The sequence below is a fragment of the Streptomyces sp. NPDC048185 genome (assembly GCF_043202495.1).
Taxonomy (GTDB): Bacteria; Actinomycetota; Actinomycetes; order Streptomycetales; family Streptomycetaceae; genus Streptomyces.
Window position 1 is genome coordinate 102205 of sequence record NZ_JBIDAN010000002.1, and the last position, 55159, is coordinate 157363.

The 55159-nt window shown below is 73.6% G+C and carries 51 protein-coding genes and 3 pseudogenes (1 of these 54 cut by a window edge); 27 read left to right on the forward strand and 27 right to left on the reverse strand.

Features of this window, described 5'->3' with window-relative positions; genetic code table 11:
• Nucleotides 1–102: 102 nt before the first annotated feature.
• The 5 genes from ACGF3H_RS06375 to ACGF3H_RS06395 form a co-directional block, all read right to left on the reverse strand.
• Complete coding sequence (locus ACGF3H_RS06375; protein WP_362496057.1) at nucleotides 103–588, reverse strand: DUF5709 domain-containing protein; 486 nt, start codon at nucleotides 586–588, stop codon at nucleotides 103–105.
• A gap of 70 nt (nucleotides 589–658) precedes the next feature.
• Nucleotides 659–2134: a hypothetical protein gene (locus ACGF3H_RS06380; protein WP_362496060.1), complete on the reverse strand. Its 1476-nt coding sequence runs from the start codon at nucleotides 2132–2134 to the stop codon at nucleotides 659–661.
• 164 nt (nucleotides 2135–2298) lie between these two features.
• Nucleotides 2299–4653, reverse strand: coding sequence for a glycosyl hydrolase family 65 protein (locus ACGF3H_RS06385; protein WP_362496063.1), 2355 nt, complete (start codon nucleotides 4651–4653; stop codon nucleotides 2299–2301).
• Nucleotides 4650–5390, reverse strand: coding sequence for a beta-phosphoglucomutase family hydrolase (locus ACGF3H_RS06390; RefSeq protein WP_362496065.1), 741 nt, complete (start codon nucleotides 5388–5390; stop codon nucleotides 4650–4652). Before ACGF3H_RS06390 ends, ACGF3H_RS06385 begins: the two co-directional genes overlap by 4 nt.
• A 113-nt stretch (nucleotides 5391–5503) precedes the next feature.
• Nucleotides 5504–6712: an MFS transporter gene (locus tag ACGF3H_RS06395; RefSeq protein ID WP_362496067.1), complete on the reverse strand. Its 1209-nt coding sequence runs from the start codon at nucleotides 6710–6712 to the stop codon at nucleotides 5504–5506.
• Between the two features lie 77 nt (nucleotides 6713–6789).
• Between ACGF3H_RS06395 and ACGF3H_RS06400 the strand changes: the two genes are divergently transcribed.
• Nucleotides 6790–7314 carry a MarR family transcriptional regulator gene (locus ACGF3H_RS06400; protein ID WP_362496069.1) on the forward strand — a complete coding sequence of 175 codons (525 nt, stop codon included), beginning with the start codon at nucleotides 6790–6792 and terminating at the stop codon, nucleotides 7312–7314.
• Here the strand turns inward: ACGF3H_RS06400 and ACGF3H_RS06405 are convergent, their stop codons facing one another.
• Complete coding sequence (locus tag ACGF3H_RS06405; RefSeq protein ID WP_362496072.1) at nucleotides 7315–8502, reverse strand: serine hydrolase; 1188 nt, start codon at nucleotides 8500–8502, stop codon at nucleotides 7315–7317.
• A 168-nt stretch (nucleotides 8503–8670) separates the two neighbouring features.
• Here ACGF3H_RS06405 and ACGF3H_RS06410 point away from each other — a divergent pair, with 168 nt between their 5' ends.
• On the forward strand, nucleotides 8671–9993 hold the full coding sequence (locus ACGF3H_RS06410; RefSeq protein WP_362496074.1) for an MFS transporter: 1323 nt from the start codon (nucleotides 8671–8673) through the stop codon (nucleotides 9991–9993).
• A 28-nt stretch (nucleotides 9994–10021) separates the two neighbouring features.
• Here ACGF3H_RS06410 and ACGF3H_RS06415 read toward each other — a convergent pair whose 3' ends face one another.
• A complete protein-coding gene (locus ACGF3H_RS06415; RefSeq protein WP_362496077.1) occupies nucleotides 10022–10618 on the reverse strand; it encodes a TetR/AcrR family transcriptional regulator in 597 nt (198 codons plus the stop codon).
• 344 nt (nucleotides 10619–10962) lie between these two features.
• Between ACGF3H_RS06415 and ACGF3H_RS06420 the strand changes: the two are divergent.
• The 4 genes and pseudogenes from ACGF3H_RS06420 to ACGF3H_RS06435 form a co-directional block, all read left to right on the forward strand.
• Nucleotides 10963–11277 (forward strand): annotated as a pseudogene (locus tag ACGF3H_RS06420) (ABC transporter ATP-binding protein); the annotation flags it as partial.
• 178 nt (nucleotides 11278–11455) lie between these two features.
• The gene (locus ACGF3H_RS06425; protein WP_362496080.1) at nucleotides 11456–13591 is read left to right on the forward strand and encodes a TerD family protein; all 2136 of its coding nucleotides are present in this window, start codon (nucleotides 11456–11458) and stop codon (nucleotides 13589–13591) included.
• A gap of 65 nt (nucleotides 13592–13656) precedes the next feature.
• The gene (locus tag ACGF3H_RS06430; RefSeq protein ID WP_362496083.1) at nucleotides 13657–14337 is read left to right on the forward strand and encodes a nucleoside/nucleotide kinase family protein; all 681 of its coding nucleotides are present in this window, start codon (nucleotides 13657–13659) and stop codon (nucleotides 14335–14337) included.
• 32 nt (nucleotides 14338–14369) lie between these two features.
• Nucleotides 14370–15995 (forward strand): phospholipid carrier-dependent glycosyltransferase, encoded by a 1626-nt coding sequence (locus ACGF3H_RS06435; protein ID WP_362496086.1) that lies wholly within the window; start codon nucleotides 14370–14372, stop codon nucleotides 15993–15995.
• A gap of 27 nt (nucleotides 15996–16022) precedes the next feature.
• Here the strand turns inward: ACGF3H_RS06435 and ACGF3H_RS06440 are convergent, their stop codons facing one another.
• Complete coding sequence (locus ACGF3H_RS06440; RefSeq protein WP_362496089.1) at nucleotides 16023–16424, reverse strand: DUF3662 domain-containing protein; 402 nt, start codon at nucleotides 16422–16424, stop codon at nucleotides 16023–16025.
• 71 nt (nucleotides 16425–16495) lie between these two features.
• Entirely contained in the window at nucleotides 16496–16657 is a 162-nt protein-coding gene (locus ACGF3H_RS06445; protein ID WP_362496092.1) for a hypothetical protein, read from the reverse strand.
• A gap of 295 nt (nucleotides 16658–16952) precedes the next feature.
• On the opposite strand from ACGF3H_RS06445, the gene ACGF3H_RS06450 reads away from it, so the two are divergent.
• The 3 genes from ACGF3H_RS06450 (at nucleotide 16953) to ACGF3H_RS06460 (ending at nucleotide 20279) form a co-directional block, all read left to right on the forward strand.
• A complete protein-coding gene (locus tag ACGF3H_RS06450) occupies nucleotides 16953–17870 on the forward strand; it encodes a MurR/RpiR family transcriptional regulator (protein ID WP_362496094.1) in 918 nt (305 codons plus the stop codon).
• 312 nt (nucleotides 17871–18182) lie between these two features.
• Entirely contained in the window at nucleotides 18183–18566 is a 384-nt protein-coding gene (locus ACGF3H_RS06455; RefSeq protein WP_362496097.1) for a hypothetical protein, read from the forward strand.
• A 135-nt stretch (nucleotides 18567–18701) separates the two neighbouring features.
• Nucleotides 18702–20279 (forward strand): SpoIIE family protein phosphatase, encoded by a 1578-nt coding sequence (locus tag ACGF3H_RS06460; protein ID WP_362496099.1) that lies wholly within the window; start codon nucleotides 18702–18704, stop codon nucleotides 20277–20279.
• A gap of 8 nt (nucleotides 20280–20287) precedes the next feature.
• Here ACGF3H_RS06460 and ACGF3H_RS06465 read toward each other — a convergent pair whose 3' ends face one another.
• Entirely contained in the window at nucleotides 20288–20776 is a 489-nt protein-coding gene (locus ACGF3H_RS06465; RefSeq protein WP_362496102.1) for a flavin reductase family protein, read from the reverse strand.
• A 39-nt stretch (nucleotides 20777–20815) separates the two neighbouring features.
• Nucleotides 20816–21651, reverse strand: a pseudogene (locus ACGF3H_RS06470) (hypothetical protein).
• Nucleotides 21652–21943: 292 nt separating this feature from the next.
• On the opposite strand from ACGF3H_RS06470, the gene ACGF3H_RS06475 reads away from it, so the two are divergent.
• On the forward strand, nucleotides 21944–22357 hold the full coding sequence (locus ACGF3H_RS06475; protein ID WP_362496105.1) for a zinc ribbon domain-containing protein: 414 nt from the start codon (nucleotides 21944–21946) through the stop codon (nucleotides 22355–22357).
• A 7-nt stretch (nucleotides 22358–22364) separates the two neighbouring features.
• Here the strand turns inward: ACGF3H_RS06475 and ACGF3H_RS06480 are convergent, their stop codons facing one another.
• Both ACGF3H_RS06480 and ACGF3H_RS06485 read right to left on the reverse strand, forming a co-directional pair.
• On the reverse strand, nucleotides 22365–22751 hold the full coding sequence (locus tag ACGF3H_RS06480; RefSeq protein WP_362496108.1) for a PPOX class F420-dependent oxidoreductase: 387 nt from the start codon (nucleotides 22749–22751) through the stop codon (nucleotides 22365–22367).
• A gap of 67 nt (nucleotides 22752–22818) precedes the next feature.
• Nucleotides 22819–23997 (reverse strand): aminotransferase class I/II-fold pyridoxal phosphate-dependent enzyme, encoded by a 1179-nt coding sequence (locus ACGF3H_RS06485; RefSeq protein ID WP_362496111.1) that lies wholly within the window; start codon nucleotides 23995–23997, stop codon nucleotides 22819–22821.
• 25 nt (nucleotides 23998–24022) lie between these two features.
• Here ACGF3H_RS06485 and ACGF3H_RS06490 point away from each other — a divergent pair, with 25 nt between their 5' ends.
• The gene (locus ACGF3H_RS06490) at nucleotides 24023–25024 is read left to right on the forward strand and encodes a hypothetical protein (protein WP_362496113.1); all 1002 of its coding nucleotides are present in this window, start codon (nucleotides 24023–24025) and stop codon (nucleotides 25022–25024) included.
• Nucleotides 25025–25124: 100 nt separating this feature from the next.
• Nucleotides 25125–26492, forward strand: coding sequence for a S1 family peptidase (locus ACGF3H_RS06495; RefSeq protein ID WP_362496115.1), 1368 nt, complete (start codon nucleotides 25125–25127; stop codon nucleotides 26490–26492).
• 124 nt (nucleotides 26493–26616) lie between these two features.
• Here ACGF3H_RS06495 and ACGF3H_RS06500 read toward each other — a convergent pair whose 3' ends face one another.
• The gene (locus ACGF3H_RS06500; RefSeq protein ID WP_077797204.1) at nucleotides 26617–26802 is read right to left on the reverse strand and encodes a hypothetical protein; all 186 of its coding nucleotides are present in this window, start codon (nucleotides 26800–26802) and stop codon (nucleotides 26617–26619) included.
• A 284-nt stretch (nucleotides 26803–27086) separates the two neighbouring features.
• Between ACGF3H_RS06500 and ACGF3H_RS06505 the strand changes: the two genes are divergently transcribed.
• Entirely contained in the window at nucleotides 27087–28289 is a 1203-nt protein-coding gene (locus ACGF3H_RS06505) for a Gfo/Idh/MocA family oxidoreductase (RefSeq protein ID WP_362496118.1), read from the forward strand.
• A 31-nt stretch (nucleotides 28290–28320) separates the two neighbouring features.
• On the opposite strand, the gene ACGF3H_RS06510 is transcribed toward ACGF3H_RS06505, so the two are convergent.
• The 6 genes from ACGF3H_RS06510 to ACGF3H_RS06535 all read right to left on the reverse strand — a co-directional run bounded on the left by ACGF3H_RS06510 (nucleotide 28321) and on the right by ACGF3H_RS06535 (nucleotide 33443).
• The gene (locus ACGF3H_RS06510) at nucleotides 28321–29016 is read right to left on the reverse strand and encodes a L,D-transpeptidase (protein WP_362496119.1); all 696 of its coding nucleotides are present in this window, start codon (nucleotides 29014–29016) and stop codon (nucleotides 28321–28323) included.
• A 163-nt stretch (nucleotides 29017–29179) separates the two neighbouring features.
• On the reverse strand, nucleotides 29180–29980 hold the full coding sequence (locus tag ACGF3H_RS06515) for an SDR family NAD(P)-dependent oxidoreductase (RefSeq protein WP_362496121.1): 801 nt from the start codon (nucleotides 29978–29980) through the stop codon (nucleotides 29180–29182).
• 32 nt (nucleotides 29981–30012) lie between these two features.
• Nucleotides 30013–30927 carry an SDR family oxidoreductase gene (locus ACGF3H_RS06520; RefSeq protein WP_362496123.1) on the reverse strand — a complete coding sequence of 305 codons (915 nt, stop codon included), beginning with the start codon at nucleotides 30925–30927 and terminating at the stop codon, nucleotides 30013–30015.
• 158 nt (nucleotides 30928–31085) lie between these two features.
• Complete coding sequence (locus ACGF3H_RS06525; RefSeq protein WP_362496125.1) at nucleotides 31086–31715, reverse strand: MBL fold metallo-hydrolase; 630 nt, start codon at nucleotides 31713–31715, stop codon at nucleotides 31086–31088.
• Nucleotides 31715–32803 carry an S-(hydroxymethyl)mycothiol dehydrogenase gene (locus tag ACGF3H_RS06530; RefSeq protein ID WP_362496128.1) on the reverse strand — a complete coding sequence of 363 codons (1089 nt, stop codon included), beginning with the start codon at nucleotides 32801–32803 and terminating at the stop codon, nucleotides 31715–31717. Before ACGF3H_RS06530 ends, ACGF3H_RS06525 begins: the two co-directional genes overlap by 1 nt.
• A 364-nt stretch (nucleotides 32804–33167) precedes the next feature.
• Nucleotides 33168–33443: a hypothetical protein gene (locus ACGF3H_RS06535; RefSeq protein WP_362496130.1), complete on the reverse strand. Its 276-nt coding sequence runs from the start codon at nucleotides 33441–33443 to the stop codon at nucleotides 33168–33170.
• Between the two features lie 170 nt (nucleotides 33444–33613).
• On the opposite strand from ACGF3H_RS06535, the gene ACGF3H_RS06540 reads away from it, so the two are divergent.
• Nucleotides 33614–33979: a nuclear transport factor 2 family protein gene (locus tag ACGF3H_RS06540; protein WP_362496133.1), complete on the forward strand. Its 366-nt coding sequence runs from the start codon at nucleotides 33614–33616 to the stop codon at nucleotides 33977–33979.
• A gap of 24 nt (nucleotides 33980–34003) precedes the next feature.
• Here the strand turns inward: ACGF3H_RS06540 and ACGF3H_RS06545 are convergent.
• Nucleotides 34004–34672: pseudogene (locus tag ACGF3H_RS06545) on the reverse strand (helix-turn-helix domain-containing protein).
• Between the two features lie 195 nt (nucleotides 34673–34867).
• Between ACGF3H_RS06545 and ACGF3H_RS06550 the strand changes: the two are divergent.
• On the forward strand, nucleotides 34868–36127 hold the full coding sequence (locus ACGF3H_RS06550) for a YncE family protein (RefSeq protein ID WP_362496135.1): 1260 nt from the start codon (nucleotides 34868–34870) through the stop codon (nucleotides 36125–36127).
• A gap of 235 nt (nucleotides 36128–36362) precedes the next feature.
• Here ACGF3H_RS06550 and ACGF3H_RS06555 read toward each other — a convergent pair whose 3' ends face one another.
• Nucleotides 36363–36866: a metallophosphoesterase gene (locus ACGF3H_RS06555; protein WP_362496138.1), complete on the reverse strand. Its 504-nt coding sequence runs from the start codon at nucleotides 36864–36866 to the stop codon at nucleotides 36363–36365.
• A 94-nt stretch (nucleotides 36867–36960) separates the two neighbouring features.
• Here ACGF3H_RS06555 and ACGF3H_RS06560 point away from each other — a divergent pair, with 94 nt between their 5' ends.
• Nucleotides 36961–37422 (forward strand): MarR family transcriptional regulator, encoded by a 462-nt coding sequence (locus ACGF3H_RS06560; RefSeq protein WP_362496141.1) that lies wholly within the window; start codon nucleotides 36961–36963, stop codon nucleotides 37420–37422.
• An 83-nt stretch (nucleotides 37423–37505) separates the two neighbouring features.
• A complete protein-coding gene (locus ACGF3H_RS06565; RefSeq protein WP_362496144.1) occupies nucleotides 37506–38090 on the forward strand; it encodes a hydrolase in 585 nt (194 codons plus the stop codon).
• A 102-nt stretch (nucleotides 38091–38192) separates the two neighbouring features.
• Here ACGF3H_RS06565 and ACGF3H_RS06570 read toward each other — a convergent pair whose 3' ends face one another.
• The 3 genes from ACGF3H_RS06570 to ACGF3H_RS06580 all read right to left on the reverse strand — a co-directional run bounded on the left by ACGF3H_RS06570 (nucleotide 38193) and on the right by ACGF3H_RS06580 (nucleotide 42630).
• Complete coding sequence (locus ACGF3H_RS06570; protein WP_362496147.1) at nucleotides 38193–38372, reverse strand: hypothetical protein; 180 nt, start codon at nucleotides 38370–38372, stop codon at nucleotides 38193–38195.
• Nucleotides 38373–38521: 149 nt separating this feature from the next.
• A complete protein-coding gene (locus tag ACGF3H_RS06575) occupies nucleotides 38522–40963 on the reverse strand; it encodes a SpoIIE family protein phosphatase (RefSeq protein WP_362496149.1) in 2442 nt (813 codons plus the stop codon).
• A gap of 344 nt (nucleotides 40964–41307) precedes the next feature.
• On the reverse strand, nucleotides 41308–42630 hold the full coding sequence (locus ACGF3H_RS06580) for a S1 family peptidase (protein ID WP_362496152.1): 1323 nt from the start codon (nucleotides 42628–42630) through the stop codon (nucleotides 41308–41310).
• Nucleotides 42631–43201: 571 nt separating this feature from the next.
• On the opposite strand from ACGF3H_RS06580, the gene ACGF3H_RS06585 reads away from it, so the two are divergent.
• The 9 genes from ACGF3H_RS06585 to ACGF3H_RS06625 all read left to right on the forward strand — a co-directional run bounded on the left by ACGF3H_RS06585 (nucleotide 43202) and on the right by ACGF3H_RS06625 (nucleotide 52710).
• Nucleotides 43202–43417 carry a type A2 lantipeptide gene (locus tag ACGF3H_RS06585; RefSeq protein ID WP_351022798.1) on the forward strand — a complete coding sequence of 72 codons (216 nt, stop codon included), beginning with the start codon at nucleotides 43202–43204 and terminating at the stop codon, nucleotides 43415–43417.
• 101 nt (nucleotides 43418–43518) lie between these two features.
• Complete coding sequence (locus ACGF3H_RS06590) at nucleotides 43519–44325, forward strand: HlyD family efflux transporter periplasmic adaptor subunit (protein ID WP_362496155.1); 807 nt, start codon at nucleotides 43519–43521, stop codon at nucleotides 44323–44325.
• On the forward strand, nucleotides 44322–46544 hold the full coding sequence (locus ACGF3H_RS06595; protein ID WP_362496158.1) for an NHLP family bacteriocin export ABC transporter peptidase/permease/ATPase subunit: 2223 nt from the start codon (nucleotides 44322–44324) through the stop codon (nucleotides 46542–46544). Before ACGF3H_RS06590 ends, ACGF3H_RS06595 begins: the two co-directional genes overlap by 4 nt.
• A gap of 1 nt (nucleotide 46545) precedes the next feature.
• Nucleotides 46546–49368 carry an NHLP bacteriocin export ABC transporter permease/ATPase subunit gene (locus ACGF3H_RS06600; RefSeq protein WP_362496161.1) on the forward strand — a complete coding sequence of 941 codons (2823 nt, stop codon included), beginning with the start codon at nucleotides 46546–46548 and terminating at the stop codon, nucleotides 49366–49368.
• A gap of 90 nt (nucleotides 49369–49458) precedes the next feature.
• Nucleotides 49459–50469, forward strand: a complete 1011-nt coding sequence (locus ACGF3H_RS06605; RefSeq protein WP_362496162.1) for a Ppx/GppA family phosphatase — start codon at nucleotides 49459–49461, stop codon at nucleotides 50467–50469.
• A gap of 78 nt (nucleotides 50470–50547) precedes the next feature.
• Nucleotides 50548–50730 carry a hypothetical protein gene (locus tag ACGF3H_RS06610; RefSeq protein ID WP_362496165.1) on the forward strand — a complete coding sequence of 61 codons (183 nt, stop codon included), beginning with the start codon at nucleotides 50548–50550 and terminating at the stop codon, nucleotides 50728–50730.
• Nucleotides 50731–50792: 62 nt separating this feature from the next.
• Nucleotides 50793–51824, forward strand: coding sequence for an iron-containing redox enzyme family protein (locus ACGF3H_RS06615; protein ID WP_362496168.1), 1032 nt, complete (start codon nucleotides 50793–50795; stop codon nucleotides 51822–51824).
• Between the two features lie 30 nt (nucleotides 51825–51854).
• Entirely contained in the window at nucleotides 51855–52499 is a 645-nt protein-coding gene (locus ACGF3H_RS06620; RefSeq protein ID WP_362496171.1) for a HemK2/MTQ2 family protein methyltransferase, read from the forward strand.
• Entirely contained in the window at nucleotides 52480–52710 is a 231-nt protein-coding gene (locus tag ACGF3H_RS06625) for a CDGSH iron-sulfur domain-containing protein (protein WP_362496174.1), read from the forward strand. Before ACGF3H_RS06620 ends, ACGF3H_RS06625 begins: the two co-directional genes overlap by 20 nt.
• 156 nt (nucleotides 52711–52866) lie before the next feature.
• On the opposite strand, the gene ACGF3H_RS06630 is transcribed toward ACGF3H_RS06625, so the two are convergent.
• Nucleotides 52867–53301: a protease inhibitor gene (locus ACGF3H_RS06630; RefSeq protein ID WP_362496176.1), complete on the reverse strand. Its 435-nt coding sequence runs from the start codon at nucleotides 53299–53301 to the stop codon at nucleotides 52867–52869.
• A 348-nt stretch (nucleotides 53302–53649) separates the two neighbouring features.
• Between ACGF3H_RS06630 and ACGF3H_RS06635 the strand changes: the two genes are divergently transcribed.
• The gene (locus ACGF3H_RS06635) at nucleotides 53650–54819 is read left to right on the forward strand and encodes a lactate 2-monooxygenase (RefSeq protein ID WP_362496178.1); all 1170 of its coding nucleotides are present in this window, start codon (nucleotides 53650–53652) and stop codon (nucleotides 54817–54819) included.
• A 26-nt stretch (nucleotides 54820–54845) separates the two neighbouring features.
• Here ACGF3H_RS06635 and ACGF3H_RS06640 read toward each other — a convergent pair whose 3' ends face one another.
• Nucleotides 54846–55159, reverse strand: partial view of a class I SAM-dependent methyltransferase gene (locus ACGF3H_RS06640; RefSeq protein WP_362496181.1) — the 3' portion only. It continues 292 nt past the right edge of the window; 314 of the gene's 606 nt are visible here — the last part of the coding sequence; the start codon falls outside the window, past its right edge; it ends in the stop codon at nucleotides 54846–54848.

Consider the following 55159-nt stretch of genomic DNA (forward strand, 5'->3'; position numbering starts at 1 on the left):
CGGGGGGGGGGGCCCGGCCCCCCCCCCCCCGGGGGCGCCCCCCCCCCCCCCGGGGGGGGGCCCCCGCCGGGGGGGGGGCCCCCCCCACGGCGGTCGGGCCGGCTAGCGCTCCTCGCCGTCCGGCAGCGCCGTCTCGTCCTCCACGACGTGCACGGCCGCCTCCTCGGCACCGGCGGCTCCTCCGTCGATGCCCACGTCCTCGGCGACGGTCTCCTTGGTCGTGTCGGTGCGTACGCCCTCGTCGGGGGCGACCAGGCGCCCGGAGCGTTCGGTGCCGGCCTCGGCGTCGACCGGTTCGCCCTCGCCTCCGGGCGTGTCGCCCACTCCGTCCCCTTCGGGCGCGGACACGTCCGGCACCTCCTGGGCCAGCCGTTCGTCCAGGGTCTCGCCGTCGTGCTGCTCGGCGGCCGTCGTGCCGTGCTTGGTCACCCCGAGGGGCTTCTCCGGCGGGGAGTAGCCCTCGTCGAGCGTGTCGTCGTAGTCCCGCTCGTCGACGGCGTCCTGGAGGTCGAGGGGCGCGGCGTCCTCCTGCTCCTCGTTGCTTCCGGTGGGCTGGTAGACGTCGTCGGCCATCGGGTCCGTGCCCATCGCTGCCTCCCTTGCGCGTGCGTCGGCTCGGTCGTTCGGTGTCCGGTTCGCGTTTCCCGAATCGCGATCTTTAACCCGGGAGCGCGACGCGGATGTTCAGCCCACCGACGCGGTGGGGGGCCCAGGAGCGGGCGTAGGCGGGCGGGGTGCCGCCCGGTGCGGTGACGGCGGCGACGGGGATCCGGCGGGCCGCGTCCAGGATCTCGGGGACCGTGGTGTTCTCGTTGTTGCCGCTGGTCGCGCCGGAGGAGCAGCCGGTGTAGTAGCCGATCGGGATGGCCTCGTGTCCGGTGAGCAGGCAGGGCGGACGCACCCCGAGACGGTGCAGGGCGCCGGCGGTGCGGGCCCAGTCCTCGCGGCTCTCGGCGGTGCGGTCCACTGTGTACACGAGGACGACGAGCTGCACCGCCAGGTGCCCGGCCAGTGCCAGGGCGACCAGCGGGGCGCCCACCGGCCGCCGGCGGCCGCGGGGTGTCCGGGCCAGGTGCCACAGCGCGTCGGCGACGGGGACGGCCAGCAGGGCGTAGGAGGGCTGCAGGAAGCGGGGCGCCGCGTATCCGATCATGAACAGGTACGGCACGGCTGCCGTCGCGGCGCAGGCCAGCGGGATCAGCGTGCGGGCGGTGCGCCGGGCGCGCACGGCGACGGTCAGGCCGGCGAGGGCGACGAACGGCAGCAGGATCCACCACAGGGTGATCACCGGGTGCGGCATCGACCCGGTGCACGGGCGGCACAGGGCGCGTCCGCCCAGGCTGCGCAACTGGTCGTCGACGGCGATCTGGAGGCCGAGTCCGCCCTGGATGCGGGAGGCCTCCGCGAGCCGCTCCCCCAGGCCGCCGTACCAGGTGTACGCCTCGATCACCCACTCCACTCCCCCGGCCGCGAGGCCCCCCACCAGGGCGAGCAGCAGCAGCCCGTGCCGGCGGACCAGGGCGAGGGCGAGGAGGGGGAGGATCACCCAGACGGCGTCGGCGGGCCGCATCCACGCCATCAGCGCGGTGCCGGCCACGACTCCCCACAGGGCCCCGGGCTCCGGCCGTGTCCGCCGGGCCCGCAGGAAGCAGCCGACGCAGATCAGCGTGCCGATCCCGACCCAGTAGTTGGGCATGGCCTGCGGACCGTAGAAGAGGGTCACCCACAGGGTGGCGAAGAACGCGCCCGCGCCGGCCAGGACCCGCACCGGGAACAGGCCCCGCCACGCCCGCAGCGCCAGGTACAGGCCGGTCCCGGAGAGCACGGCGAGGTAGACGCGCAGCAGTGAGGTGGACGGCGACCAGGACGCGACGGGCGCCACCAGCAGGGAGACGCCGCGGGAGCGCGGGGCGCTGAAGAAGGCGGCCGGGTGGTGTGCGGTGACCTGGCTGACGTAGACCGTCTCGTCCCAGCCCAGGCCCAGCCCGGGGCGGACGAGCAGCAGCTGGGCGAGGGTGAAGGCGGCGGCCGTCGCGGCGAGCGCGGCGCGGCCTCGAAGGCGCCGCGAGGTGCCGGAGGTCGTCGCCTCGCGTCGCCGGCCGTCGGTGAGCAGGGCGCTCGCGCCGTCGGCCATCGTGCACCCCTCACCCCCGCCGCACGCGGGCCGCTCGATCCTCACGTCCTGCCGTCACCGGCGGGAGCCGGGCAACCCGGAAATCAAGGTCAAGCTAACCCGCGCGCCACGGACGCGCAGGGCGGGACGCGGCCGGCCGCACCGGTCCGGTCCGGCGGGCCGGTTCAGCGGGCGTTCGGACGGCGGTGCGGGGGCTGTTCGGGCGTCGGGCGCCGTTCGGGGGCGGGAACGGGCAGGGTGAGGGGCCCGTCCCCGTTCATGCGGACCGGACGGCCGTGGTGGTGGATCGTCAGGGGTTCACCCATCAGCAGCTTGTACGTCGCCTTGTCGGCCTCGATCTCCACGCTCACGCACCGGCCGCGGAACTGCAGCCGGAAGGCCAGCCGCCGGAACTTCTCCGGCAGCCGCGGCGAGAAGCGGAGGCTGTCGCCCTCACGGCGGGTGCCGCCGAAGCCGGCGACCAGCGCCATCCACGTCCCGGCCAGGGAGGCGATGTGCAGCCCGTCGCGGGTGTTGTGCTCCAGGTCCGCCAGGTCCATCAGGGCGGCCTCGGCGGCGTAGTCGTAGGCCAGGCGCAGGTGACCCGTCTGGGCGGCGACGACGGCCTGGCAGCACGCGGACAGGGACGAGTCCCGTACGGTCAGCGGCTCGTAGTAGGCGAAGTTGCGGGCGATCTGCTCCTCGTCGCAGTGGGCATCGAACCAGCTGCCGCAGGTGTACATCGCCAGGACGAGGTCGGACTGCTTGATGACCTGTTTGCGGTAGATGTCGAAGTAGGGGAAGTGCAGCATCAGCGGGTACTGGTCCGCGCCGGTGCCGGCGAAGTCCCAGCGCTGGTGGCGGGTGAATCCGGCGTGCTGCTCGTGGACGCGCAGTTCCTCGTTGTAGGGGATGTGCACGCTCTCGGCGGCGTCCCGCCAGGCGGCGCTCTCCTCGTCGTCGACGCCGAGCCGGGACGCCGCCTCGGGGTGGCGTTCGCAGGCGTCGGCGGCGGTGAGGAGGTTCGAGCGGGCCATGAGGTTGGTGTACGTGTTGTCGTCGGCGATGGCGCTGTACTCGTCGGGACCGGTGACGCCGTCGATGTGGAAGACGCCGTGGTGGTCGTGGTGGCCGAGGGACCGCCACAGCCGGGCGGTCTCGACCAGGAGCTCCAGGCCCGTGTCCCGTTCGAAGTCGGTGTCGCCGGTCGCCGCCACGTACCGCACCACCGCGTGCGCGATGTCGGCGCCGACGTGGAAGGCGGCCGTGCCGGCCGGCCAGTACGCGGACCCCTCGGAGCCGTCGATGGTCCGCCAGGGGAACGCGGCTCCGGACAGTCCCAGCTGGGCGGCGCGGTCCCGGGCGGCGGGCAGGGTGTCCTGGCGCCAGCGCAGCGCCTCGGCGACGGCCTTGGGCTCGGTGTAGGTCAGCACGGGCAGGACGAACATCTCGGTGTCCCAGAAGGCGTGTCCGTCGTAGCCGGAGCCGGTCAGCCCCTTGGCCGGGATCGCCCGCTGCTCGGCGCGGGCGCCGGCCTGGAGCACGTGGAACAGCGCGAAGCGGACGGCCTGCTGGACCTCCTCGTCGCCGTGCACCTCGACGTCCGCGCGGGCCCAGAAGTCGTCCAGGTAGGCGCGCTGTTCGGCCACGAGTCCGTCCCAGCCGCTCTGCGAGGCGGCGGCCAGCGCCGCCTCGACCTGGTCGCTCATCGCGGGCCGGGAACGGGCACTGGACCAGCCGTGGGCGACCGTCTTCTGCACGCGCAGCCGCTGCCCCGGCTCCAGGACGGAGGTGACGGTCAGGCGGGCCACGTCCACGTTGCTCTCGCTGCTGGTGGTGGTCTGCTCGGGGCCGTCGACGACGTGGTCGGCGGCCACGGCGACCCGGAGACCGCTGCGCCGGGTGCGGTGGACCAGGCGCAGCCGGGGGCCGAGCGCCGAGTCCTCCTCCGGTTCGAGGGGGGACTGCAGGGCTTTCGCCGTGCGCGGGTCGCCGTCCGGGTCGGGCAGGCTCTCGTTGGTGACGAGTTCGGACTGGATGACCACCCGGATCCGGCTGTCGACCGGTTCCACCTCGTACTCGACGGCGGCGATGGCCCGCTGGGTGAGGGAGACCAGCCGGGTGGAGCGCACCCGGACGGTCGAGCCGGCCGGCGAGGTCCACTCGCAGACCCGCTCCAGCACGCCGCGCCGCAGGTCCAGGGTCCGTTCGTGCTGGACGAGCCGTCCGTAGCGCAGGTCGAACGGCTCGTCGTCGACCAGCAGGCGCACCAGTTTGCCGTTGGTGACGTTGATGACGGTCTGCCCGGACTCCGGATAGCCGTAGCCGGCCTCGGCGTAGGGCAGCGGGTGCAGTTCGTACACGCCGTTGAGGTAGCTGCCGGGCAGGCCGTGCGGTTCTCCCTCGTCGAGGTTGCCGCGCCAGCCGACGTGTCCGTTGGAGAGGGCGAAGACGGACTCGCTCTGGGCGAGGAGGTCGAGGTTGAGCGCGGTCTCGCGCACCGACCAGGGCTCGACCGCGTAGGTCCGGTTCGTGATCACGCGTGGCCCCCCAGCTCGGCGAGGTCCTTGACGACGCGGTCCGCGCCGTGGGCGTACAGGGCGTCGGTCTGGCCGACGCGGTCGACGCCGACGACGTAGCCGAAGTGGCCCGAGCGGCCGGCGTCCATGCCGGCGAGGGCGTCCTCGAACACGGCGGCGCGGGACGGATCGACGCCGAGGTCGCGGGCGGCGGCCAGGAAGGTGTCGGGACGTGGTTTGCCCGGCAGTTTCCGCTCGCGCGCCACCACGCCGTCGATCCGTACGTCGAAGAGGCCCTCGGCGTCGATGGAGCGCAGCACGTCCACGGTGTTGGCGCTGGAGGAGACGATCGCGGTGGCGAGTCCGGCCGAGCGGACCGCGCCGATGTAGCGCAGGGTGCCGTCGTACGCCTCGACTCCCTCGGTGCGGATCTTCTCCAGGACCAGCTCGTTCTTGCGGTTGCCGACCCCGTTGACCGTCCGCGCGTCCGGCGGGTCGTCGGGGTCGCCCTCCGGCAGTTCGATGCCGCGCGAGGCGAGGAAGGTGCGCACTCCGTCCGCGCGGGGGCGGCCGTCGACGTACTCGTCGTAGTCGGAGTCGGTGAACGGGCGGAAGTCCGCTCCGTCCCGCTCGCGCAGGAAGGCGTCGAACGTCTCCTTCCAGGCGGCGGCGTGCACCACCGCCGTCCGGGTGACGACCCCGTCGAGGTCGAAGAGGCAGGCCTGGATGTCGTCGGGAAGTCCGAGCTGCGTCGTCATACCGGTCACAGTTCCCCGCCGGGGCGCGTCCCATCGGGTGGTACGTGCCACAAGTGACCGGCCGTCGGGAAGGCGCCGCCCCGCAGAGCGGACCGGCGGCCTCTCGGCGGCATTCAGCTCACCCGCTCCAGGTCGCGCACTCCCCGGGCGGTCAACGCGACGAGCGAGACCCCGGAGATCACCGCGGCGACGACGAGCAGCCACGTCTCGAAGCCGACGGCGGTGGCGACCGGACCGGTGAGGGCGAGGCCCACGGGCCGGGCCACGAACGAGCCGACCGTGTCGAACGCGTAGACCCGGGCGAGTTTGTCCTCCGGGACGTGGCTCTGGATGGACTGCTCCCAGTACACGTCGAACATCTGCAGGCCCAGGCCGTGCAGGAAAGCGCCGAGCAGGACGGGCCACAGCGCGTCGGAGAGCGCCATGGCGAGCGGGAAGAAGCCCGTGAACGCGAGCAGGACCACGCCGACCGCCAGCGGCCGTCGCGGCCGGACCCGGAGGCAGAGCAGGCCGCCGGTCACGAACCCGGCCATCAGGACCGACAGGGCGAGCCCCCAGGCCGACCGGCCGATCCCCTGGCCCACCACGACGGGGCCGAGCACCGCCTGCGCTCCGCCGTAGAAGAGGTGGTAGAGGAGGGCCTGGAGGATCAGCAGCCAGAGCCAGGTGTGCCGCAGCACCTCCCGCATGCCGTCCTTGAGGTCGGCGACGGCCGACGCCGTCCGGGGCGTGCGCGTGTGCGGGACGCGGAGACGGGCGAAGGCCACCGCGGCGAAGGCGAAGGTGCAGGCGTCGGCCACGATCGCCCAGCCCGAGCCCACGGCGGCGACCAGCACCCCTGCCACGGCGTATCCGACGGTCGAGGCGCCGGTCTGGAGCAGGGTGCGCAGCGCGACCGCGTCGCCCAATTCGTCCTGCGGTACGACCAGCCGGGTCATCGCCATCGCGGAGGGGCGGCCCAACGCCGAGACCACGCCGCCGAGTCCGCCCAGGACCGCGATCAGCGCGATGGTGGCTACGTCCAGCAGCAGCGCGCCGGCCAGTGCTCCCATGACCAGGGCGCTGACGACCGACGCCCCCGTCATCATCAGCCGCCGCGAGACCCGGTCGCCCAGCACGCCGCCGGCCAGCGTGGTGACGACCTGGCAGGCGGCGAACGCGGCTTCCACCAGGCCGAGCTGGACGACCGATCCCCCCAGATCGAGAACGGCGAACGCCAGGGCCACCGGAGTGATGGCGTTGCCGAGCGCGTTGACCGCGCTTCCGGCCACCAGGTACCGGAACCCGTGGTGGCGCAGCACTCGATGACTTCGTCGCTTCACAGCGAGGAAGGTATTTCGGCACCGAAATTTTCGTCAACCAATTATTCGCCGGCGAAGGAGACGTCTAGAGTTGCCGCATGGAGGAACCTCGACCGGACCGGCGGCACGACTGGGCGGACCGCCACGTCGACCGCTGGCGGAACCACTGGATCGGCGTCGAGTTCGACGACGAGGTGGAGGCGATCACGGTCCGGCTGGACCGGATCCGTCGCCACCTCAAGCAGAGCACGCGCCACGCCGTCGAAGGGGCGGGGCTGCAGATCCACGAGTACGAGACGCTTCACCACCTGATGATCCGGGACACCCCGGGCCGGGCGACCCCCTCCGCTCTCGCCGCCGACCTCGGCGTGAGCGCCGCCGGGACGACCGGCCGGCTGGACGCCCTCGAGCGGTCCGGGTGGGTCCGCCGGGCACCGGCCACCGGCGACCGGCGTCGCGTCGACGTCGAGGTGACCGAGGCCGGCCTCGACATCTGGAAGCGGGCGATGGCGCTCCGCGGCGAGGCCGAGGACGAGCTGTTCGGCGCGCTCACGGCCCCGGACCGCACCCGCCTCGCCGCCCTGCTCAAGCAGCTGACCCTCCGCATCGAGGACACCGGCTGACTATCCCGCGGCGAGGTGGGTGCCGATCCGGAGGAAGGCCTGGACCAGCGGGGCGGGCGGCACGGCCGGGGACGTCACCTGGGAGCCGAAGTGGGCGATCACCAGCTCCAGGCCCGGCGAGACGAAGAGGCGCTGACCGTGGATCCCGCTGGCCATGTAGGAGCCGTAGGGGTCGTTCAGGATCCACCACAGGTCGTGGTACGAGAGCGTGGCGGGCGAGTCGGGGGCTGCCGCGGGGAAGCGGACGCGGCGCGGGTAGCCGTCGGGCACGCCGCCGGCGATCGTGGCGGCCACCTCCTCCGGGACCACCTGGCGGTCCCCCACCGCGCCGCCGCAGCGCAGCATCTCGCCGAGCCGGGCCACATCGCGCAGCGTCGCACTGAAGCCTCCGCACGCGGCTTCGACTCCGTCGCCGTCGAGGACGTAGTACGCGTCCTCCTCCGCTCCCAGTCCGGTCCACAGCAGGTCGCCGAGCAGGTCGGAGGTGGTCGATCCGGTGATGCGGCGCAGGACCTCGGCCAGCGCCTCGACGTTGCCGTTCTCGTAGCGGAACTCCTCCCCCGGCGCTCCGGTGGCGCGGGCGGTCTGCAGGTGCTCCCGGATGGTGGCCGGGCCGCGGTAGCCGTTCGGGCGCAGTGAGGGAGCGATGACCGCGTGGTACCGATGGGCCTCGATCGCCTTGTCGAAGGGCCGGCCGGCGTAGCTCACGCGCGTGCCCATGTGCAGCAGGTCCTGGACCCGGGCCTCGCCGAAGGCCGTGCCGGCGAGTTCGGGGACGTAGGAGGACGCCGTGGCCGTGCGGTCCAGCAGCCCCCGGTGGGCGAGCGTCGCGGCGACGAGGCCGAGGTAGGACTTGGCCGCGGAGGCGTTGAAGTGGGGGGTGTGCGCTTCGGCGCCGTGCAGGTGGCGCTCGTAGACGACCGTACCGCGGTGCATCACGAGGAACGCGTCCGTCTGGGCGGCCGCGAAGAGCTCCGGCAGCTTGAGGGTGCCCGCGTCGGAGCCGAGCAGGTCCAGGGCGTCGAGGTCGTACGGCTGTTCCGGCAGCGGACGCGCGGGCCCCCGGCCCCGCCACACGCGCCGGCTGGGCGAGAGCTCCCGGCCCGCGGAGGTGAAGCGGCGGATCCAGGCGGGATCCGTGTAGCCACGGGTCCACTGGAGATCGCTCAGCGGTGCTGTCTCGGACATGGGGCCGCTCCCTTTTCCGTTCAGGGTTTTGCGCTGGTGCCGTGCGGACCGTTGACCTGGTGACGTCGGACGCTTAGGTTGCCAGATCATCAGACTGTTAATAGACAGTCTGTATGCCAACGTACTGCTATTTCAATAGCGGTGTCGCTCCGAGCCGCAGGAGTGCCCATGGAATTCGACCGCCGCCGCGCCTGGCCCGTCGCCGCGCTGATCGTGACGTTCATGCTCATCAACTACGCGGACAAGTCCGTCCTCGGGCTCGCCGCCGTGCCGATCATGGAAGAACTGGACATCAGCAACAGCACCTACGGCCTGATCTCCAGCTCGTTCGCCCTGCTGTTCAGCCTCTCCGGGCTGATCGTCGGGTTCGCCTCCGCCCGCGTCTCCAGCCGGGTGCTGCTGTTCACCATGGCCGCCCTGTGGGCGGTGGCGCAGCTCCCGGTGCTCTTCGTGGCGTCCGTTCCGGCGCTGGTGGCGGGGCGGGTGCTGCTGGGAGCGGCCGAGGGGCCGGCCGCGTCCATGTCGATGCACGCGCTGTACAAGTGGTTCCCGGAGGACCGCCGCGCGCTGCCGTCGGCGCTGCAGATCAGCGGCGCCGCGCTGGGCACGCTGATCGCCGCCCCGGTCGTGACCTGGCTGATCACCTCGTTCGGCTGGCGCTCCGCCTTCGCCGCGCTCGCGGCGACGAGCCTGGTGTGGAGCCTGATCTGGTGGCGGGCGGGACACGACGGACCGTACGGCCACGAGCCGGCGCACCGGACCGGTGCCGGCTCGGGAGGGGCCCGCCGGCTGCCGTACCGGCCGCTCCTGCTGAACGGCACGGTGCTGGGCAGCATCGCCGGCGCCTTCGGTGCCTCCTGGGCGCTGGCCCTGAGCCACGCCTGGCTGCCCGCCTACCTGCGCACCCAGCTCGACATGACGCCGGGCAGGGCGGCGACGCTCATCAGCGCCGTCTCGGCCTTCAGCTTCGTCCTGCTGCTGGCGGTCTCCCCGCTGGTCGACGCGCTGAACCGGCGCGGTCTGTCGAGCCGTTGGTCCAGCGGCGCTCCGCAGGGGGTCGCCGTCGTCGTCGCCGGGCTGGCCATGGCGGCCCTCCCCTTCGTCGACGCGCGCGTGCCCCTGCTGGTGCTCATCGCCGTGGCGTTCGGCGGGCACGCGATCGTCTTCCCGCTGCACTACCTGACGACGGCCGCCGTGGTGCCGCCGGCGCAGCGCGGAGCGGTGTTCGGGATCGTCGCGGCGACGGGCACCCTGCCCGGGCTGGTCGCGCCGTACCTGACCGGGCACCTGCTCGACTCCGCGTCCTCGCAACACGCCGGCTACACCCAGGCGTTCCTGCTGACCGCGGCGGTGATGCTGGTGTGCGGGCTGATCGCCTTCAGCGCGATCCGGCCCGAGCGGGACGCGCGGCGCCTGGCGCCGGCCGACAGGGCGGAGCGTCCCGCTCGGCAGACCGCGGCCGCCGAGCGGGCACCCGGCCCGCGGGGCTGACCGCGGCCCCGCGAGCCGCCGTCCGGCCTCAGGACGGCGGCTCGAACCCGCTGGCCCAGTAGCGGCCGTACAGCGCCAGGTCGAGCAGCATCCGGACGACCTCCTCCGGCGGCAGCGACGGCGTGTCCTGCTCCACCCACCACCGCAGCACGGCGACCTGCTCCCCCACCCACACCCGGGCGAGCAGCTCGGGATCGATGCGCGGCTGGACCCCGTTGCGCTCGGCGCGGGCGCCGAACTCCTCGGCCGTGGCCCGCGCACAGGCGTCCACGAACATCTGGAGCGGCTTGCCGTCGCCCTCCCCGCGCAGCACGATCCGGTACAGGTCGCGCTCCTCGCGGGCGTGCCGGAGCATCTCCAGGACCGGCTTGCCCGTGAAGCCGACCGCGCTGTCGGCGACCGCGGGCGCCAGCCGCTCCCCCAGTTCCGCGAGCAGGTCCGAGGTCACCTGCGCGAACAGGCCCTCCTTGTCGCGGAAGTGGGCGTAGAACGTCGCGCGCGCCACGTCCGCGCGCTCGGTGATGTCCTCGACGGTCAACGCGGTGAAGCCGCGCTCCAGGACCAGCTCGACCAGGGCCGCCCCCAGGGCACGGCGTGACCGTCTGGTCCGTCTGTCCTCGGCCATGAAGCCTCCTCGTGCGTCGCGCGTGGCCGCCCATTGTAGGAGCCTCTCGACAGCGAAGATGCTACTGAACAGCCTGCCCGCAATCGGTCGTGGCGTACATGGAGCCCCACGGCTCCTCGCGTGCCGGACCGGCACGAGCACCCGATCAGCACCCGCCACGGAGAGGGTCGGCGATTCGGCCATCCGCCGCGTGCGGCACACCTCTTGCGGCGACCGGGTCCGTGCATGCCCCACACGCCTCCACCCGCACCGTCTCGGGGTTCCGGGACCGACCGAAACACATGTGTTCGATATCCCGTCCGCGTCGTTGAGCCACGCCGGACGACCGTCAAGGGGGACCCGCAATGACCTCGGCCGCCACGAACGATCAACAGGACACTGCGCCCGCTCCGCCACCGCCGGCGGAGATCACTTACAGCGGGCAGTACTCCGTCAATCCGCTCGCCGAGGTCTCCTTCCGGCGGATGTGCGCGCAGCTCCCGGCCGTCCTGGGCCGGATCGCCCGGCTGTCGTGGCGGACCGACCGGCGCGCCGTGCAACTGCTGCTCGGCTGCCAGTTGGTCACGGGACTCGCGGCCGCCGTGCTGCTGACCGCCATGGCTCACGCCATGAGGCCCGTCCTCGGCGACCCGAGTCGGGCCCGAGGTGCCGGGCCCGCGTGCGGGTGCCGCGGGAGCGTGAGGGGGGAGGGCGACCGCGTCGCTCGCTGCGCCTGTGAGCCCGGTGGGCGGAGCGTTGGGCTCCGGGTGCCGACGGGGCGGCCACCTACGGGCGTTCGCGGCCTTCACCACCCCTGACCATCGACTGCACGGCTTCTTCACTGTCACCATGTGCCTCATGACGCACATCACCAAAGGCGCCAACACCCCTGTCCCCGCAGCCCTCCTGCGGGTCGCGGTCTGCCGGCAGCACGCAGCCGGGGCGCCGACCGTGGACGCCTCCGCCCTGCTGCTCGACGCCGCCGGCAAGGTGCGCGGCGATGCCGACCTCGTCTTCTACAACCAGCCCGCGCACCCGTCGGGGGCCGTACGTCACGCGGGTACGGCCGAAGGGGGCGGGCTGCTCGCCGAGTGGCTGGAGGTGGACCTGCCGCGCGTGGAGGCGTCCGTCCAGCGGGTGCTGATCGCCGGGTCCTGCGACGGCGGGGTCTTCGGGCAGGTGCCCGGGCTGCACGTGCAGGCCCTGACGGCCGACGGCGCGGTGGTGGCGCACTACGCGGTGAACGACGCGCGGAACGAGACGGCGTTCGTGCTCGGGGAGTTCTACCGCCGGAACGGGCAGTGGAAGTTCCGGGCGGTGGGTCAGGGGTACGCGTCCGGACTCGCGGGGCTGGCGACGGACTTCGGCATAGCCGTGGCGGAGCCGGCTCCACCGGCCGCCACCCCGACGATCGCCGTCCCCGTCCCGCCCCCCGCGCCCGCACCCGCACCCGCACCCGCACCCGCACCCGCACCGACGATCACCGCGCCCGCCCCGGCCACGGTTCCGACGGCCGCCCCCTTCTCCGCCCCGCCGCCGGCCGCGGCACCCGTCGCCGCGGTGGCGGACGCCGTGCCCCACTCCTTCGGCCCCGAGTTCCACCCGTACACCCAGCGCGGGCAGGGCAACGGCGTGGTCTCCGTGGACGTGCCCCTGCCGCCGGGGCCGGTCGTCGTCGAGGCCTGGCACCAGGGCGACGGTTACTTCGGGATGCACACCCTCACCCGCCGCAACAAGGACGACGACCTGCTGGCCAATTCCACCCTGCGCGACTTCCGCTGCCGCGTCCTGGTGCAGCCGCCGAAGGACCGCCCCCTGCGGCTGCGCGTCGAGGCGGACAACGACTGGACGGTGCTCGTGCAGCCCCTGTCGGTGCTCCGCCGCCTGGGGCCGGGCCCGCTCAGCGGTTACGGTCCCGAGGTCGTCGCCTACACCGGGCCGGTGGCCGACCTGGACGTGGACTTCGCCGGCGACGAGGACGGCGGCGGATACTTCGGCCTGTGGAGCCTGGACGCGTCCCGCCTGCACGACCTCGACGACCGCGACCTGCTGGTCAACGACACCGACCCGCTGCGCCAGACGGTGCCGATCGCCGACGGCCCGCTCCTGTTGCTCCTGGAGGCCGACGGCGCCTGGCAGCTCGGCGCCCGCCCCCTGCACGTGCCCGCCGCGGCCGCCGCACCGGCCGCCGGCTCCTGCACCGGCCGCGGCGAGAAGACCCTCACGCTGGTCAACCCGACCCCGGGGCGGCCGGCCCTGCTGGAGTACGGCTGCCCCGGCACCGGCGGCGGTCTCGGCCACCGGCTGCTGCTGGTCGACGAGTACGACGACGAAGAGGAGCTGGTGCAGGGCTACCGGCACGGGGAGCACGGCCGCACCCTGCTGTTCACCAAGGGCGAGTCCCAGGTGCGGCTGCGGCTGGCGGACGTGGGCGACTGGAGCCTGCGCCTGCTGCCGGTGGAGGAGGCGCCCCTGCTGACCGGACCGGCCGAGGGCCGGGGCAGCACGGTCTTCCGGTACGAAGGACCGCCCGCCCTGCTCGGCCTGAGCCGGACCGTCGCCGGCGACCAGGTGGTGACCACCCGTACGGTCCAGGCGGACGGCCGGTCGAAGATCTCCGCCGACACCACGCGCCGCCGCCCGGTCACCGGACCGCTGTGGGTGACGGAGGCGGGCCACTGCTACATCCAGGTCTGGACCACGGACGAGACCGGTTGGCGGATCGAGCCGGCCGCCCTCGGCTCCGCGCCGGTGCTGGACCGGGCGCCCGTAGAGGGCCAGGGCTACGGAGTCGTACGGCACACCGGACCCGAGACCGAGGTGATGGTCCAGCACGACGCGCTGGGCATGGCCACCCTGCCGGTGCTGTGGGAACTGGACGAACGCCTGGAGCCGATACGCCGGATCAGTACGGCCTCCGGTCTGCAGCGCATTCCGAGCGGACACCTCCAGATCCGGACGTCCGGCCGCTGGGCCCTGGAACCCCGGGCCTGAGCACCGCCGGCGGGACGGGGGGCGGCCCCGGTGGGCGCCGGCCGTCGGGTGGCACACTCTGCGGTGTGCCGCTGACTTTCGACGACCTGCTCACCCGGGCCCGCGCCCTCCCGCGCGACGGACGGCGCGCGGTTCTCGGCATCGCCGGGAGCCCCGGCGCCGGGAAGTCGACACTCGCCGAGGCCCTGGTGCGGGAGCTGAACGGGACGGACGGGACGTGGGCCGCGCACGTCCCCATGGACGGTTTCCACCTCGCCGACGCCGAGCTGGACCGGCTCGGCCGCCGGGACCGCAAGGGCGCGCCGGACACCTTCGACGCGGCCGGGTACGCCGCTCTGCTGCGCAGGCTGCACGAGCAGCGCCCCGACGGCGGACGGGACGCGGGGGACACGGTCTACGCACCGGGCTTCGAACGGGTGCTGGAGCAGCCGCTCGCCGGGGCCGTCCCGGTGCCGCCCACCGCCCGGCTCGTCGTGACGGAGGGCAACTACCTTCTGCTGGACACCGGTGCGTGGGCGCGGGTGCGGTCCTGGCTCGACGAGGTGTGGTTCTGCGAGGTGCCCGAGGAGGAGCGGGTCCGCCGACTGGTGGCCCGGCACGAGGAGTTCGGCAAGTCCCACGAGGACGCGGTGGCCTGGGTGCTCGGCACCGATCAGCGCAACGCCGACCTGGTGGCCGCGACCCGCGACCGCGCCGACCTCGTCGTACCCGAGACGGCGCTGACGGGCACGGCCCCGCCGCGCTGAACTCCGCCGCGTCGCACGACGTACCGGTGGGCATGACGGACCAGGACGGGCCGGCCCCCCGCCGGCCGCGGTGCGCGGGACCGTGGACGGTGCCGGTGCTCGTCGCCGTGCTGCTCGCCCAGATGGCGTTCGCGATGGTGACCACGGCCGTGCGCCAGACGCCGACGATCGACGAACCCGTGTACGTGGGGGCCGGCGCCGACTACGTGCGCGAGCACCGTCTGCGCCACAACCCCGAACACCCGCCGCTGGGAAAGCTGGTCATCGGCGTGGGCGTGGCGCTCGCCGGTCCCCGGATCGACACCTCCTTCGAGGGCGGGCAGAGCCGGTGGGGGCGGCATCTGCTGTACGAGTCGGGCAACGACCCCTGGCGGCTGATGCTCTGGGCACGGCTCCCGGTGATGGCGCTGACCCTGCTGTTCGGGCTGGTGGTGTTCGCGTTCGCCCGGGAACTCGCCGGCCGGGCGGGCGGCCTGGCGGCGCTCGCCCTGTACGCCTTCTCCCCCGACGTCGTCGCCCACGGCTCGCTCGCCACCCTCGACGCGCCCGCCGCCGGCTTCGTGCTGACGTCGGTGTGGCTGCTGTGGCGCGCCCGGCGCCGCCCCCGGCTGTACCTGCCGCTCGCCGGGGCCGCGCTGGGGGCCGCCCTGGCGACCCGGGCGAGCACCCTGCCCGCGGTGCCGGTGCTGCTGTGCCTGGCCGTCCTGTCGACGCGGTCGCGAGCGCGCGGGCGGTGGGCGGTAGGGGCGGTGGCGGCCGCCCTCGTCGTGGCGGCGGGCGCGGTCGCCGTCGTGTGGGCCACATACCTCGTGGTCGATCCCCGGCTGCGCGGGACGTCCGGGCAGGCGCCGCCAGGCGTGCCCGGCATCAAGGGCGTCCTGGTGGACCTGCTGCCGTTCCCTGAGGCCTACCGGGACGGGATGCGGCTCCAGTTCGGCCTGGAGCGCCACCCGTGGCAGGGCTTCCTGTTCGGCCGGCTGTACACGGGTTCGCTGTGGTACTACCTGCCGGCCGCGCTGCTGGTGAAGACGCCGCTGGGCGCGCTCGCCCTGTGGGCCGCCGGGGCCGTCGCCGTGGTCGCGGTGCGCCGGCTGCGGCCGGCCGGGCCGTACCTGCTGCTGCCGGCCGCGGTGCTGCTGGCGTCCGCGATGGCGGGCTCGCGCAACTTCGGCACCCGGTACGCGCTGTTCCTGCCGATGTTCCTGGCGGTGGCGGCGGGGTGCGTCCTGGCGGCGCGGTGGCGGTGGGCGCCGGCCGTGACGCTCACGCTGGTGGCGTTCGTCGCGGTCAGTTCGGTGCGGACGTACCCGTACTACCTGCCGTACGCCAACGAGGCGTTCGGCGGGCCCGCCAGGACCCATCTGCTGCTGCACGACTCGGCCGTGGACTGGGGCCAGGACCTGGGACGGCTCGCCGACCGGCTGCGCGAGCGCTATCCGGGTGAGCGGGTCTGGCTGGTCTACAAGGGCAGCGGTGTCCCGGCCCACTACGGCATCGAGGCCACCGACCCGCGCTCGGTGCCCGCACGTGAGGTGCGCGGGCTGCTGGTCGTGTCCGACTCCGCGGCGGCCAAGGCGACGGGGCTGCTGGCGACGCTGATCGACAGCAGCCGGCCCGTCGACGACGTCGGGCACTCGATCACGGTCTACCGCCGCTGAGTCGGGAGAGTCGTACGCGGCGCGCCGCTAGGACGCCGCGTTCGGGAATCCCTCGGCGCTGACGTGCGGCAGCACTCCGCTCGCCACGCGGTAGCGCCCGTTGGGCACGTCGGCGGACTTGCCGACGTGCACCGCCAGCGGGCCCGCCCACTCGTAGCCCCGCCGCTCGGCGTGCCGGGCCAGGCTGTCGGTGAGCACCTGGCCCACCCGGCCGTCACGGCGCGTCAGTTCCTCGTGGACGACCTCGGCGAGTTCGACGTCGTAGGCGTTGGGGACCATGACCCGGCCCTCGGCGCAGACCACGGCGTTGTTGTCGCACTCGGTGCGCAGGGCGTCGAGGATCTCGACGGGTTCCCTGTCGAGCACCCGCGCCCACAGCGCTTCCCATCGGTTCTCCAGGGCCTTCTCCAGCGCGCTGATCGCGCCCATGCGATGTCACCTGCCGGTGTTGGGGTCGGTTGCCGTCGGGGACGTGCGGTGGGACCGCGGCCGCGGCGCGGTCATTCCTCGTCGTAGTCGTCGGGGCGCACGTGCGCCTCCTCCAGGGCCTCGCGCATGGTCCGGCCGGTGCCGCCGGGCGGCCGGGGGGAATTCTCGTCGCGCTGGTCGAGAACGTCGTCGGTGGTGTCGGTCTTCGGCCGGTTCTCTTCCGGGACGGTCATGACGGGGGCTCCTCGTCGCTGGTGTCGGGTCCTTCCGTGGCGGCGGGTTCCCGCCCGGCGCGGGGCTATCCCCCACGGGGCGTACCGCCTCCGGCGCGAAGGCGTCGCACCGTCGGTGCGGAGCGGGACGACGCTCGGCGCCGGGCGGCGCGAGGCCAGGACCACGGGCGGCGCGAGGCCAGGACCACGGGCGGCGCGAGGGTGTGCGCGCGGGACCGTTCGCCCTGGACAACGCCCTTGTGGGCGCGGCCGGTGGGCTATGTTGACCTCCGTGGGAGACAAAGGAGGCGCACCCGTGCCATCGCCGCAGCAGGCACGTGCACAGGCATCGGCGATCACCTCGGGACGGACGGCCCCGGAGGCGGAGATCTCCCCCACGTCCCGGCTGAGGACGTTGTTCGACCGCCCCCGGCTCTCCCCCGGCCAGCGGCGCATCGCCCAGTACCTGATCGAGAACCTCACCGAGGCGGCGTTCCTGTCGATCACGGACCTCGCCGACCGCGTCGGCGTGAGCCAGCCGTCGGTGACCCGGTTCGCGTCGGCGGTCGGCTTCAGCGGCTACCCGGCGCTGCGGGAGCGGCTCCAGTCGATCGCGCTGGGCGGCCGCGGCGGCACCCCGGCCGAGGAGAACGGCGGCAACGAACTGCAGGCGGCCGTCGACGCCGAGATCGAGAACCTGGAGAACCTGCGCCGCGACTTCGCCGACCCAGGGCAGGTCATCGAGACCGGCCGGAAGCTGGCCGCGTCGGCGCCGCTGACCGTCCTCGGGCTGCGCATCTCCGTGTCGCTCGCCGAGTACTTCGCCTACGCCGCCCGCCGCGTCCACCCCGACGTCAGGCTGGTCACCCGCGGCGGCAGCGTCGCGTACGACGCCCTGCTGCAGTCCCGGGAGGCGGGCGGGAGCTGGGTACTGGCCTTCTCCCTGCCCCGGCACGCCCAGGAGACCCTCAACGCCGTCCGGGTGGCCCGCGGGGCCGGGCTCAAGGTGGCGCTGATCACCGACCTGGCGCTCGGTCCGGTGGTCGACGAGGCCGACGTCACCTTCGCCACCGGCACCGGGTCCCGGCTGGTCTTCGACTCGTACGCGGCGCCGGGCGTGATGTGCGCGGCACTGCTCCAGGCCATGACCGACGCCGATCCGGAACGGACACAGGCCCGGCTGGAGGAGTACGAGCAGATCGCCGAGCAGCACCACTTCTTCCTGCGGGACTGAGTCCGCCCCGCGCGGGTCCGCCGCGGACGAGCGCCCGGACACGATCCCCGCAGAAGCAGGCATGAATGTTTTCATACGTCTTGCAAAGCAGATGGCATATATAAATACTGCTCACGGATCGCGACCCGGACGCCCGGACCGCGTCCGTACCTGCGCGAACACCCTGGCCGCCCACTCCTACCCGCTCCGGCGCCCCGGGGTGTTCGGTCGGGCGTCGCCTGTGCGAGCGCCCGTGGCGGTCCCGGTCATCCCCTAGGCCGGGGCCGCCCAGGAACGTCGCAGCACCCCGTCGACGCCGCACCCCCGGAAGCGATGATCATGCCCCTGACGACCACGCGCATCAGCCCGGACTGGCCGTGCCAGGTCAAGAGCCCCGGCAGTTACGACTGGGAGCGCTCGGCCGCCAAGTGGCTGCGCGAGCTGGTGCCGGCCCGCTACGCCGGCTACCCGGCGCTGATCCGGCACCCCGTGCTGCTCGCCCGCCACGCGCAGATCCAGGTCCAGCACGAACTCCGGGTGGCCCGTACCGCGCTGCAGACCGCCCGGGCCGAGCTGCCGCGGCTCGGACTGCCCGAGTCGGTCATCGAGCACACGATCAAGCTGTACGCCGCGGAGCTCGGGCAGCTGCAGCACATCGCGCGCAGCGTGCGCGCGGTCACCGAGGCATTGGCCGAGCGGGGTGCGGCCGGGCGCTGACCCGCGCACCCGGTGACGCCGGCAGGTCGGCGCGCCCCCTGTGAGGGGCGGCCGGCGGACGTGCGCCCCTCGCCGCGGGCACGGCGCGGAATCGAGGGAATCACCTGCCGACGAACGGTCATCCACGTCCGGTCCATGTGCGATGCTCGTCCCGTGACGAGCGAGCACGCCACGCCGACGGACTCCGGTGCCGCCCCCGACCTGGCCGCGCTTCGCCGGGTCGTCGCCGGGCAGCGTGCCGAGATAGACCGGCTGCGCGACCGTGCCACGACTGCGGCCGTCGTGGCACGGGCCGAGGGCGCCGTCATGGCGCTCACCGGCCTCTCCGCCGAGGCGGCGCGCGAGACGCTGGCCCAGCGCGCGGCCGCGGAGCGGCGCACGCTGCTGGAGGAGTGCTGGATCACGCTCGACACCCTGACCCCGCCACCCGGTGCGCAGCGCGCCCCGGGGCCCACCGCCGCGGCTGCAGGCGCTGGACCGGCAGGCTCCGGCGGCACCGTCGCACCCCCCGCCCCGCGCTTCTCCCCCGACACCCTCCCGGACGCCGCCCACCGCCAGGAGCAGCGGCTCGCCGATCTGCAGCGGCTGGGTGACCTCGGCTGGGCGAACTGGGACCTGGTCACCCACGAGGCCGCCTGGTCCGACCAGGTCTTCGCCATCTTCGGCCGCGATCCCGCGAGCGGCCCGGTCGACCTCGCCGGCCTGCCCGGCCTGGCCCTGCCGGACGACGAGCCCGCGCTGACCCGGGCCGTGCGGGCGCTGGCACGCGAGGGACGGCCGTGCGACGTCCCCTTCCGTACCCGCACGCCGGACGGTGTCCGGCACCTGCGGATCGTGGCGGAAGCGGTGACGGACGGCGACGGCACACCCGTCGAGGTGCACGGCTTCGTCCAGGACCTGACCGCGCGCCGCCGGGCGGAGCTGGCGCTGGTCGAGAGCGAGCGGGCGATCCTGACCCAGAACGACGTGCTGCTGGCCGAGCGGACGCTGGCCGCCCGGTTGCAGGACGCGCTGCTGCCGCTGCCCCGGCAGCCCGTGCGGCCGGCCGGACTGCACGTCGAGATCGCCTATCTGCCCGCGCAGGCGGGTGTGCAGGTCGGCGGTGACTGGTTCAGCGCCATAGAACTCCCGGACGGGGACGCCCTGTTCGTGGTCGGAGACGTCGCCGGTCACGGTGTGGACGCCGTCGCCACCATGGCCCAGCTGCGCTTCACCGCCAAGGGCATGGTCGTCACGGGTTCCTCGCTGACCGGCGCGCTGGCCCGCCTCAACACGCTGCTGCTGCACTCCCGGGGCGCCCACGGCACCGCGACCATGGTCATGGCCCGCTACTCACCCGCACGGCGACGGCTGGTGTGGGCACAGGCCGGTCATCTGCCGCCGCTGCTGCTGCGCGCCGGCAAGGCCCGCTACCTCGACCGCCCGCGGGGCATCCTGCTGGGGGCGAGCACCACCCCGGTCTTCGCGGAGGCCGAGTACCTCCTGGAGCCGGGCGACCGTCTCCTGCTGTACACGGACGGCCTGGTCGAACGGCCTCCCGACGGCATCGACCGGGGCCTGGAGCGGCTCGCGGCGGCCGCCGCGGCCCACGAGGCCGGTACGGCGGGCACGCTGGAGCCGCTGCTGGCCGCGCTGCTGCCCGAGGACGAACTGCGGGACGACGTCTGCGTCCTGGACATACAGGTGCCGGACGGTCCGGCACGGCGGCCGTAGACGGCCCGTCAGTCCACCGGGTGGCCGGGCTCGATGGTGAGGGCGTCGCTGAGCCGCAGCAGCGGGCCGCGGGACGTCTCGCGCCCGCCCCACTCGACCGGGTCGAGGACGAAACCGACGTGGTCGCCCCCGGTGACCCGCTCCACGACCCGGCCGACGAACCACGCCTCGGCGTCCTCCAGCACCACCGCGCCGCCGTACCCGAGGCGCCGGCGGACCCGCTGGAACTTGTCCACGTCGTCGCCGGTCCGTCCGCCGAACACCTCCGCCAGTCCGTGCTGTTCCCGGGCGAGCAGGTGAACGGCGAGGTAGTCGGCGGACCCGGCCACCCGGAAGGTCCGGTTGACCTCGGAGAGCCACACGACGAACCGCACCGGTTCCAGGGAGCACTGGGAGGCGAAGCCGACCAGACAGCCCGCCTGTTCCCCGCCCGCGGCCGCCGTCACCACGCACATGTCCGGGTCGAGCCTGTCGAGAAACACGTCCATGCCCGCCATGCTAGGCGGGCCGGAAGGGGCGGCGACGGGCCGGGTCCGTCAGGTCTCGAGCAGCCGGTGCAGCGCCGCCTTGGCCGCGGCGACGAAGGCGTCCCGGCGCGGCTCGTCCAGGGCGTCCAGCGACAGGTACGGGTTGAGGTCCTCCAGTTCGACCAGCAGCAGTGCGCCGCCGGGGGCGCGGCAGGCGTCGACGCGCTGGATGCCGTGCTCGATGCCGTTCCACTCGATGAACCGCCGTGCGAACACGAGGTCCTCGGGGTGGCTTCGTAGGGTTCCAGCTGCCAGCGCCGGTCGGGCCGCGGCGCGTACAGGGCGTACTGGAAGTCGTGGTCGACGAAGTAGAAGGACACCTCGTAGGCGAAGTCGACGCGCGGCTGGACGAGGACGTCACCGGCTTCGGCGCGCACCGCCTCCCGGACGCGGTCCGCCGGGACGAACCGGAGCCCGAGGGAGTCGGCGCCCAGCTTCGGTTTCACGACGTACTGCTCCGTGGCGGGCAGCCGCTCCAGGTGCTCCGGCCGGTCGACGGTGGGGATGACGGGGTACCCGGCGGCCGTCAGGTCGAGCAGGTACTGCTTCCCGGCCATGTCGGCCCGGCCGGTGAGCTGGTTGTAGACGCGGGCACCGCACCGGGCGGCCCGCTCGCGGAAGGCGTCGTACGCGGCACGGTGGCCCAGCACCGGGCCGCTGTTGCGGACGACGACGGCGTCGAAACCGTCCAGCAGCGCGGCGGCGTCGCGCGGGTCGCACAGGGCCACGTCGAAGTCCTCGCGCAGCCGGGAGGTGAGGAAGATGTCCTCGTCGCAGTAGCGCCGCCCCTGGGCCTGATAGGCGAGGTCGGTGACGTAGAGGATGCGGGGGCGTGGCGACGGCATACGGAACTCCGGGACTTCTCGGGACGACCGCACGTGATCGTATGCGATCACCGCGGAGGGGCCGGCGGGGTCCTTGGACTCCTCACGCCCCTGCACTCAGTGCCATCTGCATCCCGTCGATCACCACGCATCTCTCACCCGGGCCGCGAATTGAGCGGCAGGCGGCATCTTTACGCGTGGCACTCAGTGCCATACTCTGATGCCCGTGCACGGTGGCACGGTTCGCCGGGCACACGCGTGCCCGGGTGACCGCGCACGCGGGATTCCGGCCCGAGTGCAGGGAGTTGACAGCGTGTACCACCCCTCAGGAAGCGTCGCTCAGCAGGCAGCCGGCTCCGCGACGGCCGTGCTGGACCCCAGGGCGCCGGAGGCCGAGGCCATCTGGTTCCAGCGCTGCACGTGGTGCGGCACCTCCATGTACCACCGGCTGCTGTGTCCGGTGTGCCGCGGCAGCGACCTGCGCACGGAACGCAGCGAGGGCACCGGGACGGTACGCCACGCCACGGTGGTGCACCGCAACACCCCCGCCGCGCGCAACGTGTCGCTAATCGAGATGGCCGAGGGCTTCGTCCTGCGCGGCCGGGTCACGGGCCCGCTCATCGGCATCCACAGCGGGGACCGGGTGCGGTTGTCCACGGCCAAGGACCCGGTACGGGGTGAGCCGGTCTTCCAGCTGGTCGACGAGCCGTACCGGGCCTGGACCTGAGCCGGACTCACGGCGTGAGCGTGATCGTGATCCCCACGGTGCCGTCCAGACCCCGGCGCAGCCGGCTCCCGAAGAGGGTGAGCCGTCCGACGACGCCGTACTTGCGGGCGATGAGCCCGCGGTAGCGGCCGGCCGTGGCCGCGTCGCCGATCTCGGCGGTCGCGGGGACCTGGTCGCCGGTCGGATTGCCCCGCACGTCGCAGGGGCCGACCAGGACGTCCGCGCGCCGGCGGATGCGCTTGACCTTCCAGGAGTCGGCGGCGGTCCACACGCCGAGCACGTCCCGGTCGCGCACGACCCAGACCGGGGTGGCGACCGGGGTGCCGTTCTTGCGGTAGCTGGTGACCAACAGGTACTTGCCGGCACCGAGCCGGGCCAGTGACGCCTCGTCCATGGTCCGGAAGTCTAGGCCCGCCCACCCGCACGCGTTACCTGTACGCGACAAGTGCGTGCGCCGCGGCTCATGTCAGGGCCGACGCCATCCTCCGCACCGCCTCCGTGATCACCTCCGGGGAGGCCGCGAGGTTGAGCCGGACGTGCCCCGCCCCGCCGGTGCCGAAGTCCGGGCCCGGACTGAGCGCCACCCGGCCGCGCCGGAGGAAGACCTCGGCCGGGTCGTCGCCGAGGCCGAGCGCGCGGCAGTCGAGCCAGGCCAGGTAGGTCGCCTCCCCCGGGCGGTGGACGACGCCCGGCAGATGCGCGGCCAGCAGGTCGGTGAGCAGCCGCCGGTTCTCGTCGAGACCGGCGAGCACGGCGTCCAGCCAGGCGGTGCCGTCGCGCAGCGCGGCGGTGTGGGCGATGACGCCGACATGGCTCGGGCCGTGTCCGACCTCCTCGGGCATCCGGGCCAGGTCACCGGCGGCACCGGGCCCGGCGAGGGCGAGCGCCGCCTTGAGCCCGGGCAGGTTCCAGCCCTTGGACGCCGACATCAGCGACAGGCCGCGTTCGGCGCCGGGGACGCTCAGGTACGGCACGAACCGCACCCCTTCGGCGACCACGGGTGCGTGGATCTCGTCGGCCACGACCCGGACGCCGTACCTCTCGGCGAGGGCGGCGACGGCGGCCAGCTCCTCGGCGGTGTGCACGGTGCCGGTCGGGTTGTGCGGGCTGCACAACAGGTAGGCGGCCCGCCCGCCGCCGGCGACCGCCCGCCGGAAGGCACCCTCCAGCACCTGAAGATCGATGCGCAGGTCCGCGCCGAGCGGCGCCTCGACCACGCGCCGGTCCAGGTGCGTCACGAACTGGTAGAACGGCGGGTACACCGGCGGATTGACGATCACGGGGTCGCCGGGGCCCGTGACCAGCTTGAGCATCTCGACGACGCCCAGCATCACGTCGGGCACGATCGCGCTGCGTTCCACGGCGAGGGCGTCCCAGCCCCAGCGTTCGCCCGCGAAGGCGGCCAGCGCCTCCGCGTAGGCGGTCCCGGCGGGGTAACCGGTGTCGCCGAGTTCCATGGCCTCGGTGACGGCCCGGACGACGGGCCGGGCGATGGGCACGTCCATCTCGGCCACCCACAGCGGCAGCACGTCCGCGGGGTGGGTGCGCCACTTCATGCTCGTACGACTGCGCAGGCGGTCGAGGGTGAGCGCGCGCAGGGGGTCGGGTTCACCGGGCGGGTCCTGCGGGATCCTGGTCATGGGGCTCAAGATAGGTGGCCGTGGCGTGACGGGGAAACGGGACGACGGGGCGCCGGGAACGCCGGCCGGGGCGTTTCTGGAGGTCGCCTGCGACGAGTCGGGGTCGGACGGGGAGAACCTCACCGGCGGGAACACCGACGTGTTCGCGCACGCCGGCGTGTGCCTGCCGGTGGCCGCGGCCGCCGAGGCCGTGCTGACGGTGCGGAACCGGATCCGGTCGCCCGCGGAGGAGTACAAGGCGAACCACCTGCTGCGGGAGAAGCACCGGCCCGTGCTGGAGTGGCTGCTCGGCCCGTCGGGACCGATCCACGGGCACGCGCACGTCCACCTCACCGAGAAGGCGTACTTCGTGGTGGACCGCACGGTCGCGCTGCTGCTCGGCGGTCCGGCGGGGGCGCTCCCCCTGTTCCGGGCCGGGCGGCGCACCTTCGGGGAGGACAGCTGGCGGGAGTTCCTGACCTCGGCCAACCGGCTCCTGCGGGTGCGAGGCACCGGCACGGACGCCGGGGACCCGACGGCGCCGGTGGACGCCTTCTTCCGTGCCGTGGACGCGCTGCGCGGGGCACGGCCGCCGTCCGGTCCGGCCGCGACCCTGGAGCGCCTCGCGGATGCCCGGCCCCGCGCGGACGCCTACCGAGCCCGCCTCGCGGCCGCCCCCGCGCCGATCCCGGTGCTGGATCCGCTGCTGCCGGCCGTCGTCGCCACCGCCGCACACTGGAGCGCGGCCGGACGGCCCGTCCGCCTGGTGCACGACCGGCAGAACACCCTGACACCCGAGCGCATCGCCTGGATCGAGGAGCGCGCCCGGCTCGGCGGCGTCCGCCTCGACGGGCTGCGGCTGGTCCACGCCCGCCTCGACGCGCGGGTCCAACTCGCCGACTTCCTGGCCGGGATCGCCCGCACCATCGCCTCCGACGCGCTGGGCGGACGCGGCGACGCCGTGCTCACCGGGCTGTTGCGCCCCTATCTCGACGCGTCCTCCGTGTGGGGCGACGAGGGCAGTTGGCGGCGGCTCGCCGGGGACTGAACTGAACGCGGCCGCCCCCGGGCCCGTATGGGGGAAGGGCGCTCGACGTCCGCAGGCCCCCGCGGCGGTGACGCCGCGTATCCGGTTCGGGAGCGCACGCATGAGGCACGCACGACGACGCATCGTCCGGCGAGTGGCACGGCTGGCAGCCGTCGGCGGACTCCTGCTGGGCGGCACGATGGTCACCCGGGCCGTGGCGAGCGAACCCCCCGGCGCCCCGGCCGCCCCCCGCACGCTGGCGGGGCCGGCGTCCGACACGGGCAGCGCCCTGGTGGCACGTCTCGGCACCTCCCGTACGGCGGGTCACTGGGTCGGCGCGGACGGGCGGCCGTTCGTCGCCGTCACCGACGAGGAGGCGGCCGACGAGGTGCGGCGGACGGGCGCCGAGGCGAAGGTCGTCCGCCACAGCATGGCGGAGCTGCAGTCGGCGACGGCCGCGCTGCGTTCGGCACCCCGGGTGGCGGGGACGGCGTGGGCCCTCGACTACCGGTCGAACGAGGTGGTGGTACGGGGCGACAGCACCGTCTCCGCAGCCGACTGGTCGCGGCTGACCCGGGTCGCGGAGGGCGCCGGCGGTCTCGTCCGCATGGAACGCACCCGGGGCGCGTTCACGACGCGCCTGAACGGGGCGCGGCCCATCCTGTCGACGGCCGGCCGCTGCTCGGCGGGGTTCAACGTGACCGACGGCCGGAGCGACTTCATCCTCACCGCCGGTCACTGCGGGCCGACGGGGTCGGTCTGGTTCGGGGACGACGGGGGCGGCCGGCAGCTCGGGAAGACGGTCGCCGGGAGCTTCCCCGGGGACGACTTCTCCCTGGTGGAGTACGCGAACGGCAGGGCGGGCGACGGCGCCGACGTGGTCGCGGTGGGCGGCGGCAAAGGGGTGCGGATCACGGGCACGGGCGAAGCGGCCGTCGGGCAGCGGGTGTTCCGCAGCGGCAGTACGAGCGGACTGCGCGACGGTCAGGTCACCGGGCTCGACGCGACGGTCAACTACCCGGAGGGGACGGTCTCCGGCCTCATCCAGACGAACGTGTGCGCCGAGCCCGGGGACAGCGGGGGCCCGATGTTCTCCGAGGGGATCGCCCTCGGCGTGACCTCGGGAGGCAACGGCGACTGCGCCAAGGGCGGTACGACGTTCTTCCAGCCGGTGACGGAGGCGCTGGCGTCGCTCGGCATGCGGGTGATCGTCTCGTCGCCCGACGGGTCCGGGCAGCGGGCCGCGCCCGCGCCGCCGGCCTCGGCCGCCGGAAGTGCCGCACCGGGTGCGGCATCGCCGGGGGCGCCGGCGCCGGTTGCGGGCGTCGACGGCTCCACGCTGCTGTCCCGGCTCGCGGACCGCCGCAACGTCGGCCCCGGTCTGCTGGTGATCGCGGGCAGCCTGGTCGCGCTGGCGGCGACCCGGTGGCTGCGCTCGGAGCGGGACCGCAAGGCGTACCGGCGGTACTACTCGGCGACGTGGGGCTGAGCTGTGGTGGGCGCCGACGGGCGAAGCCGGCGGCGCCGTGGCGGACGGCAGGGGCCGTACGAGAAGAGCACCCCTTCCCGGGGTGCCGGGGCCGGCCCGCGACGGGCCGGGGTGGCTCAGGCGGTCAGGCGGCCTTGGCCGGCTCGGGGGCCGCGGCGGCCCACTCCAGGACGAGCCGCTGGTACTCCTCGCGCTGCTCGACGCTCAGTGTCCCGCCCGACCGGAGCCACAGGGCCCGGATCTCCTCGTTGACCTCGGCAGCCGATCGCTCGGAGGAGGGTTCAACAGTGGTGGACATGCTGTGAAGCATACGGCGCCCGGCGTGAAGACGATGTGAGTAATCGCGCGCCAAACGGACATATCAGACCGTGTTACTGATCACGTCGATCTTCCCATCTGTCAAGACCTGCGGGCGAGTTCGTGCGCGGCGGTTGTGTTCCGGCACACAGGACCCGCCTTCACCGGTGTCGCACGGATCACGGAAGTGAACACAGGAGAGGAGTGCCGGCACACCGCCGGCGGGTACGGCTTCGACGTGACGGCCGTCACCCAGCCGGCCGGCTTCCCTCTCGACCAGCGAAGGGCACGCCCTCCATGACGTTCTCCCTCGGCATCGTCGGCGCCGGTCAGTTCTCCGGCCGGTTCGCCAGGCTGTTCCTGGCCCATCCCGGTGTGAGCGACGTGTACGTCACCGACCTGATCCCGGAACGCGCCGAGCGGCTGGCCGCCGCCGAAGGCCTCACCGGCACGTTCCCCGGCTACGAGGCGATGCTGGAGTCGAGGGCGGTCGACGCCGTCGCGGTCTTCACGCAGCGCTGGACCCACGGCCCGCTGGTGCTCCAGGGGCTGCGCGCGGGCAAGCACGTGTACTCGACGGTCCCCATGGCGATCAGCGCCCGGGAGATCGCGGAGATCATCGACGCGGTCAAGGCGACCGGACTGACCTACATGATGGGTGAGACCAGCCACTACCACCCGGCCACCGTGCACGCCCGCGACCGGATCGCCGAGGGTGCCTTCGGGCGGCTCTTCTACGCCGAGGGCGACTACGTCCACGACATGGACCTGGGCTTCTACGACGCCTACCGGTACAGCGGGGGCGAGGACTGGAAGTCGACCGCCAGCTACCCGCCGCTGCTCTACCCGACGCACTCGGTGGGCGGGGTGCTGGGCGCCTGGCGGACGCACGCGGTGAGCGTCTCGGCGATCGGCGTGGTGGACGAGCGCGGGGACGGTGTGTTCGACCGGTCGGTCAGCCGGTTCGACAACGACGTCTCCAACGCGACCGCGCTGTTCGAGGTGGCCGGCGGCGGCTCGTTCCGCACGAACGAGTTCCGGCGGGTCGGCTATCCCTCGTTCGTCCGGGAGTCCCGTTTCCGGTTCTTCGGCACCGAGGCGAGCATGGAGCAGCTCGCCACGGTGGCGCTGTGGCAGGACAGGAACGGGGTGGAGGACATCAGCGAGCTGCTGGAGCCCAAGCCCGCCACGGACCCCGACGACCCGTCCCTGCGGAACGTCGCGCCGGAGCTGCGGGCCGCCTTCACCTCGGGGTCGGCGCCGGTGCACGACCGGACACGGCTGCCGCGGTCCTTCGACCGCCTGCACAACGGGCACGAGGGCAGCCACCACTTCCTCGCGGACGACTTCGTGACCGCGGTCGCCACCCGCACCCTGCCGCCGGTGAACGCGTGGGTCGCGGCCCGGTACACCCTGCCGGGCATCGTCGCGCACGAGTCCGCGCGGCAGGGCGGGGTCAGGCTGGAGATCCCGGACTTCGGGGACGCGCCACCGGTGTGACGGGGTCGTGCCGGCCGGGTGCCCGTGTCCGTCAGGTGCCCGGCTTGCGGCCGTACACGTAGACGTCGTCGCCGTTCCTCAGCAGCGACCAGTACTTCTTGGCGTCGGTCTTCGTCATGTTGACGCAGCCGTGGGAGCCGGGCGGGTTCCACATGCTGACGCCCACCGAGTGGAAGGCCTGACCGCCGTCGAAGAACTGGCTGTAGGGCATCGGCACGTCGTAGATCGTGGAGACGTGGTCGATATGCCGCCAGTAGATCTTCTTCAGGCCGGTGCGGGTCTCGTAGCCGTTGCGGCCCGTGCGGACCGGCACCGGGCCGTAGACCAGCTTCTTGCCGTCCTGGATCCAGCTCAGCTGGAGGGTCAGGTCCACGCAGGCGATGCGCCCCTTGTTGACCGGGCATTTGCCCGACTTGTTCGGGTTCTTGCCGACGGCCTTCTGCTTCTGCATCAGGTCCATCACCCCCCAGGTGACGGGGCCCGCGTAGCCGATGTTCGGCGTGATGCCGTGCTTGGTCTGGAAGGCCCGGGTCGCCTTGCAGTCGGCGGCGGACTGCTTGCCGTCGACCGGGCGGCCGAGGAACTTCTCGACCTTCTTCTGATACGGACCCGTCTGTGTGGTGCAGCTCGCGGCCTCGGCCGGTGCGGCGCCGAGCGCGAGTGTGAGCGGCGCCACCAGTGCGGTGAGCCCGAGTGCGACGGCGCCCCGTCTGCGTATGTCCCCCATGGCCGGTCAGCCTTTCGCGTCGAAGCGGTGGAGTGGGCGGAAGGTCGCCCGTGGTGCGATCCCGGCCTGCTAGACAGCCGTGCGGCGGTTTCGGTTGCCCACCGTCGGGCGTCGCGACGAAACCGTGACGAACGACACCGGACCGCCCGCTCCGGCGCGCGGGTCACTCCGTGTCGTCCCACTCCTTCAGGGCCTGCCGGAAACCGGTGTTCACCGCGGTCAGACCGCCGTCGACGGTCAGGGTGGTCCCGGTGATCCAGGACGCGTCGCGCGAGGCGAGGAAGGCGACGGCCGCCGCGATGTCGCCGGGCTCCCCGACCCGCCCCAGCGGATACAGGCCGCGCACCGCCGCCAGCTCGTCGTCCCGGCCCTCCCATGCCGTGGTGCGCACGGTGCCCGGCGCCACCAGGTTGACGCGGACACCCCGCGCGGCGGCGTGTCCGGCGAGGGTGCGGGTCAGGGAGGCCAGACCGGCCTTGGCCGCGCTGTAGGCGTGGTTGCCGAAGTCCTGGATGCCGTTGACCGAGCCGATGCTCACGATCGCGCCGCGGCCCGAGGCCGCCAGGTGGGGCAGCGCGGCACGACAGCAGCGGTAGGCGCCGGTGAGGGTGACGTCGAGGTCGCGCGCCCACGCCTCGTCCGGTTCGTCCTCGAAGAGCGGGGCGTCGGGGGTGCAGGCGTAGGCGTTGCTGACCAGCACGTCGAGGGAGCCGAAGGCGTCGACGGCGCGGGCGACCGCCGCCTCCACGGACGCCCGGTCGGTGACGTCGCAGAAGAACGCCTCGGCGGTGAGTCCGCGTCCACGCAGCGCCGCCGCGGTCCTCTCCGCCGCGGGCCGGTCCGCGTCGGTCACCAGTACACCGGCCCCCTCCTCGGCGAGCCGTGCGGCGGTGGCGGCGCCGATGCCGCGCGCGGCGCCGGTGACGAGAACGCCGTGTCCCTCGAAGCGCTTGGTGTCGGTCATGGCGCCGACGGTAGTGCGTCGGCGCCCGGAGGTCAGCGGTAACCGGTCACGTCCGCCGGCTTGTCCGCGTCCTGGACCTCGACGAGGTAGCGCCAGGCGTCGGGGCGGCTGCCGTCGAGGTCGGTGAAGCCGTACTCCCGCGCGAGCCCGCCGCTGGAGAGGGACTGCCCGTTGAAGCGTGCCACGCCCGGATCGGCGGCCAGTGCGGCCACGGCGCGGCCGACGTAGCGGGGGGTCTCGGAGATGGCGAAGTGGGGGACGCGGTCGAGGGCGTCGCGCCAGTTCTCCTCCCGTACGCCGAAGTGGTCGAGCATGATCTCCGAGCGCAGCCAGCCCGGCGTCAGCGCGACGGCACTCGCGCCGCGCGGTCCGAGTTCGTGGCCGAGGGCGAAGGCCATGCGCAGCACCGAGGACTTGGCGAGGTCGTAGAAGAAGGAGACCCGGTAGTTCTCCCGGTTGTAGTCGGCGGTGCCGTCGGTGACCTCGACGACGAGGCCCCCGGGGCCGCGCAGCAGCAGGGGGAGGGCGTGGTGGCTGGTGATCGCGTGGGTCTCCACGGCGAGCCGCAGGAGCCTGAGCCCCTTGTCGAGGTCGTGCTCCCAGACGGGGCGGTCCCACTCGAAGAGGCTCTCGCCGCCCCAGACGTCGTTGACCAGGACGTCCAGGCGGGCCTGTTCACGGGCGATGCGGTCGACGAGCGCGGCGACCTCGGCGGGTACGAGGTGGTCGGTGGGAACGGCGACGCCGTGGCCGCCGGCCTCGGTGACCAGGTCGGCGGTGTCCTCGATGGTCTCGGGGCGGTCGTACTCCGAGCGCCGGGCACGCGTGGTGCGGCCGGTGACGTAGACGGTGGCGCCGGCCGCGCCCAGTTCGACGGCGATGCCGCGTCCGGCGCCGCGGGTCGCTCCGGCGACCAGTGCGACCTTGCCCTCGAGTGACTTTGCCATGTCCGGCTCCCGTTCCCTCTCACCACGAACCCACCACGTGCTCACCACGGACTGCGGATGAGCGATGTCGTGATCGAGACTGCCCGGGAAGCCGGACATCTTCTGTCACCTTTTCCGCGTGTCTCTCAGCTTGGCGCCGAGTGCCGCGCGGTCCGGTGTCAGTGGCCGCGTTCGATCCACTCCTTCAGGTGCGGGGCTTCGGCGCCGATCGTGGTCGGGTCGCCGTGGCCGGTGCGGACCTCCGTCCCGGGCGGCAGCACGAGGAGCCGGTCGCGGATCGAGTCGATGATCGTCGGGAAGTGGGAGTAGGAGCGGCCGGTGGCTCCGGGTCCGCCCTGGAAGAGCGTGTCGCCGGTGAAGACGGTGCCGAGGCCCGGGTCGTACAGGCAGACGGCGCCGGGGGCGTGTCCGGGGGTGTGCAGGACGGTCAGGTCGGCGCCGGCGGCCTCGATGACCTGGCCGTCGGTGAGCCAGGCGTCCGGTTCCCGGTCGGGGTGGGTCTGCTGCCACAGCGGCATGTCGTCGCGGTGCAGCCAGATGGTGGCGCCGGTGCGCTCGGCGAGGGCGGGCGCGGCGTTCACGTGGTCGTTGTGGGCGTGGGTGCACACGATGGCGGTCAGCCGGCGGTCGCCCACGGCCGCGGCGATGGCGTCGGCGTCGTGGGCGGCGTCGATGACGACGACCTCGTGGTCGTCGCCGACGAGCCAGACGTTGTTGTCGACGTCCCACGTGCCGCCGTCGAGGCTGAACGTGCCGGAGGTGACGAGGCGTTCGATGCGGGCGGTCATCACAGCACCACCACCGAACGCAGCACGTCGCCGGCGTGCATCCGCTCGAAGGCCTTCTCGACCTCGTCGAGCCGGACAGTCTCGGTGACGAACGCGCCGAGGTCCAGGCGGCCCTGGAGGTGGAGGTCGATGAGCATCGGGAAGTCTCGGGAGGGCAGACAGTCGCCGTACCACGACGACTTCAGCGAACCGCCGCGCCCGAAGACGTCGAGGAGCGGCAGTTCGAGCTTCATCTCGGGCGTCGGTACGCCGACGAGGACGACGGTGCCGGCGAGGTCCCGGGCGTAGAAGGCCTGCCGGTACGTCTCCGGGCGGCCGACCGCCTCGATGACGACGTCGGCGCCGAAGCCGCCGGTCAGTTCGCGGATCGCCTCGACGGGGTCGCTCTCACGGGAGTTGACGGTGTGGGTGGCGCCCATGGAGCGGGCGGTCTCCAGCTTGCGGTCGTCGATGTCGACGGCGATGATCTTCGCCGCCCCGGCGAGGCGGGAGCCGGCGACGGCCGCGTCGCCGACGCCGCCGCAGCCGATGACGGCGACCGTGTCGCCACGGCCGACGTTGCCGGTGTTGATGGCGGCGCCGATGCCGGCCATCACGCCGCAGCCCAGCAGTCCGGCCACCTCGGCGGAGACGGCCGGGTCGACCTTGGTGCACTGTCCGGCGGCGACCAGCGTCTTCTCGGCGAAGGCACCGATGCCGAGCGCCGGGGAGAGTTCCTGGCCGGTGGAGGCGAGGGTCATCTTCTGCTCGGCGTTGTGGGTGTCGAAGCAGTACCAGGGGCGCCCGCGCAGACAGGCACGGCACTTGCCGCACACGGCACGCCAGTTGAGGATGACGAAGTCGCCGGGGGCGACGTCGGTGACTCCGGCGCCGACCGACTCCACGACGCCCGCGGCCTCGTGGCCGAGGAGGAAGGGGAAGTCGTCGCTGATGCCGCCCTGCTTGTAGTGCAGGTCGGTGTGGCACACCCCGCAGGCCTGGATCTCGACCACGGCCTCGCCCGGTCCCGGATCGGGCACGACGATCGTCTCGATCCGTACCGGCTCGTCCTTGCCCGGTGCGATCACGCCGCGTACTTCCTGCGCCATGGTCATGACTCCTTCGTCGGCCACTCGTGGTTCCTCCCCGACCCTACGCGCACCTGATCGGCGAGGGGCCGGTGACGGGGCGGTCCGGGCACCCGCGCCGCCCGGTGCCACGCCGGCCCGTGAGCGTGGGCACGGGCGGGGTGACGGGGCTGGTCGCGCATCGACCGGGCGAACAAGGAGGCCGGGTGGCGGGGTGCGTGACGGGCGCCGCGCCGGGGCTGTGCGCACGGCGGGGACGCCGGCCGTCGGGCACCGGGAGGAGCGGGACGTCACGAGACCGTGGAGGAGCGGTGGCGGCGGGCGGGGCCGCGTCGCAGCCGTGAGGGCCGCCCTGGCGCGGGCGGCCCTCGGTCAGGGGTGTGCGTCAGTTGGGGGCGGGGGCGCCGAGCAGCGGGGCCAGCAGGACGGTGACCGGATGCATCCTGTCGCCGCCTTCGGGCCGCGCGTCACGGGTGGTGTGCGACTCGTTGCTCTGCTTGGCCTCGACGCCCCGGCCGCCGGGGACGATCGACGGGAGAGTCGAGTCGAGTGCGCCACCGCCCGGCACGTCGATGTCGGCGGCGCTCGCCATCGGCGTGACGAGTCCGGTGACGGCAGCGGCGAGACCGATGGCGGCGGCGATACGTCGTTTCGAGATCATGTCTTCCGCAACGCGGACGGGACGAGGGCGGACACGGGCGGGCGGCCGCGCTCACCCGTCGGGAGCAGCGGCCGGCCGGGGTTGCCCGAGCCGCCCGGGCGGAGGACGCTCGAAGGAGAGGCCCTCCGCGGTCCGCTCCCGTCGGGCCGCGACCTTCGAGGGAGGTCGTCATGGGCACGAGCACAGGTACCGGCTTCGACGCCGAAGCGCTGCGCCGGGGCATCGAGGAAGAGACAGCGGCGACCTTGCTGTCGCTCTACGCGGACGACGCGGAGATCCGCATCGTGGACCGCTACACACAACCCAGCAGCCCCAAGGTCCTGCACGGCCGCGACGAGATCGCCGAGATGCTCGACGACGTCTACAGCCGCGACATGACGCACCGGCTCGAGAACTGCGTCGTCCAGGGCGACCGGGCCGCCTTCACGGAGTCCTGCGCCTATCCCGACGGCGCCCGTGTCCTGGCGGAGTCGATGATGTCGCTGCGGAACGGGAAGATCGTCGAGCAGACCATGATCCAGGCCTGGGACGAGTAGGCGCGGGGGCGGCCCCGCGCGTTCTCAGACGTCCCCGCCGGAGGGTGGCCAGACCGGTGGCCGCAGGATGGACAGGAGCTGGCGGACGAGTTCGTCGACGACCTCGTCCAGCGTCGCGTCCACCCGCCCGGCGCTGAAGTCATGGAGCAGGCCGTTGACGCTGCCGATGAACGCCGTGGCGGCGAGCCGGTAGTCACGCCGCGCCGCCTCGCCGCGTGCGGCGGCCGACCCGGCCTCGGCGCAGATGAGGTCGATCCAGCGGGCGCGGCGGGCGAGCCGCTGTTCCTCCAGGCGCGGGCTGACGCCGACGATCTCGACGAAGGTGATGCGGATGCGGCGGGGGTCGGCGGTGACGTCCGCGGCGTAGGCGCGGAAGAGGGCGGCGGCGCGTTCGGCGACCGGCAGGTCCTGCGCCTGCGCCGCCGCGGCGCGTACGGCTTCCTCGGCCCAGGCGTTGACCTGGAGGTGGAGCGCGGCGAGGACGTCCTCCAGGGTGCGGAACTCCTCGTAGAACTGGCGGGTGGACAGGCCGGCGGCCTCGCTGAGGGCCGCGACGGTGGTGGCACGGTAGCCGGGGGTGTCGCCGAACAGCCGGAGCGCGGCGTCCAGGAAGCGGCGGCGCCGCTCGGCCTACCGCTGCGCGGCGGACTTGCCGCCGTATCGGCCCGTGGGCGCCCTGAGCCTGCCCGCCACCCGCGTCCCCCTTCGTGCCGGCCCTGGCGCCGATTCCCGGCGCCGGGGTCGATTTTGTCGTGTACGCGGTCTTGTGGAGCGGGGCACTCTCTCCTTACTTTTCAGTAAGTTCACTCTGAAAGCGGCTCTGTTCAGATTCTCCGCGCCTTCGCGCCTGCACCCCGCCTTGCCCCCACCTTCAGAGGAGAGAGCAGCATGCCTGTTTCCGGATCCAGGCACCTTTGCTCCGTGGCCGCCGCCCTCGCGCTCACCGTCGCCGCTCCCGCGACCGCGACCGCCACCACCACGTCCCCGGCCGCCCCCGCCGCGCTGCGCGAGGTGATGTTCGTCGGCAACAACTGGGACGGCACCGCCGACGTCATCAGGTCCACCGGCGACTTCGCGAGGATCGGCCGGATCGGCGTCGTCCCGGACAAGCAGCAGCGGATGGCCGAGATCAACGCCGATCCGATCCGCTGGATCTACTTCCAGGCCATCCGGGGCGGCGTCGGCGAGGGACACGACCAGCTCGTCGACGACATGTACTCGACGCCGGACGGAAAGTCGCTCGTCGTCTCACGGCCGAGCTTCGCGGACGTCGTGTCCCTCGACCTCGCCACCGGACGCCTCAACTGGCGCTTCCCCGTGTCGGGTTACCGCGCCGACCACATGGCGGTGTCACCGGACGGCACCCGTGTCGCGGTGTCGGCCTCCACGTCCGGCACCGTGCACGTCCTGGACATCGGCACGGGCCGGCAGCTCGGCTCCTTCAGCACCGGGGACAAGCCGCACGAGAACATCTTCACCAAGGACGGCAAGTACCTCTGGAACATGTCCATCGGCGAGGTCAACACCGCGCTCGACGCCCCCTGGCTGGACTGGACGAAGGGCGACCGGCGCATCACCGTCGTGGACGCGACGACGTTCCGGCAGGTCAGGGTGATCGACATGCGTGAGCGTCTCGACGCGATCGGTCTCGGCGACTACTCCGACGCCGTGCGGCCCGCCGTGTTCTCCCCGGACGAGTCGAAGCTGTACTTCCAGGTCTCCTTCTTCAACGGCTTCTTCGAGTACGACCTCGCCACCGACCGGATCACCCGGACCAAGACCCTGCCGAAGAACCCCGCCACCAGCGAGGACCGCACCACCTGGGTCAACGACTCCCGGCACCACGGCCTGTCCATGGCCCCGGACGGCGCGAGGATCTGCGTCGCGGGGACGATGGACGACTACGCGACGGTCGTCGACCGTACGACGCTCGAGGAGGGCCCGCTGGTCCCGGCGGCCAAGCCCTACTGGGCCACGGTCAGCGGCGACGGCAGACAGTGCGTGATCTCCGAGAGCGGCGCCGACCAGGTCACGGCCATCGACTTCGCCACCGGCGAGAAGACGGTCTCCGTCCCCGTCGGCGACCATCCGCAGCGTGTCCGGCTCGGCCATGTCACGGCCGACTGGAGCGGGCCGTCGGCCGGCTGACCCGCGCGCGCCCGTCGACCGGAAATGTCCGCCCCTTTTGTGTGTGTGAGCCGCGCGCAGAGGGGTAGTCGCCCGGCATCGGATGAGGCATGCATGTCCTCGGCAGTACTCCTGACGGAAGGAGGTCCGTGACAGCGCACACTCGTAGCGCCCGGGCCGCTTCCTCCGACACGGAGCGACCCGGCACGTAGCGGGCAGCGCCCTCAGGGGCGCTGCCCGTCCCTGTGCACCGCACTCAACGACGCCGCGGCAGGCGGTGCAGTTCGACGTCCTCGAGACGGCCGTCGGCGACCGTGGCGGTCATGTACGTGCAGTACGGCTGGCGGCGCCGGTCGGTCGGCGATCCGGGGTTCAACAGCCGCAGGCCGGTGTCGGCCGTGGTGTCCCACGGGATGTGGCTGTGCCCGAAGACCAGCACGTCCAGGTCGGGGAAGCGAGCGGCACAGCGTGCCTCCCGGCCCTTGGCGGCACCCGTCTCGTGGACGACGCCGAACCGCAGACCGCCGAGGTCGGCGCAGGCCACCTCGGGCAGCCGGGCACGCAGACCGGGCCCGTCGTTGTTGCCGTACACCGCGACGAGCCGCCGGCTGCGCTCCTCCAGCAGGTCGAGCGTGTCCGTGTCGACCCAGTCCCCGGCGTGCAGGACGACGTCGGCGCGCGGGATCCGGGCCAGCAGGGGCGCGGGCAGCTCCCTGGCGCGCTTCGGCAGGTGGGTGTCGGACATGAGCAGCAGGCGCACGGATCCAGCCTAGCGGCCCGGCCTCCTTGTTGAGCAGGTAAGACTGATCAGCCCGAACTGGACAGTTCCACCTGTCGAAATCTACGGTGGCGGTATGGAAGCCGACGCCGCCGAGCCCGCCGAGGGTGTCTCCGACTCCGCCGCCCGTGCCGCGCGCGAGCTGCACGTCGTCTTCAGCCGACTGCGGCGGCGGATCCGGGAGGTGGCGCGGGACGAGGACCTCACGCCCTCCCAGGTGTCGGCGCTCACACTGGTCGGCAAGCACGGCGCGGCGACGGCCAGCGCTCTGGCGTCCGCCGAGGGAGTCCGGCCGCAGTCGATGGCGGCCACGCTGCTCGCCCTCGACCAGCACGGACTGATCCGCCGCAGCCCCGACCCGGAGGACGGGCGACGGCAGCTCGTCACCCTCACGGGGGCGGGCCGTGCCCGCATCGAGGGCGACCGGCAGGTCCGCGAGGAGTGGCTGGCCCGCGCCTTCCAGGACCGTTGCACCGCCGCGGAACGGGACACCGTCCTCGACGCACTCGCCCTGCTGCAACGGCTGACCCGGCCGTGACAGCGGGCCCCGGCGGACGGACCGGCGCGTCCTCACCCGTCCGAACCGTCCGAACCACCGAACCACCGGAAAGGCCCACCCCCATGGCAGTCACCGCCCTCGACCCCCGCACCGCCCTCGTGGTGATCGACCTCCAGGCCGGCATCGTCGCCGCGCCCACCCGGCCCCACGACGCTGCCGACGTGGTCGCCCGCAGCGTCGAGCTGGCGGACGCCTTCCGCGCACGGGACCTGCCCGTGGTGCTGGTCCGGGTCTCCTTCGCCGCCGACGGCGCGGACGCCGTGCCCGGCCGGACCGACGCCGGGGCCGCCGGCGGGACCCGGCCGGAGGGCTGGGACGTCCTGGTCGACGAGCTGGCCGGTCACCCCGGCGACATCACCGTCACCAAGCGCAACTGGGGGGCCTTCCACGGCACCGGACTCGACGTCCAGCTGCGCCGCCGGGGCGTGACCCAGATCGTGCTGACCGGCATCGCCACCAGCATCGGCGTGGAGTCCACCGCCCGGGCGGCGCACGAGCACGGCTACCACGTCACCCTCGCCACCGACGCCATGAGCGACATGGACGCCGACGCGCACCGCAACAGTGTCGAGCGGATCTTCCCGAGGCTGGGCGAGACCGGCACCACGGCCGAGATCCTGGAACTGCTGGCCAAGACCCACTGCTGAGACCGCCGGACCGGGCACCCGCGCCACCGAAGGCGGCGGCCCCGGACACGGGCCGCGCCGGCACGACGGCCGGCGCTCGGTGATCTCGGTCCCGGGGTGCGGTCAGTCCTCGCCCCGGACGATGTTCGACTCCTGGCCCGTCCGCGACGCGCGCGGGAGGTCGCCGTCCTCGACGGCCGGTATCCAGGTGCGCACGGCACCCTTGCTGCGCAGGCGGCGGGCGGTGGACCAGCCCGTCTCCAGGCGGCGGACAACGGGTTTCTCACTGGTGTCCGCGCTCACGAGGCATCATCTTCCTTCTCTGTCCGGTGCCGTTACCCCTTCGGGTCCCCGGGAGCGCGCCGGGGAAACGGACGCGCCGCTCGCACGGGCCGGCCCGTGCGGTCCGGCCCGTGCGCGGGACGGCGTCGCGCGGGCGGGTCCGGCGCCTCTCAGCGGCCCAGCGCGATCTCGCTCCACACCTGCTTGCCGCCGCTGACCGGCAGTGTCCCCCACGTCGCCGACACCGCCTCGACCAGCAGGATGCCGCGGCCGCCCGTGGCCTCCCAGCCGATGCTGGTCGGTTTGACCGGCGTACGGGGCGACGCGTCCGCGACCGCGACGCGCAGCCGGCCGCCCACCAGGGTGAGGTCGAGCCGCACCTTGCCGTCGGTGTGCACCAGGGCGTTGGTGACCAGCTCGGAGACGACCAGGAGCACGGCGTCGATGTCGGCCGCCGGCACGCCCCAGGAGCGCAGGGTGCGGTTGGTGAAGCGGCGGGCGTGCCGGACGGCCTCGGGCAGCCGCCACACCGTCCACGTCTCCCGGCGCGGGCGCGTCTCCATGCCGTCGTAGCGCACCAGCAGCAGGGCGACGTCGTCGCTGCGGCGGGCGTTGCCGAGCAGGGCGTCGGCGACGAGACCGAGGTGGGCGGGGTCGGAGACGGCCAGCGCGTGCGCGAAGCGGTCCATGCCCTCGTCGATGTCGGCGTCGGCGGACTCCACCAGCCCGTCCGTGGTGAGGGCGATCAGGGTGCCGGGGCGCAGCCGGAGCGGGCTCATCGGGAAGTCGGCCTGCGTCACCACGCCGAGCGGGGGCCCGCCCTCCGCCTCCGCGATCTCCGTGCTGCCGTCGGGGTGGCGCAGCACCGGCGGCAGGTGACCCGCGCGGACGCACCAGGCGGAGCCCTCCTCCATGTCGAGGTCGACGTAGACGCAGGTGGCGAAGAGGTCGGTGCCCATGTCGGTCAGCAGCCGGTTGGCCCGGGAGACGACCACGTCCGGCGGGTGTCCCTCGACGGCGTAGGCGCGCAGGGCGGTCCTCATCTGGCCCATGAGGGTGGCGGCGCCGGCGCTGTGGCCCTGGACGTCGCCGATGACGAGGGCGACATGGTGGTCGGGCAGCGGGATCACGTCGTACCAGTCGCCGCCGAGCTCCAGTCCGGCCGTGCTGGGCAGGTAGCGTGCGGCGGCCACCGCGCCGGGCAGTTTCGGCAGGCGGCGCGGGAGCAGCTGGCGCTGGAGCATGCCGACGAGCTCGTGCTCGGCGTCGAAGGCGTGGGCGCGCATCAGCGCCTGCCCGGCGAGACCGGCGGAGGCGGTGAGCAGGGCGCGCTCGTCGGGGCCGAAGTCGTGCGGTGAGTCCCAGCCGATCAGGCAGACGCCGGCCGTGCGGCCCGCGGCCGGCAGCGGCAGCACGGCCAGGCCGCCGGGGCCGACATCGGCGAGCGCGGGCTCCAGCGCGGTGCCGGCGGGCCAGATCTGGGCGCGGCCCTCGCGCAGCGCCGAGGCGAGGGTGGGCATGGCGCGGACGGGCGCGTCGGGCCACTCGGTGCGCCACTCCAGCCGCCACAGCTCGGGCCAGGACTCCGGTTCCGGCGGGTCGAGGACGGTGACGACGAGGCGGTCGCCCTCCAGCTCGGCCAGGGCGATCCGGTCGGCGCGCAGCGGTCGGCGCAGGGCGGCGACCACGGCCTGGCTGACGTCCCGGACGGTGCCCGCCGTGGCCAGCGCGGCGGCCAGGCGCTGGACGCGGGCGACGTCGGTCACGTCGGGGCGCAGGGTGGAGGCGTCGGCGACGGTGCCGACGAGGCGGGCGGGCCGGCCGTCGCCGCCCGGCAGCAGGCGCCCGCGCAGTCGCAGCCACTTCGGTGGGCCGGTGGGCTGCAGCACCCGGAACTCCAGCTCCCGGTCGCCGATGGACATGTGGTCGGCCTCGACCACGGACATCAGGGAGGGCAGGTCCTCGGGCACGGTCAGGCCGAGCAGCGTCTCCACCTTGCCGTCGAAGTCGCCCGGGGCGAGCGCGAACAGCCGCAGGATGCCGTCGCCGACCTCCACCCGGCCGGTGTCCATGGCCAGGGAGAACGCGTCCGGCCGCAGTTCACGGCTGTCGGCGGGCGCGGGCGGGGCGGGGCCGACGGCGGCCTCGGCGACCAGTTCGAGACAGGCCCGGTCCTCGGGGCCGAAGCCTGCGGGGCACTCGGTCAGGGCGAGCAGACAGCCGCCGTCGCGGGGCACGGGCAGGGCGGCGAGGGAGAAGCCGCTGGAGGGGACGTGCCGTGATTCGGCGGACCCGGCGAACTCCTCGGGCCCGAGCCACACCGGCGCACCGCCCCGATGGGCGTCGGCGACCGGGGAGCCGCCGGCCGCGGGGTAGCTGTCGCGCACGCCGTACAGCGTCCTCGGCACGCCGACCGATTCGGCGAGGCAGAGCAGCTCACGGTCCTCGCCGGGCGTGTACACGGCGGCGAAGGCGGCCCCGCCGAACACGAGGGCCTGTTCGAGGACGCGGCGCAGCCGGTCGCCGCGGTCCGGGAGGGCCGCGACCGCCTTCAGGGCACCCTGGGCACGCAGCGTTCTCGTCCCGCGTTCCACGGCGCCCTGTCTGACCACGTCGCCATTACAGCGCGTATGGGACGGCCGCGCAGCCCCTGTGACCGGGGAACCCGTGATCCGGGTACGGCACGCCGGCCGGCCCTCGGGCCGGGTTCCGGGGGACGCCGTGCCGCGTGGGCGGGCGCGCTCCGCGCGCACGGCGGCCGCACACCGGTGGGGGCGCGTTCGGCGGCCGCCCCGGGGCGAGGAGACCGTGCGCGCCGGGGAGCCGGGAACGCGGTGGTCCGGCCGCTCCCGCCGGAGGACCGGACCGGTCCCGGTGCCCGCCCGGGATGGCCGGGCGGCGGGCTCAGCGGGTCCGCGCCGGGCCGGCACCGTCCGCGCCGCCGGTGCCCGCTCCGTCACCGGCGCCTTGGGCCCGCCCCGGTCCCGTCACCGGCGCCTTGGGCCGCCCCGGTACCGGAGCCCGCACCACCGGCCTGATCGCCCGCGCCGACGCCCTCGCCGCCCGCCTGATCGCCGACACCGGACTCCGCGCCACCGGCCTGGTCACCCGCGCCGGCGCCCTCGCCACCGGCTTGCTCGCCGACCGCGCCGCCGGCGCCGTCGCCGAGCGTGGCGCCGACCGCCTGCAGCGCCGTGGTGACCGGCTGGAAGAAGGTCTCGCCGCCCGCGGTGCAGTCGCCGCTGCCGCCGGACGTGAGGCCTATCGCCAGGCCGTCCCGGGTGAACAGGGAACCTCCGCTGTCCCCGGGTTCGGCGCACACGTCGGTCTGGATGAGGCCGGTGACAGTGCCTTCGGGATAGTTCACGGTGGCGTCCAGGCCGAGGACCTGTCCGTCGGCCAGTCCGGTGGTGCTGCCCATCCGGAAGACCTGCTGTCCGACCGTCGCCTCCGCCGCGCCGCTGATCGGGACGGTCTGGTTCCCGACGTTCACCTCGCTCGGCGCCTCGGTGGCGGGGTCGTCGTACCTGACGAGCGCGAAGTCGCCCTGACCGGGGAACACGGCCTGGTCGACGGTGGCGACCGGCTGTCCGCCCTGCGCGTCGGACCACTGCGCGGCCGCGACCCCGCAGTGGCCGGCGGTCAAGAAGGCGGGCGAGCCGTCCGCCGCGGTGACGTTGAAGCCGAGCGAGCAGCGCGCGCCGCCACCGAAGATGGCGTCCCCGCCGGACACGAAGGTGCGGAAGGTCCCGCCGGACTTCTGGAGGGTGGCCATGCCCGGGCCGAGGCTGTCGACGGTGGACTCCAGCCGGTCCCAGGCGGCGCCGGTGACGGTGCGGTCGGCGGTGACGAGGATCTTGTTGGTCCGGGGGTCGACGGCCCACGAGGTGCCGGGAATGGTCGCCTCGGACTTCAGGGTCCGCGCGCCGGTCTCGAGTTCGGCGATGCTGTTGTCCACCTCGCGGACGGCCGCGCCCGCCTTCTTCGCCTGGACGACGACGGTGTCGTCGTCGCCGGACACGACGTTGACGACGAGCTGCTGCCTGCCCGCGTCGTAGTAGGAGCCGGCGAAGGCTTCGCCGAGCAGCCCGGAGAGCTGGGAGGCGAGACCCGGGGCGTCCGCCGCCTTGAGTGTCCTCGGCGCGGCGGCGGTGTCGTCCGAACCGCCACCGTCCTGCGAGGCGTTGGCGTTGGGCAGCAGGACGGCGGCCGCGCCGAGCGCCACCACCGCACCTGCCGCCATGGCGGCCCTGCGCTTCGGGATTCGCTTGTGACTCAACCTTCTCGACCTCCTGGGACGGGGTCCGTGCCGCCGGTCGGCAGCTCTCGGGGGGGGCGCCTGGACGGCTGTTGGTACGCACGGGTCCGACGGGCCGTTCAATCCCGCGCGATCGGCACGCAGCGCGATCTTGCGCATACGCTCCGTTGCGCCCTCGGAGCGGAATCCGGGCTTCAGCGAATCTGCACATCGACTGCCCATCCCGGTCACCCCGGACGGTCGTTCTCCACAAACCACGGGCGCCGCGCACGCCTTTGGGGCGGGAGTGCCGGATTCGCAGCACCGACGGCAAGGTGTCGCACGGTCCGATGCCGCAGCCCGTGTGAAGAAGTCGCCGTGAAGACGTGCGCACTCCTGCACGGTTGGGCGCCCCGACGTCGCAAGTGTCCAGGTGAGAGGCGTGATTGATTGGAACGGCCGACCGGCCGCGTGCTTTGATCCATCGCACCGCGGGGGCCGCGGAGGGCTCCGGAACATGGGGCGCCCGGCCGCCCGTGGCCGCGGCCGTCATCTGTCCCCAGAGGGGGCCGCTCCCCCCTTGTGAATTGGCTATACGAAGGGAAGTTCCATCATGAACTCCACCCCCCAGGTTGAGACCGTCGAGATCTCCGACGCCGAGCTCGACAACGTCTCCGGCGGCCTGAACGTGAACGCCGTCGGCACCGTCACCGGCCTGGTGGACGGCATCGCCCCGGTCTCGGGTCTGCTCAACACCGTCGTCGGCACCGTCGAGGGTGTCACCGGCCTGAACACCGCCCCGGTCACCGGCCTGGTCGCCGGTCTCTGATCGGGCCCTTGTGCCGCTGAGTCCCGGAGCCGTACCCCGGCTCCGGGACTTTTCGGCCGTTCCCGACGACTTTCTTAGCGCTCTCCTGGGATACGTCCGACGTGCAGTTCCGCCAACAGGCCCTCGCCAAACTCCAGTCACCGGAGGAACTCGACCTTCCGGTGCGTTTCGCCCGCCCGCAGGGCTGGCTGGTGCTGTCCGTGACCGTCGTCGCGATGGCCGCCGCGTCCGTGTGGGCGGTGACCGGCTCGGTCGCCTCCACGGTCGGCGCACCCGCCGTCCTCACCCACGGGCAGGGCAGTTACGTCCTGCAGAGCCCGGTCTCCGGCCAGGTCACCGCGGTCCTCGCCCGGCAGGGCGAGCGGCTGGCCGCCGACTCGCCGGTGCTGAAGGTCCGCACCCCGCAGGGCGACACCGTCGTCCGCTCGCTCGACGCGGGCCGCGTCAGCGCGCTCGCCGCCACCGTCGGCCAGATCATCCAGACCGGTGCGAACGTCGCGTCGGTCGAGAAGGTCGCGCACGCCGGCGACCCGCTCTACGCCACCGTCTACGTCCCCGCCGAGAACGCCGCGGCCATTCCCGCCGACGCCCCGGTCGACCTGACCGTCCAGTCGGTGCCGGCCCAGGAGTACGGCGTGCTGCGCGGCCATGTGAAGTCGGTGGACCGCTCGGCGCAGTCCGCGCAGTCGATCGGCGCGTTCCTCGGGGACGGGCAGCTCGGCGAGCAGTTCACGAAGGACGGCAGGCCGGTGGCCGTGACGGTGCGCCTGGACACCTCGAAGACGACGAAGAGCGGCTACGCGTGGTCGTCCGCGGACGGACCGCCGTACGACCTGACCTCCATGACGCTGGCCACGGGCTCCATCCGGCTGGCCGGGCAGCGTCCCGTCGATTGGCTGCTGCCGTGAGTACCGCAACCGACACCCGGGGCAGACGCCGTGCCGCCCCGCCCCGGCGCAAGGTGCCCAGGAGCCGGGCGAAGACCGTCCGTACGCCCACCGTGCTCCAGATGGAGGCCGTGGAGTGCGGCGCCGCCTCCCTGGCGATGGTGCTCGGCCACTACGGCCGGCACGTCCCGCTGGAGGAGCTGCGCATCGCCTGCGGCGTCTCCCGCGACGGTTCACGTGCCAGCAACCTGCTGAAGGCGGCACGCAGTTACGGCTTCACCGCCAAGGGCATGCAGATGGACCTGGCCGCGCTCGCCGAGGTGACGGCGCCGGCCATCCTGTTCTGGGAGTTCAACCACTACGTCGTCTACGACGGCATGGGCCGGCGTTTCGGCCGGCGCGGGGTGTTCATCAACGACCCGGGCAAGGGCCGCCGCTTCGTGTCGCTGGAGGACTTCGACGGCAGCTTCACCGGGGTCGTGCTGACGATGGAGCCCGGCGCGGACTTCGCCCGGGGCGGCCGCAGGCCGGGCGTGCTCGGTGCGATGCCGGCCCGGCTGCGCGGCACCGCGGGCACGCTGCCCGCCGCCGTGCTGGCGAGCCTGCTGCTGGTGGCGGTGGGCGCGGCGGTGCCCGCGCTGAGCCGCACCTACATCGACATGTTCCTGATCGGCAAGCAGACCTCGCTGCTGGGCGTGCTGTTCGCGTCGATGGCGGCGTGCGTCCTGCTCACGGTGGTGCTGACCTGGCTCCAGCAGGCGAACCTGCTGCACGGCCGCATCATCTCCTCCACCCTCTCCAGCGCCCGCTTCCTGCGGCATCTGCTGCGGCTGCCGGAGACGTTCTTCTCCCAGCGCAGCCCGGCCGACCTGGTCCAGCGCCTGCAGTCCAACGACGCCGTCGCCGAGACTCTGGCCCGCGACCTCGCGGCGGCGGGCGTGGACGCGATCGTCGTCGTGCTGTACGCCGTGCTGCTGTACACGTACGACCCCCAGCTCACCTTCGTCGGCATCGGCGTGGCGCTGCTGAACATCGTCGCGATGCGGGTCGTGGTCAGACTGCGCGCGACGCGGACGGCGAAGCTGCGCGCGGACTCGGCCCGCTTGACCAACACGGCGTACACCGGCCTGCAGCTGATCGAGACGATGAAGGCGACCGGCGGTGAGGACGGCTACTTCCGCAAGTGGGCCGGGCAGCACGCCACCACGCTGGAGGAGCAGCAGCGGCTCGGGGTGCCGAGCGCCTGGCTGGGTGTGGTCGCGCCGACGCTCGCCACGCTCAACAGCGCGCTGATCCTGTGGATCGGCGGCATGCGGGCGGTCGAGGGGCACATCTCCATCGGCCTGCTGGTCGCCTTCCAGGCGCTGGTCACCCGCTTCACGGCTCCGCTGACCCGGCTGAACGGCGTCGCGGGCCGCATCCAGGACTTCGCGGCCGACGTGGCCCGTCTGAAGGACGTGGAGAACTTCCGGGCCGACCCGCTGTACGGCCGCCCCGGCGGCGGTGACTCCACGCGCCGGCTGCGCGGCCATGTCGAGCTGGAGAACATCTCGTTCGGCTACAGCCCTCTGGACAAGCCGTTGCTGACCGGCTTCGACCTGACCGTCGGTCCGGGGCGCCAGGTGGCGCTGGTCGGCGGCTCGGGCAGCGGCAAGTCCACGGTGTCCCGGCTGATCTCCGGCCTGTACACCCCGTGGGAGGGTGTGATCCGCATCGACGGCCGGCGTCTCGAGGACATTCCGCGCGGGGCGCTGGCGTCGTCCGTCTCCTTCGTCGACCAGGACGTGTTCCTCTTCGAGGGCTCGGTGCGCGACAACGTGGCGCTGTGGGACCCGTCGGTCCCGGACGACGCCGTGGTGGAGGCGCTCAGGGACGCCGCGCTGTACGACGTCGTGATGCGCCGTCCGGGCGGCATCCACAGCCGGGTCGAGCAGGACGGCCGCAACTTCTCCGGCGGGCAGCGCCAGCGCCTGGAGATCGCGCGGGCGCTGGTGCGCAGGCCCAGCATCCTGGTCCTGGACGAGGTGACCAGCGCGCTGGACGCGGAGACCGAACTGGTGGTGATGGACAACCTGCGCCGGCGGGGCTGCGCGTGCGTGGTGATCGCGCACCGGCTGAGCACCGTGCGGGACAGCGACGAGATCGTCGTCCTGGCGCACGGCTCGGTCGTGGAGCGGGGACGGCACGAGGAACTGGTGGCACGCGGCGGCGCGTACGCGGCGCTGGTCGGGGAGCGGTGAGATGACGACGGTGCACGAAGGGCAGGGCGATCTCGTCCTCGGCGCGCTCGGCTCCCTGGGCACGCGTGTCGACTGTGCCGGGTTCAACCGCCTCGACCTGGAGGGCCCGCAGGTGCTCTGGCTGGTCGTGTCCGGTGCGGTGGACCTGTTCGCGGTGGACGCCGGGCAGCAGGGCCACTGGCACCATCTGGGCCGCCTGGAGGCGGGTTCGGTGCTGCTCGGTCCGGTGGCCGGCCCGGAGCACACGCTGGTGGCCCGGCCGCTGCGGGACTGCGTGGTGCACCGCATCGGGCTGCGCGAGCTGTACCAGCCGGCGGCCACGCAGACCTGGTCGTACGACGAGTACGGCAACCCGCAGTACGTGCCGCCGACGACGAGTCCGCTGGAGTACGCCCTCGCCCTCGGCGTCGGGCGCAGTCTGTCCATCCTCTTCCAGGCGCCGATGGCCTCCGAACGAGCGGCGGCGCCCACCGACGACGACGTCTTCTGGATGCAGGTGCCGCCCGGCAGCGTGCAGTACGGCGCGGTGTACGGCGACGAGGCGGCCGCCGACCTGCTGATGGACCCCGCCCTGTGGCAGAGCATGGTCGACCAGCAGTACCGGCTGCTGACCACGCTGGACCGCTGGATCGAGCAGCTGGAGCGCACCCACGAGACGCGCACGGCGGCCGGTATCAAGGCCGGTGAGGCGGTACGCGCCCAGGCCGACCGGACGCTGCTGGCCTCCATCGGCGGGGGCCGGGGGAAGCGGGCCACGGCCGCCGACGCCGACGCCACCCACGCGGCGTGCGAGCTGGTCGCCCGCGCGGCCGGGATCACACTGGCCGAGCCCGCGCAGAACGGCACCGAGAGCGACCGGCTCGACCCGGTGGAGCGGATCGCCCTCGCCTCCCGGGTCCGCACCCGGGCCGTACGGCTGGACGGCCGCTGGTGGCGGGACGACGTCGGGCCGCTGGTCGGTCACCGGGCCCTGTCGGGCGCGCCGGTGGCGCTGCTGTGGCGGCGCGGCGGCTACGTGGCCGTCCATCCGGCGACCGGCCGGGAGACACCGGTCGAGAAGGCCAACGCCGAGGAGTTCGAGCCGCGCGCGGTGATGTTCTACCGGCCGCTGCCCGAGCGCCGTCTCTCGCCGCTGCGGCTGCTGCGGTTCTGCCTGCGGGGCACGCGCGGTGACCTGGCGAGCCTGCTGCTCGCCGGACTGGTGACGGTGGCGATCGGCGCGCTGGTGCCGGTCGCGACCGGCAAGGTGCTGGGCGAGTTCGTGCCGAAGGCGCAGACCGGGCTGATCGTGCAGGTGTGTCTCGCGGTGATGCTGAGCAGTGTCGTCGCGGCGGCGTTCATGCTCTTGCAGAACCTGACGATCCTGCGCCTGGAGGGCCGGATCGAGGCGACGCTCCAGCCGGCCGTGTGGGACAGGCTGCTGCGGCTGCCGACCCGGTTCTTCACCGAGCGTTCCACGGGTGAGCTGGCCAGCGCGGCCATGGGCATCAGCGCGATCCGCAGGCTGCTGGCCGGGGTGGGGCCGACGGTGGCCCAGTCGGTGACCGTCGGGGCCATGAACCTGGGGCTGCTGTTCTGGTACAGCGTGCCGATGGCGCTCGCGGCGATCGGCATGCTGGTGGTCGTCGCCGCGGTGTTCCTGGGGCTCGGGCTGTGGCAGGTGCGCTGGCAGCGGCGGCTGGTGCAGCTCGGCAACAAGCTGAACAACCAGGCCTTCCAGACGCTGCGCGGACTGCCCAAGCTGCGGGTCGCGGCGGCCGAGAACTACGCCTACGCGGCCTGGGCGGCGCAGTTCGCGCGCAGCCGCGAGCTCCAGCAGCGGGCCGGGCGCATCAAGAACCTCAACGCGGTGCTCGGCGCGGTCTACCTGCCGCTGTGCACGCTGCTGATGTTCATGCTGCTGGCCGGACCGGCGCGCGGTTCGATGTCGGCGGCGGCGTTCCTCACCTTCAACACGTCGGTGACGATGCTGCTGACCTCGGTCACCCAGCTGACCGGTGCCTTCGTGTCGGCGGTGGCGGCGCTGCCGCTGTTCGAGGAGATCAAGCCGGTGCTGGAGGCGGCGCCCGAGGTGCGCCACGCGAGCACCCGGCCCGGGCCGCTGTCCGGGGCGATCGAGGCCCGGCGGCTGTCGTTCCGGTACACCGACGACGGGCCGCTGGTCCTCGACGACGTGTCGTTCGCGGTGCGGCCGGGCGAGTTCGTGGCGATCGTCGGGCCCAGCGGCTGCGGCAAGTCGACCCTGCTTCGGCTGCTCATCGGCTTCGACCGTCCGCTGTCGGGCAGCGTCCTCTACGACGGCCAGGACCTGGCCGCGCTCGACCCGTCCGCCGTACGCCGGCAGTGCGGGGTGGTGCTCCAGCACGCGCAGCCGTTCACCGGCTCGATCCTGGACGTCATCTGCGGCACCGAGCCGTACACGCCGGAGGAGGCGATGGCGGCGGCCGAGATGGCGGGGCTCGCCGAGGACATCAAGCGGATGCCGATGGGCCTGCACACCATCGTGTCGGGCAGCGGGGCGGTCTCCGGCGGCCAGCGGCAGCGGCTGATGATCGCGCAGGCGCTGATCCGGCGGCCGCGCGTCCTCTTCTTCGACGAGGCGACCAGCGCCCTGGACAATGAGACGCAGCGCACGGTGATCGAGTCGACCAAGGCGCTGAACGCCACCCGGATCGTGATCGCACACCGGCTGACCACGGTGCTGGACGCCGACCGCGTGATCGTGATGGAGGACGGCAAGGTCGCCCAGCAGGGCCCGCCCGCCGAGCTGCTGGCGGACACGGGCGGCCGGCTGCACGAGCTGGTGCGGCGGCAGCTGGCCTGAGGCTCCCGGCCTGGTGCAGCCCAGGGTGCCGCCGCGGCGGCCCGGCCCGGACGCAGTTGGACCGGCGCAGAAGTGGGTACCAGCGCCTTCATGCGAATCAGCGTGGTGGATGTCGGGTCGAACACCGTCCGGCTCGTGGTGGCGGACGCGGAGGGCGGTGTTCCGCTGCCGGTCCACACGGCGAAGTGGCGCCTGCGGCTGTCCGAGCAGGTCCCGCCGGGTGCCCCGGTTCCCGAGGAGGCCGTGGAGCGGCTGGTGGCGGCGGTGGCCGACGCGGGCCGGACCGCGGCCCGGTGGGGCGCGGCCGGCCCGCTCGCCTTCGCGACCGCCGTGGTGCGTGCCGCGCCGAACCGGCGGGAGGTGCTGCACACCGTCCGGGACCGCACCGGGGTCGCTCTGTGCACCCTGCCGGGCGAGGTGGAGGCCGAGCTGACGTTCCTCGGCGCCCGCCGCTGGATGGGCTGGCGGTCGGGACCGCTCGCCCTGCTGGACATCGGCGGCGGCTCGCTGGAGGTCGCCTTCGGCCGCGGCCGGCTGCCCGACTTCGTGGCCTCGCTGCCGCTGGGCGCCGGGCGCCTGACCCACGAGTTCCTCGCGGGCGGCCAGGACGCACCGCATCCGGAGCAGCTGCGGGCGCTGCGCCGCAAGGTCCGCCACCAGCTGCGGGACGTCGCGGCGCGGATCCGCTGGGAGGGCCCGCGCACCGCGGTGGCGACCTCGCGGACGTTCCAGCAGCTCGGGCGGCTGTGCGGAGCCCTGCCCGGTCGGCACGGCCCCTTCGAGGAGCGCCGGATGAGCTGCGCGGACCTGAAGCGCGCGGCCGGCCGGCTGGCCGCCCTGTCCGCCGCCGAGCGGGCCCGGCTGCCCGGCATCTCCGCGCCGCGTTCCGCGCAGAGCCTTGCGGGCGCGGTGGTCGGGCACACGGCGATGAAGCTGACCGGGCTGGAGTCGGTGACGCTGTGCCCCTGGGCGATACGCGAGGGGATCCTGCTGCGCCACATCGAGGACGGGCCGTCCTGGTGGGCGGAGGTCGTCCGAACCGACGACGAGCCCGCCGTCCCCGGCCCGGTGCCGCTGCGCATCGCGTCCACCGCGAACTGACACCGTCAGGTCCCTGGAGGGGCCCGGCGGCCACACGGAACCGAACGAGAAGACCGAACGAGAAGGAGGAGCCCCGACGTGTCCCACGACGGCGAGCGCGACGACAAGAAGCCCGAGACGGCCATCGAGGAGGTCATGCGCGAGATCGAGGAGGCCGAGACCCGTGACGCCGAGTCCGCGAAGGAGCGGCGGCACCGGGGCGAGGCGGGCGACGCCACCTCGCCGAACGTCGAGGCGCAGGAGGAGTCCGGCAGGGAGTAGAGCGGCGGCGCGGGTGCCCGGGCGACGCGGATGCGACGGCGCCCGCCGGGTACCCGCGAGGCATGGAGAACGTCCGCGAAGAACCACAGCTGCCGACGGCCCGGGGCCCGCTCTCCGCGGCCGTCGGCGCGTATCTGCTCGGCACCGGCCCGCTCCCCCGCCCCGAGGACGCCGCCGCCGCGTCACCGTACGGAGACGACCTGCAGCTGGCCCTGTACCAGTGCTACGAGCTGCACTACCGCGGCTTCGCCGGCGTGTCCCCGGGCCTGGAGTGGGACCCCGGTCTGCTGCGCTTCCGGGCGGCGCTGGAGGACCGCTTCCTGTCCGCGCTGCGTGCCGACACGCCGGTCCACGACAGCGTGGCGGACGCGGTCGGGGCGCTGCTGGTCGAGCCCGTCGACGGGGAGGGCGTCAGCCACTTCCTGCGGGACGAGGGCGAGTTGTGGCACCTGCGGGAGTACGCGGCGCAGCGTTCCCTGTACCACCTCAAGGAGGCCGACCCGCACGCGTGGGTGCTGCCGCGGCTGTGGGGCCGGGCGAAGGCGGCGATGGCGGCGGTGGAGTTCGACGAGTACGGCGGTGGCCGTGCCGACCGGGTGCACGCCCGGCTGTTCGCCGACCTGATGACGGACCTGGGCCTGGACACGACGTACGGGCGCCATCTCGACGCGGCCTCGGCCGAGTGCCTGGCCACGGTGAACATGATGTCCCTGTTCGGCCTGCACCGCGCGTTGCGCGGCGCCCTCGTCGGTCATTTCGCGGCGGTCGAGATCACGTCGTCGCCCGGTTCCCGCCGGCTCGCCGAGGCCATGCGCCGCACCGGCGCGGGGCCCGCCGCCGAGCACTTCTACGACGAGCACGTCGAGGCCGACGCGGTGCACGAGCAGATCGTCCGGCACGAGGTGATCGACGGCCTGCTGGAGCAGGAACCGCGGCTGGCGGCGGACGTCGTCTTCGGCATCGACGCCACCGGATACCTGGAGGACCGTTTCGCCGACCGGCTGCTCGCCGACTGGCGGGCCGGCCGCTCCTCCCTGCGCACTCCCCTGGCGGGCGTGGTCGCCGAGCCTGCCGGAAGCTCCCATATTTCGTGACCGCGGGGGTACGTGGGTTGCGTGAATTTCATGGTGCTACCGGGCGTCTACGCCCCCCAGGAGGACACCGCCCTGCTGACCGGGGCCCTGTCCGACGAGTCGCTGCCACCCGGCGCGGCCGTGCTCGACGTGGGGACCGGCTCGGGCGCCCTGGCGCTGGCCGCGGCCCGGCGGGGCGGCCGGGTCACCGCGGTGGACGTGTCGCGGCGTGCCGTCTGGGCCACCCGGCTGAACGCGGCGCGGGCCGGTGCACGCGTCCGGGTCCGGCGCGGCAACCTGTTCACTCCGGTACGGGGTGAGACGTTCGACCTGGTCCTGGCCAATCCGCCGTACGTTCCGGCGCCGGGCGGCGGCCGCCTGCCGCGCGGTGCGGCCCGGGCCTGGGACGCGGGTCACGACGGCCGGCTGGTGCTGGACCGGATCTGCCGGGAGGTGCCCGCCCTGCTGCGGCCCGGCGGTGTGCTGCTGCTCGTGCAGTCCGCGCTCAGCGACCCCGAGCGGACCGTCGGGCAGCTGCGGGCGGCCGGTCTGAAGGCCGCGGTGATCAGGCGGCAGCGGATCGCCTTCGGGCCCGTGGTGCGCGGCCGGGAGCGCTGGCTGCGGCAGCGGGGTCTGCTGTCCCTGGCCGAGAACGAGGAAGAGCTGGTGGTCGTCCGTGCCGAACTCCCCGTCTGAACCGCCCCGCCGGATCACCGTCCAGCGCCGGGGGCCGATGCTGGTGGAGGGCCCGGTGGAGATCGAGCTGGAGGACGGCACGACGGTGTCCTCCGACCGCTTCCGGGTCGCCCTGTGCACCTGTCGCCGCAGCCGGCGCTTTCCCTGGTGCGACACCAGCCACCGTGCCCGGTCGTCCGGGCCGGGCGACGGGCCGCCCGACAGGGGCTGACGCCCGCACGGCAGCCGGCCGGATACCGGAGAACGGCGGACGGCCCCACTCCGTCCGCCGTCCCCGGTGCGGGACCGTCCCGTCCGCGCGGCGGCGCTCGCACTCCCCAGCGACGAGCAGCCGGTCACGTCGCGCGGATCGCGCGGTCCCGGTCTCCTAGAACGTGAAGACGCTCGTACTGCCCGCGTTCTTCACGCACTCGTTGGCGAAGGCGCGCTCGTAGGACACGCGCCGGCCCTGCCAGACCCCGTCCACGGTGACGACGACCGGGGCGTACTCCCGGGTGCACAGCACCCCGCTGTCGCCCGTCAGGGCGTCGAAGTCGCCGCCCGTGCCGCGCAGTTCCGCGCAGGCGGAGCCGGCGGCCGGGTGGGTGCCGGAGGGTCTCGGCATACAGGTCAGGGTGACGGCGCGCAGCGGCGCCGCGGTGGCGGCGCTCTCTCCCTGCCCCACGGTCAGCACGAGGGCCGAGGGGGCGTAGAGGGACGCGGGGGCGGTGGCCGGGGAGGCGATGGAGGCCCCCGCGAGGGGCCCGCAGACGGCGGTGGCCGTCAGGCCCAGAGTCGCTGCCCAGCGCGCGGTGTTCCGCATTGTGTGCATCCTTCCGCTCGATCAGAGGGTGGTGCCGCCCGGCCCGGTAGGTGCCGGATCGGCGAGCGCGAGTCTGCCGAGTCCGCCACCGAAAAACACAATCGACCCCGCGGATTTCGGTAACCTTGCGTATTGAATCAGTGGCGGGAAGTTACCGAATTAGAACGTTCCACGTCCGGAACGGGGCGGTTCTTGATCATGCGCTCTGGCCGGATGGCGTGATCCACGCGTTCGCCAATAGGCCGGAAACACTCCCGAAACAGTGGGGCACCCGCCCGGCCCTCCTGACCTACCGGTGAGTATGGTGCTGCGTGGCGCGAGCTCGACGACGAGGGGCGGGACGTACGGATGGCGAAGCACTGGGCGGACTTCCAGTACGAGATCTACCTGAACGGGATGACGGGCGCGGTGCCGCGGCTGCCCACCGATCTGACGAGGCTGGAGGAGCTGACCGAGCGTCGGCTCGGCCCCGGCCCCGTGGGGTACGTGGCGGGCAGCGCGGGCGACGGCTCCACGGCGCGCGCCAACCGGCGGGCCCTGGAGCGGCGCCGGATCGTGCCGCGGATGCTGCGGGACGTGCACGACCGCGACCTCTCGGTCGAGGTGCTGGGCCGCTCGCTGCCGGCTCCGCTGGCGCTGGCGCCCGTGGGCGTGCTGTCGATCATGCATCCGGACGCGGAGACGGCCGCCGCCCGGGCCGCCGCCGCGCAGGGCGTCCCGTTCGTCCTCTCCTCGGCGTCGAGCACCCCGATGGAGCAGGTCGCCGAGGCGATGGGGAACGCCGAACGCTGGTTCCAGCTGTACTGGCCGAAGGACCGCGAGGTGGCCCGCAGCTTCCTGGACCGGGCGAGGGCGGCCGGGTTCACGGCCCTCTTCGTCACCCTGGACACCCCGCTGCTGTCGTGGCGCCCGCGCGACCTCGACCAGGCGTACCTGCCGTTCCTGCACGGCGTGGGCACCGCCAACTACTTCTCGGACCCGGCGTTCCGGGCGGGACTGGCGAAGCCGGTGCACGAGGACCCGAACGCGGCGGTGATGCACTTCGTCGGCATGTTCTCCGACCCGGGGAAGACCTGGCCGGACCTGCGGTTCCTGCGGGAGAACTGGGACGGCCCGATCGTCCTCAAGGGCGTCCTGCACCCGGACGACGCCCGGCTCGCCGCCGACGCCGGGATGGACGGTGTGGTGGTGTCCAACCACGGCGGGCGCCAGGTGGCCGGTTCGGTCGCGGCGGCCGACGCGCTGCCGGGCGTGGTGGAGGCGGTCGGTGACCGGCTCACCGTGCTGTTCGACAGCGGCGTCCGCACCGGTGACGACGTCTTCAAGGCGCTCGCGCTCGGCGCGCGGGCGGTGCTGCTGGGCCGCCCGTACGTCTACGGACTCGGTCTGGACGGGCAGGCGGGCGTGGAGCACGTGATCCGCTGCCTGCTCGCCGAACTCGACCTGACGCTCGCCCTGTCCGGACACGCCTCCCCCGCCACCCCAGGCCCCGCCGACCTCGTCGAGGAGCCCGCCTGAGTTCCGGCCGGTGTGCGGGACCGCCCTCAGCGGCGGTGGACGCTGACCGCGTATCCCCCGCCCTCGTACGGGTCGGCGTCCCAGGTGGCGAAACGGTCGGTGAGGGTGAGGCCCGCCGAGGCGCAGTGTGCGTCGTACTCCGCGAGGGTCAGGGCGGGCGGCACGGGAAGGTGCTCCCGGTCCAGGCCGAAGCCGGCGACGAGCAGGCCGCCCGGGCGCAGGGCCCGGGCCAGCCTGGCGGCGACCGCGGCCTCGGTGCCCGCGGCGAGGAGCGGGAAGACGTTGCCCGCGGCGACGACGAGGTCGAAACCGGGGGCGATGCCCGCGGCGGCCGGGTCGA

Excerpts from the sequence above, each read along its gene's own strand:
- ACGF3H_RS06375 (WP_362496057.1), bottom strand. The coding sequence starts at position 588 with ATGGGCACGGACCCGATGGCCGACGACGTCTACCAGCCCACCGGAAGC.
- ACGF3H_RS06380 (WP_362496060.1), bottom strand. The coding sequence starts at position 2,134 with ATGGCCGACGGCGCGAGCGCCCTGCTCACCGACGGCCGGCGACGCGAG.
- ACGF3H_RS06390 (WP_362496065.1), bottom strand. The coding sequence starts at position 5,390 with ATGACGACGCAGCTCGGACTTCCCGACGACATCCAGGCCTGCCTCTTC.
- ACGF3H_RS06400 (WP_362496069.1), top strand. The coding sequence starts at position 6,790 with ATGGAGGAACCTCGACCGGACCGGCGGCACGACTGGGCGGACCGCCAC.
- ACGF3H_RS06405 (WP_362496072.1), bottom strand. The coding sequence starts at position 8,502 with ATGTCCGAGACAGCACCGCTGAGCGATCTCCAGTGGACCCGTGGCTAC.
- ACGF3H_RS06410 (WP_362496074.1), top strand. The coding sequence starts at position 8,671 with ATGGAATTCGACCGCCGCCGCGCCTGGCCCGTCGCCGCGCTGATCGTG.
- ACGF3H_RS06415 (WP_362496077.1), bottom strand. The coding sequence starts at position 10,618 with ATGGCCGAGGACAGACGGACCAGACGGTCACGCCGTGCCCTGGGGGCG.
- ACGF3H_RS06425 (WP_362496080.1), top strand. The coding sequence starts at position 11,456 with ATGACGCACATCACCAAAGGCGCCAACACCCCTGTCCCCGCAGCCCTC.
- ACGF3H_RS06435 (WP_362496086.1), top strand. The coding sequence starts at position 14,370 with ATGACGGACCAGGACGGGCCGGCCCCCCGCCGGCCGCGGTGCGCGGGA.
- ACGF3H_RS06440 (WP_362496089.1), bottom strand. The coding sequence starts at position 16,424 with ATGGGCGCGATCAGCGCGCTGGAGAAGGCCCTGGAGAACCGATGGGAA.
- ACGF3H_RS06445 (WP_362496092.1), bottom strand. The coding sequence starts at position 16,657 with ATGACCGTCCCGGAAGAGAACCGGCCGAAGACCGACACCACCGACGAC.
- ACGF3H_RS06455 (WP_362496097.1), top strand. The coding sequence starts at position 18,183 with ATGATCATGCCCCTGACGACCACGCGCATCAGCCCGGACTGGCCGTGC.
- ACGF3H_RS06460 (WP_362496099.1), top strand. The coding sequence starts at position 18,702 with ATGTGCGATGCTCGTCCCGTGACGAGCGAGCACGCCACGCCGACGGAC.
- ACGF3H_RS06465 (WP_362496102.1), bottom strand. The coding sequence starts at position 20,776 with ATGGCGGGCATGGACGTGTTTCTCGACAGGCTCGACCCGGACATGTGC.
- ACGF3H_RS06480 (WP_362496108.1), bottom strand. The coding sequence starts at position 22,751 with ATGGACGAGGCGTCACTGGCCCGGCTCGGTGCCGGCAAGTACCTGTTG.
- ACGF3H_RS06485 (WP_362496111.1), bottom strand. The coding sequence starts at position 23,997 with ATGACCAGGATCCCGCAGGACCCGCCCGGTGAACCCGACCCCCTGCGC.
- ACGF3H_RS06495 (WP_362496115.1), top strand. The coding sequence starts at position 25,125 with ATGAGGCACGCACGACGACGCATCGTCCGGCGAGTGGCACGGCTGGCA.
- ACGF3H_RS06500 (WP_077797204.1), bottom strand. The coding sequence starts at position 26,802 with ATGCTTCACAGCATGTCCACCACTGTTGAACCCTCCTCCGAGCGATCG.
- ACGF3H_RS06505 (WP_362496118.1), top strand. The coding sequence starts at position 27,087 with ATGACGTTCTCCCTCGGCATCGTCGGCGCCGGTCAGTTCTCCGGCCGG.
- ACGF3H_RS06510 (WP_362496119.1), bottom strand. The coding sequence starts at position 29,016 with ATGGGGGACATACGCAGACGGGGCGCCGTCGCACTCGGGCTCACCGCA.
- ACGF3H_RS06515 (WP_362496121.1), bottom strand. The coding sequence starts at position 29,980 with ATGACCGACACCAAGCGCTTCGAGGGACACGGCGTTCTCGTCACCGGC.
- ACGF3H_RS06520 (WP_362496123.1), bottom strand. The coding sequence starts at position 30,927 with ATGGCAAAGTCACTCGAGGGCAAGGTCGCACTGGTCGCCGGAGCGACC.
- ACGF3H_RS06525 (WP_362496125.1), bottom strand. The coding sequence starts at position 31,715 with ATGACCGCCCGCATCGAACGCCTCGTCACCTCCGGCACGTTCAGCCTC.
- ACGF3H_RS06530 (WP_362496128.1), bottom strand. The coding sequence starts at position 32,803 with ATGGCGCAGGAAGTACGCGGCGTGATCGCACCGGGCAAGGACGAGCCG.
- ACGF3H_RS06535 (WP_362496130.1), bottom strand. The coding sequence starts at position 33,443 with ATGATCTCGAAACGACGTATCGCCGCCGCCATCGGTCTCGCCGCTGCC.
- ACGF3H_RS06540 (WP_362496133.1), top strand. The coding sequence starts at position 33,614 with ATGGGCACGAGCACAGGTACCGGCTTCGACGCCGAAGCGCTGCGCCGG.
- ACGF3H_RS06550 (WP_362496135.1), top strand. The coding sequence starts at position 34,868 with ATGCCTGTTTCCGGATCCAGGCACCTTTGCTCCGTGGCCGCCGCCCTC.
- ACGF3H_RS06560 (WP_362496141.1), top strand. The coding sequence starts at position 36,961 with ATGGAAGCCGACGCCGCCGAGCCCGCCGAGGGTGTCTCCGACTCCGCC.
- ACGF3H_RS06565 (WP_362496144.1), top strand. The coding sequence starts at position 37,506 with ATGGCAGTCACCGCCCTCGACCCCCGCACCGCCCTCGTGGTGATCGAC.
- ACGF3H_RS06585 (WP_351022798.1), top strand. The coding sequence starts at position 43,202 with ATGAACTCCACCCCCCAGGTTGAGACCGTCGAGATCTCCGACGCCGAG.
- ACGF3H_RS06600 (WP_362496161.1), top strand. The coding sequence starts at position 46,546 with ATGACGACGGTGCACGAAGGGCAGGGCGATCTCGTCCTCGGCGCGCTC.
- ACGF3H_RS06605 (WP_362496162.1), top strand. The coding sequence starts at position 49,459 with ATGCGAATCAGCGTGGTGGATGTCGGGTCGAACACCGTCCGGCTCGTG.
- ACGF3H_RS06615 (WP_362496168.1), top strand. The coding sequence starts at position 50,793 with ATGGAGAACGTCCGCGAAGAACCACAGCTGCCGACGGCCCGGGGCCCG.
- ACGF3H_RS06620 (WP_362496171.1), top strand. The coding sequence starts at position 51,855 with ATGGTGCTACCGGGCGTCTACGCCCCCCAGGAGGACACCGCCCTGCTG.
- ACGF3H_RS06630 (WP_362496176.1), bottom strand. The coding sequence starts at position 53,301 with ATGCGGAACACCGCGCGCTGGGCAGCGACTCTGGGCCTGACGGCCACC.
- ACGF3H_RS06635 (WP_362496178.1), top strand. The coding sequence starts at position 53,650 with ATGGCGAAGCACTGGGCGGACTTCCAGTACGAGATCTACCTGAACGGG.